The following is a 54,379-nucleotide window of genomic DNA, read 5'->3' as shown; positions in this document are numbered from 1 at the left end:
GGGTAACGGAACGGCGCGGTCAGGCGGGGGCGAGGTGCTGGCGGAACCAGTCGGCCAGGTCCGCTTCGCCCAGATTCCCGGCGGCGAAGTCCAGCATGGTGCGGGTCGCGTCGCTCGCGTCGAAACTTAGGGCAACGCCGTTGAGCGCCAGAAACAGGCGCGCCAGCACCCAGCCGGTGCGCTTGTTGCCATCGACGAAGGGATGGTTGCGCACGACGCCGAAAGCATAGGCAGCGGCCAGTTGGCAGTGATCCTCCTCACCATAGGTCCACTGGTTGAGCGGACGTGCCAGCGCCGATTCCAGCAATCCGTCATCGCGGACACCGGTGCCGCCGCCATGTTCGGCCAGTTGGCGGTCATGGATAGCGAGCGCGACGGGCTTTTCGATCCACACCGGCTCGCGGCGCTGTTCGCCGCTTTCCACCATGTCCGCTTACTTCGCCAACACGCGCAATATGTCGCGATCCTCGCGCATGATCTGTTCGGCCAGGTCCATCTTCGATTCAAAGTCGGGATTGGCCGCGGTCAGGCGCACGCCATCGGGGGATTCGGTAACATAGAGCATATCCCCAGGCCCGACGCGCAGTTGCGCCAGCAATTCCTTGGGCAGGATGACTCCGGCGCTGTTGCCGATCTTGGTGATTTTGAGGGGCATGTTCATACGCTCGTTATAACATAGATAGCGGCGAGGGTGCAACGGCCACGCTTCTTGTCAAGAATAGCGCAATATTGTAGGCATTATGGCCATGGCACAGATGAACATCTCCCTCCCCGATGGCCTCAAAAGCTGGATAGAGGCCCGCGTCGCCGAAGGCCGCTACAGCAGCAGCAGCGATTATGTCCGCGACCTGGTTCGGCGCGAGCAGGAGGCGGAGGAGAAGCGCCGCGCTCTGCGTGCCGCGATCGAAGAAGGGCTAGCGTCGCCGGAAACCGACGCGACCATCGCCGACATCATCGCTGACGGTCGCGCCCGGCGGGCCGCCCAATCAAACGCGGGATGATACTGCGTATCAGGGCGAAGGCCCGGCGCGACTTGGACGACATACTCGACTATAGCGTCGCTGGGCATGGCGAAGTGGCAGGCGAAACCTATCTGCTTGCCATCGACACGGCACTCGACCGGCTTCGCGAACATCCCGAACTGGGCATGGCACGACCCGATCTTGGCGATCGGATTCGCAGCCTGCCGGTTCGCGAACATCGCCTTTTCTATCGCTTCGACGGGAAGAATATTTCGATAGTCCGCGTGCTGCACAAGGCGATGGACCCGGCGCGGCACTTTTGACGGGCGTGTAGCGTGCAATTGCGTGTTTGGCGCAAGTGCTATATATGTATAGCAACCCTTGGAGGCTGATATGCTTGCCGTGCGCCTGACGCCTGAATTGGAGAGCCGCCTTGATGCGCTGGCAGCGCGGACGGGGCGGACCAAGACATTTTATGCGCGCGAAGCAATCGAGGCGCATCTGGATGATCTGGAAGATTTTTATCTCGCCGAGGAACGGATGAAGGGTTTTCGCGCGGGCGACGCCATTCCACTTGCCGATGTGAAGCGCGATCTTGGCCTGGACGATTGAGTTCCTGCCCGATGCGGTAAAGGAGTTGAAGAAACTCGACCGTAGCGTGGCCCGGCGGATCATTACGACATTGGAGGAACGGATCGCCACGCTGGACGATCCGCGTACGCTGGGCAGCGCGCTGACCGGCGACCATGCAGGCTATTGGCGCTGGCGGGTCGGCGATTATCGCGTGGTGGCGCAGATCAAGGATGAGCGGGTGGTGATTATCATCGTGCGCGTGGCGCATCGGCGAAAGGTGTATCGGTGAACTCGTTGCTCGCTTGAAATAACCCAACAGATAGGTTATTTATCGCCATGGTTACGATCTATCGTGCGCATGGCATGCGCTTTGTCATCTACACGCACGATCATGAGCCGCCGCATGTCCATGTGCTGGGCAATGGCGAGTTGAAGGTCGCGCTGTCGCCGGATGGCGCGCTACCCCAACTCATATATGCGATCGGCATGAAAGCGGCGGATCGCAGGCGGGCGATGGATGTGGTGCTGGAGCGGCAGGCGGCGTTCATGACGCACTGGCGCTCGATACATGGAGATGAGGAATGACGGGTCACTGGTCCGATGCGCAGATCGACGCGGCAGAGGCGCGGGGCCGGGACGCGCTGGCCAACGAACCGCGCGCGCTGGCCGCGCGCTATGACCGCAAGGCGGGGCGCATCATCGTCGACCTCGCCAGTGGCGCAACCTTCGCCTTTCCGCCCGGCCTGGCGCAGGGTTTGGAAGCGGCCACGCCCGATCAACTGGCAGAGGTGGAGATTGCGGGCGCGGGCTTTGGCCTGCATTGGGAAGCGCTGGACGTGGACCTTTCCGTCCCGGCGCTGATGGCCGGATCGTTCGGCACCAAGGCCTGGATGCGCGAACTGGCGCGGCGCGCGGGCAGCGTGACATCGCCCGCCAAGGCAGCGGCGGCAAGGGCTAATGGGGCGAAGGGTGGGCGGCCGAAGAAGGTGGGGTGATATTATCCATTTGCAGTCCGCCAGTTCGCTACAGCCGCCAAATATTTTCATTCTGGATCAATTTGATCGACCAAACCTTGCCGAATGAGTTCGTCCTTCCACGCACTCTTGCAATGGCGGACACGGATACAATCGACTTCATTTATCTGCATTGCTTCAACCATCCGGCCAAATTCTTCGTCTGTCTGAGGTTGGCGAGAGATATAACAATGGCCGGGGTCATCCCCTAACCAGCTCATCATATCACTCGCAACATCTTCCCAGACGCCGCAAAACAAACAACACCCATTTTCGACATAGAAAGAGCCGGGCACGTTTGCCGGATGAGGCGGCATAGGCTTGTAACTCGGACCGGGAGGGCGCTGGCCCGTCAATCGCCTTCGCAATTTATCGAGCCAGCTCACAGCCTATCTCCCTAACACAAGATCAGCTTCTATCGCTCAATCCCGTATCCCTCAATCCCGCTCCCTATCCCCAGCGCCCATATACAATTCACTCCCCGTTTCCCTGAACACTCTGCTCATTTCCGCCATGCCCTGTTCGGCGGAGGCGGGGTCCAGGGGCGTACCCCCTCCACCATTCGGCTGCGCCGAACGGTCCCCCTCCCCGGAACGGGGAGGATTGGCGGCGATGAACGCATCAGCCTCTTGATTCTGCTTCGCGGCGAAATCGCGGACCTCCTGCGTGATCTTCATCGAGCAGAATTTGGGGCCGCACATCGAGCAGAAATGGGCGCTTTTCGCGCCTTCCGCGGGTAGCGTCTGGTCGTGATATTGCTCCGCCGTGTCGGGGTCGAGCGACAGGTTGAACTGGTCGCGCCAGCGGAATTCGAACCGCGCGCGGCTGAGCGCATCGTCGCGCACTTTCGCGGCCGGATGCCCCTTGGCCAGATCAGCGGCGTGGGCGGCGAGTTTGTAGGTCACCACGCCGACCTTCACGTCGTCGCGATCGGGCAGGCCCAGATGTTCCTTGGGCGTCACATAGCAAAGCATCGCCGTGCCATACCAGCCGATCATCGCCGCGCCGATGCCGCTGGTGATATGGTCATAGCCCGGCGCGATGTCGGTGGTGAGCGGCCCTAGCGTATAGAAGGGCGCTTCGCCGCAGGCTTCGAGCTGCTTTTCCATATTCTGCTTGATCTTGTGCATCGGCACATGGCCCGGCCCCTCGATCATCACCTGCACATCCTGTTCCCAGGCGCGCTTGGTCAGTTCGCCCAGCGTATAAAGTTCGGCAAATTGCGCCTCGTCATTGGCGTCGGCGATCGAACCGGGGCGCAGGCCGTCGCCCAGCGAATAGGCGATGTCATAGGCCTTCATGATCTCGCTAATCTCGTCGAACCGCTCGTAGAGGAAGCTTTCGCGGTGATGGGCGAGGCACCATTTCGCCATGATGGAGCCGCCACGCGACACGATGCCGGTCACGCGCTTGGCGGTCATCGGGATATAGGGCAGCCGCACGCCCGCATGGATGGTGAAATAATCGACGCCCTGTTCGGCCTGTTCGATCAGCGTGTCGCGGAAAATCTCCCACGTCAGATCTTCGGCGACGCCGCCGACCTTTTCGAGCGCCTGATAGATGGGGACGGTGCCGATCGGCACGGGCGAGTTGCGAATGATCCATTCGCGCGTGTCGTGGATGTTGCGGCCGGTGGACAGGTCCATCACCGTGTCCGCGCCCCAGCGGATCGACCAGACCAGCTTGTCGACTTCGGCCGCGACGTCGGACGCGACCGCGCTGTTGCCGATATTGGCGTTGATCTTGACCAGGAAATTGCGGCCGATCGCCATCGGTTCGGATTCGGGATGGTTGATGTTGCTGGGGATGATCGCCCGGCCGCGCGCCACTTCGTCGCGGACAAATTCGGGCGTCACATAGTCGGGGATGTCCGCGCCCCAATCCTGCCCGTCGCGGATATATTCGGAAAGGCGCGCGCGGCCCAGATTTTCGCGTTCGGCGACATATTCCATTTCCGGGGTGATGATGCCGCGACGGGCATAGTGCATCTGGCTGACATTCGCGCCCGGCTTCGCGCGCAGCGGACGGCGGGTGCCGAGCGGGAATTGCGCGACGCCCCCCGACCGATCCGGCCCTTTCAGCCCATTATCCTCCGGCCGCACTTCGCGTGGCGCATAGTCCTCGACATCGCCCCGGCCGACGATCCAGTCGTGACGCAGCGTCGGCAGGCCCGCGCGAATGTCGATCTGCGCGGTCGGATCGGTATAGGGACCGGACGTGTCGTAAACCCGCACGGGCGCTTCGCCGCTGCCCGGCTCCAGCGTGATTTCGCGCATCGCGACCTTCAGCGGGCCGACATGGATCTTGCGCGATCCCCTGATGGGGCCAGTGGTGACGCCGATTTCGGTGCGGGCGGGAACATCTGCCATATTCGTCTCTCCTTCATGGGCGAGGAGAGCGACGGCGGGCGGTGTAAAAGCGCGCTGACCCTCCCTACGCCGGTGTTAGCCGGATCAGGTTCAACGGGTCGCAGCCACATAGCTGCCTCTCAACCGTCTGCGGACGGTCCCCCGGGGATGCTGGACAGGGTAAGGCGTTCGCGGCATGAGTCCAGCCCTTATGTCTCACCATCCCACCCCCGATTTGTCGACCAAGGAAGGCCGCAAGGCGTGGCGGCATGAATATCGCATGGTCGCGGTGCGGCCGCGCCGCTGGGGGCTGTGGCTGCTGACCGCCGGATTTCTGCTGCTGCTCGCGCCATCCGCCTTTGGCCTGCACAGCATCCTGGGTTGGTCGCCCAGCCTGATCGGCATGGCACTGATGCTGGTGGCGACGCCGTTGCTGATCGCGGGGGCGGTGCTGCGGCGGCGCTATCGGCGCGGGCGGTTGGGCACCGGTTAGAATCTGCACGGCCCGCGCGATTGGCTGTTGCATTGCAGCAGGGGGTAGCGTTTGATCGCGACCATGCTCAAAGCCGCACTCCACCACCTCACCGCCTATCGTTACAATCGCCCGATCCGCCTGGGGCCACAGGTCATCCGCCTGCGCCCGGCGCCGCATAGCCGGACCAAAGTCCCCAATTATGCGCTGAAGATCGAACCGGCGAACCATTTCCTGAACTGGCAGCAGGACCCGCACGGCAACTGGCTGGCGCGCGTGGTGTTTCCCGATCCGGTCGATCATTTCCGCATCCAGGTCGATCTGCTCGCGGACCTCGACATCATCAATCCGTTCGATTTCTTCGTCGAGCCTTATGCGGAGACTTACCCCTTCGCCTATGACGACCAGCTGAAGACCGACCTCGCCGCCTATTTCGACATCGAACCGCAGGGGCCGATGTTCGACGCGATGGTGGCGCAATATGATGGTTTTCAAAGCCGGACGGTCGATTTCCTGGTCGAGGTGAACCGCCGCCTGCAACAACAGGTCGGCTATGTCATCCGCATGGAAGCGGGCGTGCAGACGCCCGAAGAGACGCTGGAAGTCGGCACCGGATCGTGCCGCGATTCGGCCTGGCTGCTGGTGCAATTGCTGCGCCGCCTGGGCTTTGCTGCGCGCTTCGTGTCGGGCTATTCGATCCAGCTGGTCGCCGATGTCGAGCCGATCGAGGGGCCAAAGGGGGTCACGCAGGATGTCGTCGACCTCCATGCCTGGGCGGAGGCCTATGTGCCCGGCGCAGGCTGGGTGGCGCTGGACGCCACCAGCGGCATGTTCGCGGGCGAGGGGCATATTCCGCTCTGCGCAACGCCGCACTACAAGTCCGCCGCGCCGATCAGCGGCATGGCCGAACCCGCCGAAGTCGATTTCGAGTTCGCGATGAACGTGTCGCGCATTGCCGAAGCGGTGCGGATCACCAAGCCCTTTACCGACAGCCGCTGGGATGCGGTGATGGCGCTCGGCGCACAAGTCGATGCCGACCTGATCGCGCAGGATGTGCGCCTGACCACAGGGGGCGAGCCGACCTTCGTGGCGGTCGATGGCGGCGATGCGGGCGAATGGAATGGCGACGCGGTCGGGCCGACCAAGGCGGCCTATGCCGACCGGCTGATCCGCAAGCTGCGCGCGACCTTCGCGCCCGGCGGTCTGCTGCATCATGGGCAGGGCAAATGGTATCCGGGCGAAAGCCTGCCGCGCTGGGCCTATGCGGTCTATTGGCGCAAGGATGGCACGCCGATCTGGCGCGACGAAAGCCTGATCGCGCCCGACGATGCGCCCGATGGTGCGCGCATGGTGACGCCCGCCGACGCCCGCGCATTCCTCAGCCATATGGCCGGGAATATGGGCTTTACCGACGAATATACCCATGCGGTCTATGAAGATCCGGCAGTCTGGGCGGTCAAGGAAGCCGACCTGCCGATCAATGCCAGCCCCGATGATCCCAAGATCAGCGACCCCGAAGCGCGCGCGCGGATGGTCAAGACGTTCGAGCGTGGCCTGGACCAGCCGGTCGGCTATGTGCTGCCGGTGCAGCGCTGGCAGTCTCAGGTGGCAAAGCCGCGCTGGCAGAGCGAAATCTGGCAGTTGCGGCGCGGCAAGCTGTTCGCGGTGCCGGGCGATTCGGCGCTGGGCTATCGCCTGCCACTGGGATCGCTGCCCTATGTGCCGCCCTCCGATTACCCCTATATCCACCCCCGCGACACCAGCGATCCGCGCGAGCCGCTGCCCGATTTCCGCACCCAGATCGTCGAACAGGCGAGCGTCGAGGAAGTGCGCGCGCAACAGTCGCAGCGCGTGGCCGGTCCCGAAGGCGGCATGGCCGCGCAGGAACGGGTCGAGCAGGTCATCATCGAAGGCGCGGTGCGGACCGCCGTGACGGTCGAACCGCGCGGCCATTATCTCTCGGTCTTCCTGCCGCCGGTACAGGCGCTGGAAGATTATCTGGAGCTGATCGCCGAGGTCGAAGCCGCCGCCGAAGCGCTGCGCATCCCCGTGCGGATCGAGGGCTATTCGCCGCCGCCAGACCCGCGCATCGACGTGCTGAAGGCGACGCCCGACCCCGGCGTGATCGAAGTCAATGTCCAGCCCGCCGCCAGTTGGGACGAGACGGTTCACATCACCCAGCAAGTCTATGACCATGCCCGCGAATGTCAGCTGACCGCCGACAAATTCATGGTCGATGGTCGATCGGTCGGCACCGGCGGGGGCAATCATATCGTGCTGGGCGGGCCGACGCTGGGCGACTCGCCCTTCATCCGGCGGCCTGATCTGCTCAAGAGCTTCGTCCTCTATTGGCAGCGCCATCCTTCGCTCTCCTATCTCTTCTCCGGCCTCTGCATCGGCCCGACGAGCCAGGCGCCGCGCATCGACGAGGCGCGGCATGACGGCCTCTATGAGCTGGAGATCGCGCTGGCGCAGGTGCCCAACCCGTTTGCGGGTGAGGGCGCAGCGCCGCCCCCCTGGCTGGTCGATCGGCTGTTCCGCAACCTGCTGGTCGATGTGACGGGCAATACCCATCGCACCGAAATCTGCATCGACAAGATGTTCTCGCCCGATGGTCCCACCGGGCGGCTTGGCCTGCTGGAGTTTCGCGGGTTCGAAATGCCGCCCGAAGCGCGCATGAGCCTGGCGCAGCAATTGCTGCTCCGCGCGCTGACCGCCTGGTTCTGGCGGCAGCCGCAGCAGGGCCATCTGGTGCGCTGGGGCACGACGCTGCATGACCGTTTCATGCTGCCCCATTTCGTCTGGGCCGATTTTCTGGAGATCCTCTCCGACCTGCGCGGCGCGGGCTATGATTTCGACCCCAACTGGTTCGAAGCGCAGCGCCAGTTCCGCTTCCCGGTCCATGGCACGGTCGATGCGGGCGGCGTCGGCCTGGAAATCGCCCATGCGCTCGAACCCTGGAACGTGCTGGGCGAAACCGGGGCGATCGGCGGCACGGTGCGCTATGTCGACTCATCGACCGAACGGTTGCAGGTCCGCGCCACCGGCTTGGTCGCCGGGCGGCATATCGTCGCGTGCAACGGGCGGCAGGTGCCGATGACCGCCACCGGCGTTCCGGGCGAAGCGGTGGGCGGCGTCCGCTACAAGGCATGGGCACCGGCCAATTGCCTCCACCCCCATCTGCCCGCCAATGCGCCGCTGACCTTCGACGTGCTGGATAGCTGGAGCGGCCGGTCGCTGGGCGGCTGCGTCTATCATGTCGCGCATCCGGGCGGCCGCAATTACGACACGCTGCCGATCAACGGCTATGAGGCCGAAGCGCGGCGCAAGGCGCGGTTCCAGGATTATGGCCACACCCCAGGCCAAGTCGACATGCCCGCCGCCGAAACGGCCAGCGAATTTCCGATGACGCTGGACCTGCGCTTCAAACAACCGGGGCTGTGATGGCCGCCGACGCCGCGGCCCCGCCCGGCGCGGCGGGGGGATGGGCCGATGCCTATCTCGCCGCCGCACCGGCGGGGGATTTGTTCGCCGACGCCGCGCCCGCCATGGCCCCGCGCTGGCGGACGATGCTGCAACGGCTGTCGGCGCAGGCGCAGGGCGACCCAGCGACGCTGGCCGACCATGTCGGGCGGCAGGCGATCGACCTGGGCATGGCGTTCCGTCTGACCGGCGACGAACAGGAGCGCGCTTGGCCGCTGGGGCCAGTGCCGCTGCTGATCGGCGCGGGCGAATGGGCGCATATCGAACGCGGCCTCGCCCAGCGCGCCGACCTGCTCGAACGGGTCATCGCCGACATTTATTCCACCCAGTCGCTGGTCAGGGACGGCAATCTGCCCGCCAGCATCGTGACTGGCAGCGCCCATTATTGGCGCGTCATGAACGGCGCGCCGCCGCCGCAGGGGCACCAGCTCCATTTCTACGCCGCCGATATCGGCCGCGGCCCGGCGGGCGAATGGCGCGTCCTGTCGGATCGGGTGCGGACCCCGGTGGGGGTGGGCTATGCGCTGGAAAACCGGCTGGCTTTGTCACGCGCCACGGGCGATCTGCTGGGCGCGATGAATACCCGGCGGCTTGCGCCCTTTTTCGACGAATTGCGCCGGGGGCTGGCCGCCGATTGCGCCCGGTCCGACCCGCGCATCGGCCTGCTGACGCCCGGCCGCTTCAACCAGAGCTATGCCGAACAGGCGCATCTCGCCCGCTATCTTGGCCTGTTGCTGGTCGAGGGCGAGGATCTGATCGTCACTGACGGGCAATTATTCGTCCGCACCATCCAGGGCTTGAAGCGGATCGACGGCCTGTGGCGCTGGCTGGACAGCCGCTTCCTCGACCCACTCGCCTTCGACAGCAAGTCACGCATCGGCGTGCCCGACCTTTACGATGCCTGCGCGCGCGGCGGCCTGATGGTCAGCAACTGGCCGGGCGCGGGCGTGATCGAATCGCGCGCCTTCGCCGCCTTCCTGCCGCAACTGGCGCGGGCTGTGTTGGGCGAGGAACTGATCCTGCCCAATATCGCGACCTGGTGGTGCGGCCAGGCCAAGGAATGCGCCCATGTGCGCGACCGGCTGGACGAACTGGTGGTCGGTTCCGCCTTTGATCAGACGGTCGCGGGCCTGCCCGACGCGCATTTCGCTCCCGGATCGGCTCTGGACAAGGATCAACGCGCCGCCCTGCTGGACGCCATGGCGCGGCGGCCGATGGACTATGTCGGGCAGGAAGTGGTGAAATTATCGACCACCCCCGCCATCGTCGATGGGCAATTGACCCCGCTGCCCTTCACCCTGCGCGTGTTCGTGGCGCGCGATGCACTCGGCCAATGGCGTGTGATGCCGGGCGCCTTCGCACGCCTTGCGGGCCATGGCGACATTCGCGCCGCGCTGATGGGCCGGGGCGACATGTCCGCCGACATGTGCGTCATCGACAGCCAGCCCGTGCCGCCCGACACGCTGCTCGGCTCCGGCGGCGCGCCCGCGATCCGGCGGGTGGGGGGGATGCTGCCGGCCAAGGCGGCGGACAATCTCTTCTGGCTGGGCCGCTATATCGAGCGCACCGAAATGACGCTGCGGCTGATCCGCGCGATCGTCGGCGGATCGATCGAGGCGGATATCGGCCCCTCGCTTGCTTCGCCCACCATGGCGCGGCTGGTCGGGCAACTGGCGCTATGGGGCGCAATCCCCAGCAGTCGCGGCGCGGTCGGCCCGCTCTGCGCCATCGCGCTGGGCGACGCCAACCAGAGCGGCAGCGTGCGGACCTTGATGGGCCGGGTGGCCAATATCGGCGAGGGGCTGCGCGATCGACTGGCGAGCGACGTGTGGCGGCTGGTGCGCCTGCCGCTGCCCCGCTTCGACGGCGCGGTGACCGAGACGCTGCTCGACGCCACATCCCGCATGATCGAGCGGATTTCTGCGCTGTCGGGGCTGGCGGCGGAGAATATGGCGCGCACCGAAGCCTGGCGCTTCCATGATATGGGCCGCCGGATGGAGCGCGCGATCAATGGCTGTCGCCTCGTCAGCCTGTTCGGCGGCGACGGCGCCAGCGCCGACGATTTGACCGTGCTGCTGGATTTGCAGGACAGCCAGATCAGCTATCGCACCCGCTATCTGACCGGCCCGGCGCTGCCGCCGGTGCGCGATCTCGTCGCGCTGGAGCCGCATAATCCGCGCGCGATCGTCTATCAGGCGGCACGGCTGGCGGAGCATATCGCCGCGCTGCCCACGCTGCGCGCCGACGGCATGCCCGAAGAGCCGCTACGCCGCGCCGATGCGCTGGCGGCGCGGCTCGCGCCGCTGACCGGCGACATGCTGACCATGGCCGATATCGCCGATGTGGAGAACCGGCTGCTCGGCCTCTCCGACGCGATCGGCCAGCGCTATTTCCTGCAGGTCCGCAAGACCGAGACGATGGACCTGCTGTCATGATCTACCATGTCCGGCACCGCACCATCCTGCGCTATGCCAGCCCGATGCGGCTGGCCCGCTTCAACCTGCGGCTGCGGCCCGCGCCGTGGCCGGGCCAATGGACATCCGACTATGCGCTGGAGGTCGATCCGCTGCCATCGGCGATCGATTCGCGCCCCGGCGCCTGGCCGGTCCATGTCGCCCGGCTGGTGATCGAAAGCCCGATCCGCCAGCTCACGATCGAAAGCCGCTTCCGCATCGGCGTGCAGGGCGGCGCGATCGTGCCGCAGGCGGATGATCCCAGCATCGGCGCAGTGGCACAGGCGGCGCTGGCCGAACGCGACATGGGACCAGCGGCACCCGCCCATTATCTCTATGCCTCGGTGCGCGCGCCGCTCTTGCCGGACATCGGCGCCTGGGTCGGCGATGGCCTGTCCCCCGACCGGCCGATCGTCGCTGCAGCGCTTGACCTGGCGCAGCGCATCCGCGCCGAATTTCGGTATGAACCGGGCAGTACCGACGCGGCGACACCCGTCGCCGATGCCTTTGCCGCGCGCCATGGCGTGTGCCAGGATTTCGCCCATGTCATGGTGGTGGCGCTGCGCCTCGCCGGGCTGCCGGCCGCCTATGTCAGCGGCTATCTGCGCACCTATCCGCCGCCCGGCAAGCCGCGCCTGATCGGGGCGGATGCGATGCATGCCTGGGTCATGCTGTGGTGCGGGCGAACGCGCGGCTGGATCGGCTTTGACCCGACCAATGGCGTCATCACCGGCGATGGGCATCTCTTCGTCGCCATGGGCCGCGACTATGCCGACGTCGCGCCGATGGACGGGCTGTTCGTCGGCGGCGGCGGGCAAAGCCTGCACCTAATGGTCGATGTCGTGCCCGAGGAGGAGATGGCGGGAGAGGCGTAACCCTCACCGCCCTTTAATCGCCCACAGGCCCAAACAACAACGGCATACCCGTTCTGGGCCGGATGGTCAGGCGGCTGATCGGTTCGGGCTTGAACCCCGGCGGCACGCTCAGGGCAAAGCGCCGCACGACCGCCGCGATCACCGTCATCACCTCCTGCTGGGCAAAGCCCGCGCCGACGCACACGCGCGGTCCCCGGCCGAACGGGAACCAGGCCTGTTTCACCATGTCGGCATTAGCGGGTTCATCGAAGCGATCGGGGTCGAAGGCATGGGGGCAGGCCCAATTATCCTTGTTCCGCTGCGTCAGCCAGGGCGCGACCACCAGCATCGATCCAGTCTCCAGATGCTTGTCGCGCATGTCCATGGGACAGGTGACTTCGCGCGGCAGGAAGGAGACGGGCGGATAGAGGCGCAGCGTCTCGCGGAAGATATTGCGCAGCTGCCCCATCTCCTTGAGCATCGCCGCGGTCAGCGGCGCATCACCCGCCACCGCGCTGATTTCCGCCCGCACCCGATCCTGAATATGGCGGCATTCGGCGAGCATATAAAGCGCCCAGGTCATGGTGCTGGCCGATGTTTCATGGCCCGCGAGGAAGATGGTCGACACCTGCTCCATCACCTGGTTGCAGGTGAAGGATTCCCCGGTGTCGGGATGTTTCGCCTCAATGAGCGACTGGAGAATGTCGCGATGCGGCGCTTCCCCGCGTGCATGCCAGCCCTCATAGCGCGCCTCCACGATCGGGCGGAACACGTCATGGATGGCGCGCGCCGGGCCTTTCGAGCGCGTTTCGAACCAACCGGCGGGGATGCCGTAGAGCCGCAGCATCGACGCGCTATGCGCCAGCCGCTGAAACTTGCCGAAGGCGGTGTGGATGATGTTCGATCGCGCCGCGTCCAGCGCCTGCGAAAACAGCGTGCGAAAGATGATGTCGGCCGCGACATGCGTCATCATCGGATCGATATCGACCGGCTGGCCCCGGTCGGCCGCCTCAAGCCGCGCCAGCAGATCGTCGGCCGCCGCCACCATCAGCGGCATGGTCCGCCCCAGCGCGGTATGGGCAAAGGCGGGATTGACCATCGCCCGCTGGCTTTCCCAATCTGTGCCATTGGCGGAAAAGACGCTGTTGCCTATCAGGGGATCGAGATTGCGGACCAGTTCGCTATGCTTGGGGAATGCGGTGCCGCCGCGCAAGATCTGGTCCACCAGGCGCAGTTCATTGGCGATATACATGGTCCGGCCGGGCAGGCGGATCTCGCCCATCTTCATCGTATAGCTTTTGTCGAACAGCACATGGATCCAGCTATGCCAGCCGCGCAGGAACCGCTTGATCAGCCCCCGCTTGGTGCGGGGCGGCTGCGGATACGGGGGCGTAAAAAGATCGGTCAAGGAATCGTCCTGAAAGCGGCGACAGCTTCGTCCACGGTGCGCGGGCCAGCGGTCAAGCTGATGAAATCGAGCGGCGAAAGCCGGTCGCCCACGCGCAGATAGTCGAAATGCGCCTCATATTTGTTCGACCAGCCGCCATGATAATTGTCCGGCTGATAGAAGAGATGGAAGCGCGGCGATAGCATGTCCACCCGCGCGGCATATTGATCCGCGACAAGGCGCAGCGGATTGACGTTATAATAGGCCGCGCCATCGGGCGGCGAGGAAATATCGACATAGCGGAACGCCTTGTCCGCCAGCGCCGCCAGATCGTCATGATACCAGCGCGCGTCGCGGCGCAGGCCGATCACCGGCACCACCTGCCCCATACCCACCATGACGGCATGGTCGGGCATCGCCGCGCCGCCGCGCAAGGCAAACACCCGGCGCAATATGCTCATGCCCAATATGGTGCCCGCGCTATGCGTGACGATCTGCACTTCGTCCCAATCGCCGTCCAGTTCCGCTGCGATACGGACGGCAAACTGATCGAGCCGCGCGTCCAGCTCCGCGCCCGGACCATGGGCGGCCAGCGCGCCATGATAGGTCATGAACCGCAGCAGCCAGGGCACGACCAGCTTGGCCAGCAAGCGCCCCGACAGCAGCGCGCTGATGCCGATGCCGACGAGCGCACTGACCCACAAAGGCAACAGCAGCGACAGCAACAGCGCAGGCACCAGAGCCAGCAGCAAAGGGATCAGCATCGCGAACAGCGGCGGATAGAGGATGGTGATGACCGGCCCCGACCGCAGCTTGCGCATCCGCCCGAACTGCATGAAGCGCGCATGGCCGACATAGGCCCGCGCCGCCCGCATCGCCAGCGGCAGTGGATTGCGGATCCACACCTTCGCGATCAAATCTTCCCAGCGCAGATATTCATAATCGACCGCGACGCCCGCCTGTTCATTGGCAACGTCCCATTGCACCGACACCAGCGACCCGTCCGGCCCGGCCCGCCGCGCGCCGACGGTCACATCCTCCCCCGTCAGTCTATGATAGCGCGCCGCCTGTTCGCGGTAGAGCTGATGATAAAAACGCACGCCGCGCGGATCGAAACCGCCGAGGTAGAAGACTTTACGCTTGAACTTTTGCACTGACCCAGCCCTAATCGGGGCATGAGCACACCCGAACGCGACTATTGCTATTTCATAGACCATCGCAAATACAACCGAAACATCGGCTGTCGTCGCCATGACAATGCCTATGGCATTAATGGCGGCGGCAGCGAGCGGGACCGCTGGCGTGCCGACATGGCCTTTTACCGCCATATGAAGGGAGAGGGTGATCCGATGGCTTTGCCGTCCCTCATCGCCTGCCTCGCCTTTGGCTGGTTCTGCTGGAACTATCATCCGGGCAAGGGCCTGTGGCGCGGGCAATTGTTGCGCCGCTTCGCCAAAGCGCCCAAATGAGCGCCATGACCAGCCCAAACCATATCTCTGTCGGTTCCGTCACCTTCGGCAACGACCTGCCCTTCGTCCTCATTTCCGGCCCCTGTCAGATCGAAAGCCGCGACCATGCGCTGTTCATGGCCGATGCGCTGGCGCAGATCGCGCGGCAAGCGGGCGTGCCCTTCATCTTCAAAAGCAGTTTCGACAAGGCGAACCGGACATCCGTGTCAGGCCAGCGCGGCGTCGGCATCGACGCAGGCCTCGCCATCCTCGCGGAGGTCAAGGCGACGCTCGGCTGCCCGGTCCTGACCGACGTGCATGATGCGGGCCAGGTGGCGGCCGCCGCGCAGGCGGTCGACATCCTCCAAATCCCGGCGTTCCTCTGCCGCCAGACCGACCTGCTGCTCGCGGCCGGGCGGACGGGCGCGGTCATCAACGTCAAGAAGGGGCAGTTTATGGCCCCCTGGGACATGGCGGCGGTCGCGCAAAAGGTCGCCTCGACCGGCAATGACCGCATCCTGCTGACCGAGCGCGGCGCGAGTTTCGGCTACAACACTTTAGTCAGCGACATGCGCGCCCTGCCCGTCATGGGCGAGACCGGCTATCCGGTCGTGTTCGACGCCACCCATTCGGTGCAACAGCCCGGCGGCCTCGGCTCAGCATCCGGCGGCCAACGCGAATATGCGCCGCTGCTAGCCCGCAGCGCGATCGCGGCAGGCGTCGCGGCGATCTTTGCCGAAGCCCACCAAGACCCCGACAACGCCCCCTCCGACGGCCCGGTCATGCTCCCGCTGGACTGGGTCGCGCCCATGCTCGCGAAGCTGAAAGCGATCGACGAAGTGGTGAAGGGGTAAGGCCTAGACGCAACCTCGCCCTCTCCCGCCTTCGCGGGAGAGGCTACGAAGACTTGGCAGCCTGCTGCCTAGTCGCAGTCGGTGAGGGTCTTTCTGTCTTTCTGAGGACGCACCGGACCGGAAGCAAGACCCTCCCCCAACCTTCAAACGAGGCACGTGACTCGTTTGAACCCGTGAAGACGGGAGAGGGCTAAAAGCAGACAAAGCGCCACCCCGCCTTAAGCCTAAAATCCTCCCCTGGAAGGGGAGGGGGACCACGAAGTGGTGGAGGGGTGTCGCCCCCTCGATAGGGTAACACCCCTCCGTCAGAGCTACGCCCTGCCACCTCCCCTGCCAGGGGAGGATGACCAAAAGCGAGCAAAGTCGGTCTTTTGCTAGGCAGAATTAGCGCACCGAAAGCAGCCCTTCCGCATCACGCCCGGCCCTGCTAAATTCGCCTTGATGGGCTTAGGTATGATCATCTTCGTAATATGGGGTATGCTTGTCTTCTGGCTCGTCTGGAAACAGCGGATGGTGATTTGGACCGCAGCGTCGGTGCTACCCACCCTTGCTGTTGCCGCAGGATATTATGTCGACATTCAAAGCGGCACGGATGATGAATTTGGAACGCGCCCCCTCACGCAAATTCTATTTCTTGGAATGTGCTTTGTGATCGCGAGCAGCGGAATATTGAGCATGGTGCTCCCACGCCGAACTTAAGGTCGGCCGACGACCATTTTTTGCCATTGCAAATCGCGCACGCTCTCGCCGATTGTGGACATTGGTCAACACTATATGGCGTGCCAGCATGGACAAATTTTCCACCCCCGCTGCGTTAGTTATCGCCGGACTACTCTGCGCTTGCTCCGCCTCGACTCAACGAAAACTGGAAGGGCGTGTCTTCGACATCCCCAAGCTCCATAACATTTCAGACAGCGATGCACCGTTCTTTCTGCCAGCGCTTAATCCGCAGGATGGCTTTTCCTTCTACCTCAACCCGGAAGCGGCCCGGCCTGATCGAAACCTGATCGAGGTAGCGAGTAAGATGCGTATGTGTGCCCGCGCGGCTGGAACAGAAGCACGGATCAATTCGACCGTTTGCGCTGCTCTCTCAATGTCATGGCGAGGGCTGTCACTGCACAAGGTGAGTGACGGCGTTTTCTGGACTTATGATCTACCAACGGCGGCGGAGCAAAAATCGCCTGCGTCGCTGGCAAGTTGCTTCGTTTTGAGCGGAGACTCGCAGTCGGGACTGTGCACGGCCAGCCTGCCGTATGGCAACCTTGTTCTAACAATCCATTTTCGTGACGATCAGATAGCTTCTCTAGAGCCACTATATGATCAGTCGATCGCTAAGCTACGGCGTTGGGAGCGCTGAGAATGCACGGCAGCTTTCCGCGTTGCCGTGCCAGATAGCCGCCAGTCCGCTGTCCACCCCTTCCCGTCCTTCCAGAGCAAAGCCTATCCGAACGGGTGCCCCCCAAATCCTATTCCCCTTCCAATGTAGGATTTCCTCTGATTTATCGTGTCGGATGGACCCGCACGCCCTCCGCCCTAGCCACCCCCTGCCAATGCCCCCCAAATCGTCGCGCCACTGTGACCCATCTGGCGCGTCCCCGTCGCGTGGGCGGCGCGTTGCTGTGACCTTGCAGCGGCTTCGCTGTCGCGTCGGCGGTACGTCACCATGGCTATTGCGCCCACAACCCCAGCAAAACCCAGCCCTGCAACGGCGTGAACTTCAACCCTGTGACCCTGATCGCCGTTTATTTCGCCCGCAGCGCCGTCGCGCAGGCGGCCGGATCGACGTCCGATCCGGTCGGCGTTCGGGCGTCCACATGCGTCACCACCGGCTCTTTTCCCCGCGCGGGCGAATAAAGATAGGCGTCGAGCACGCAGCGGCCATTGGCGAATTGCAGTTTGCGCACCGTGGTTTCGCGAATGTCGAGCCGGGGCGTGCCGAACATCCGGGTCAGCGCGCCTGCATCCGAGCCCATCAACGGGCCTTGCTTGGCAAAGGCGCTGGCGGGGGGACCGGCGGGGGCGGGCGTGCCGATGCGCGGGACCACCGTGCCCGCGCCACAGGCGGCAAGCGGCAGCGACAGCAGCGCCGCCAGCGCGGGGCGCAGGGATGTCATGCGGATTTCCTTTGGCCATGCAGCATATGCACCGCCATAGCCGCGCTCCAGATCGGTGCAAGCAGGTTGACCAGCGGCACCAGGAAGGCGATCGCCGACAACAGCCCCATCAGCCAGCGGCTGCCCCGTCCGATCGGCGGCAGCGCGGGATGACGCGGTTCGACCATATCGGCCATGTCGCGCCCCAGCAGATAGGCGTTGAGCGCCAGGAACAGCCCGATCGTCCCCACCCCGGTCACCAGCAGCAGCAGATAGGCGGGCAGCGCCAGCAAATTCCACCCCAGCGTGCGGCGCACCGAGGCCAGCGCATAGCGTCCGCTGCGCCCCCAGCCCACTGGCCGCGCCATGGCGGCAGCAGCAGGATAGGATTGGCGCTCGACCGCTTCGACGATGTCGTCGGCGAACAGGCCCATCACCGCCATCGCCGTCGCCCGGAACAACAGCCAGCCAAGCGCCACCACCGCCAGCGCGGTCGCCGTCGCTTCGGCCAAACCCCCTCCACCCCAGCCATAATGGAGCCGTAGTGCATGAAAGCCCGCCCATATGCCCCCGCCCAGCGCCGCGAAGAGGAGCAGCGTCAGCGCCAGCGTCTTGAACAGCAGCCGCAATGCCGCGCCATGGAACAGAGAGGGGAAGGCGCGCAGCGCAGCGGTCAGGAACATGGGGCGACTATCCGCGCCCCGGCCATCGCCGTCAATCGCCCCCTCTCATCGCCGCCTCCATCAGCCCCGGTTGCACCGCACGGGCCGCGCCTATAGAGACGGCGGGATTTTCATTCTTCTCTGACCCAAGGAATTTGCGTGACCTCTCCCGCCCCCACATTGGATGTCGTCGCCATCGGCAACGCCATCGTCGACGTTCTGGCGCGCAGCGATGACGCCTTCCTCGCCGAACATGCGCTGACCAAGGGCGGCATGCAGCTGATCGACGCCGACATGGCGGAAAGCCTTTATGCCGACATGGGCCAGGCCAAGGAAATCAGCGGCGGATCGGCCGCCAACACGCTGGCGGGCCTTGCCGCGCTCGGCAAAAGCTGCGGTTTCATCGGTCAGGTCAATGACGATCAGCTGGGCGACGTGTTCGCGCATGACGTCCGCGCGCTCGGCATCCGGTTCGACACGCCCGCCGCCACCGGCGACATCCCGACCGCGCGCTGCCTGATCCTGGTAACGCCCGATGCGCAGCGGACGATGAACACCTTTCTGGGTGCCTCGCAATTCCTCCCCGAAGCCGCGCTCGACCTCGACCTCATCCGCTCGGCGGGCATCCTCTATCTCGAAGGCTATCTCTGGGATCCCGAACAGCCACGCGCCGCAATGCGCGCCGCGATCGACGCCGCACGCGGCGCGGGGCGCAAGGTCGCCTTCACCCTGTCCGACAATTTCGTGATCGACCGCCACCGCGCCGATTTCCTCGACCTGATCGACAATGGCCAGATCGACATCCTCTTCTCGAACGAGGGCGAAATCCAGTCGCTCGCCGCGGTCGAGGGCTTTGACAAGGCGCTGGCCCTGTTCGCGGACAAGGTGCCGGTGCTGGTCTCGACGCGCAGTGAAAAGGGCGCCGTCGCGATCGTCGATGGCGTCCGCTACGAAGCGCCCGCTGCGCCCGTGACGGAGATCATCGATACGACCGGCGCGGGCGACCTGTTCGCCGCAGGCTTCCTCGCCGCCCATATCGACGGGCGCGGGGTCGAGGATTGCCTGGCGCTGGGCGCCGCCGCCGCCGCAGAAGTCATCTCCCACTGGGGCGCCCGCCCCGAAGCCGATCTCGGCATCATCCGCGACAAGCTCTTCGCCTGACCGAACAGAAAAACGGAGGGGTATTGCCCCTCCGTCCGTTCAATCCACCTTTTTCTTCCGAAACAGCGCCCGGTCTTCGGAGCCAAAGCCCCAGCGCCAGATGACGAAGCCATAGGCCCCCAAAATCACCCAGATGCCGACCGCCAGCTCGACCCATTCTAGCCGTGGCGGCAGGGCAGTGACCGCGGCCCCCACCAAGCTGGCGACCGCCGCCGCGCTCAGCAGCGACCAGCGCCAGGCGTTGATCGGCGCACCCAGCAAGCGCGACAGCAACCGCGCCTTGACGAAGGCCCCGATGCCCAGCGACAGGCACAGCGCCAGCGCCGGTGCCGCCGCCAGCCACATCGGTGGCAATTCTATCGCGCGCGCGCCCAGGATCAGCGCGAAACTGAACGCCGCCTGGCACCCGATCATGCCCAGCGAGATCATCAGATTGCGGTGGCGGGCAATATAGACCAGCGCCGATTCGCTGACGACCGCCGTCGCCGCAATGACCTCCGCCAGCAGCAGAAAGCCCAGCGCCCCGGTGCCCGCGACGAAATTGGGACCGACCAGCCCCATCACCGCTTCGCCCGGAATGGCGAGCGCGAGCGCAATCCCCGCCTGCGCCGCGATGATCCAGAAACCCACCTGGCTCACCTGCCGCGCAATGCCGACCAGATTGTTCTCGGCCAGGTTGCGGGTGATCACCGGCCCAAGGATCGGATCGAAACTGGTCTTGAGCTTTTGCGGCAGCGAGGCGACTTGCTGCGCGACATAATAGACGCCGATCACCGCCGGGCTGACGAACAGGCCCAATATCGCCATGTCCAGTCGCCGCGACCCCCATTCGACGCCATCGGCGGCCGCCAGCGGCAGGTTGCGCCGGGCCATCCGCCACAGTCGCGGAAAATTGGGTCGCCAGCCCGTCGGCAAGCCATAATGGCGCACCATCGGGATGAGCGAGGCGATCAACGCCGCAGTCATCGCCATGGCATAAGCCATGATCAGGCCGTCCCGCCGGGAGTAGAAGGAAAAGGCAAAGACCGCGATGCTGATCGTCCAGGGTTCGATGATCGCCCGCGCCCGCACCGTCGCGCCGACATCGAACCGATAGGCGCAGGCCGCCAGCGCCACGTCGGACCCGGCAACCGCGATGACGATCAGCGCCAGCAGTCGGTCGAGGCCGTTGATGCCGCTATTGGGAAACATCGCCTGCGGAAAGACGAGCAATAGCGCCGCCCCTAGCAGCGACGCGGTCAGCGTCAGCACCATCGCATCGGTCACGACATGATTATGCGGCCGTTCGGTCTGGCTGAGCGCGCCCGCCAGCCCGCGCTTCAGCCCCAGCGTGGCGAGCTGCGCGACGAATTCCACCACCAGCACCGCATAGGCGAAGCGGCCCAGCGCTTCGGCACCATAGACGCGCCCGGCGATGAACAGGAAGGGCAGCCGCGCCGCGAGGCGCAGCAGGAAGCCGAAAATATTGGTCCGCCCGCCCTTGGCCAGGGCGGCGATATCATCCTGATCGCTCTGCGCGACGGCAGCGGGCGATAGGGACGGACCCGTGGGATTATCTGTAGACAAATGAATGCTGCGGCGCGGCGGCTATTCGGGACGCAACGGACGCGCGAGCAGCGCGTCGATGACCTGAGCGAGCGGCACGGCGTCGGCCAGCAGCGCGCACACCGCATCCACCACCGGCATTTCGACCCCTGCCGCGTGCGCCGCGGCGCGCAACACTGGCGCGGTGAACGCGCCTTCGGCCACGGTGCGGCGGTTGGCGAGCAGGTCGGCGGCGGCCTGTCCCTCGCCCAGCCCCTTGCCCAGCGAAAAGTTACGCGAATTGGTGGAGGAGCAGGTGAGGACGAGATCGCCCAGTCCCGACAGCCCGCCCAGCGTCTCCGCGCGCGCGCCGCGCGCCAGGCCAAAGCGCGTCATTTCGGCAAAACCGCGACTGATGAGCGCCGCCCGCGCATTGAGGCCCAGCCCCGCGCCCTCGGCCACGCCACAGGCGATCGCCAGCACATTCTTGACCGCGCCGCCAATCTCCGCGCCGATCACATCGTCGGACAGATAGGGGCGGAAGGCAGGCCGGGCGATCCGCGCCGCCAGCCGTTCGCCCAGCGCCCGGTCCTCGCAGGCCAGCGTAATCGCGGTCGGTAAGCCGCGCGCCACTTCATGCGCAAAGGTCGGGCCGGACAGGACGGCGATGGGCGACCGGGGCTGCGCCTGTTGCGCGACTTCCGACATCAGCAGGCTGGTGCCCGCCTCGATCCCCTTGGAACAGAGCAGCAGCGGGACGCCTGCGGGTGCCTGCGCCACGACGCTGCGCAGATGCTGGGCGGGGCTGACCACCAGCAACAGATCGCAATCGGCCATATCCGCCATCGCGCCGGTCGCGGCGATCGAGGGCGAGAGCGGGATGCCCGGCAGATAGAGCGGATTTTCCTGCGACCCATTGACCGCGTCGACCACCTCGGCCTCCAGCGCCCATAGCCGCACCGCCTGTCCATCGGCGGCCAGCAATTGCGCCAGCGCCGTGCCCCAGGCACCCGCTCCGATGACCCCCGCCTTCATGCTTTCACTCCCGCTCCGCGCGCCTTTTCCGCCGCCGGGTCGAGCGGCCAGCGCGGCCGGGCGGGGAAGGTCAGATCATCGACCAGCCCCACCGCATAGCGCTCTGCCCCGGCCCAGGCGATCATTGCCGCATTGTCGGTGCAAAGCCAGAGCGGTGGCGCGACGAAGGGCAGGTCATGCTCCACCGCCAGCGCTTCGAGCGCGCCGCGAATCGCCTGGTTGGCGGCGACGCCCCCGGCGACGACCAGCGCCGTCACGCTTTCGCCTGTCCCCAACGCGCGGCGGGTGCGGTCGATCAGGCAGTCGATCACCGCCTGCTGAAAGCTCGCGGCGATGTCCTGCGTCGAATAATGCCCGGACTGGACCGCGCGCATCACTGCGCTTTTAAGACCTGCGAAGGAAAAATGCGGCTCGGCGGTGCCGACCAGCGGGCGGGGCAGCGGCACCACCTTGGCATTGCCCTGCGCCGCTGCCTTTTCGACCAGCGGCCCGCCGGGATAGCCCAGCCCCAGCAGCTTGGCGGTCTTGTCGAACGCCTCGCCGGCCGCATCGTCGATCGTCGTCGCCAGCCGCGCATAATCGCCCGGCCCGCGCACGAGCAAAATCTGGCAATGGCCGCCCGATACCAGCAGCAGCATATAGGGAAATTGCAGCGTCGGATCGGCGAGGCGCGGCGACAGCGCATGACCTTCCAGATGGTTGACCGCGATCAGGGGCTTGCCCGCCGCATGGGCTAATGCCTTGCCGGTAACCAGCCCCACCATCACCCCGCCGATCAACCCCGGTCCGGCAGTCGCGGCGATCACATCGACATCGGCCAAGGTCATTTCCGCATCCGCCAGCGCCGCCGCGATCAGGGGCGTCAACGCCTCAACATGCGCGCGCGCCGCGATTTCGGGTACGACGCCGCCATAGGGGCGATGCGCCTCCTCCTGTGTCGCCAGGCGATGGGCCAATATCCGCCCGTCGGCCGTCACCAGCGCCGCTGCGGTTTCATCGCAGCTCGATTCCAGGCCAAGGATGATTGTCATTGCCGCTTCCATCTAAAGCCCGTGGTCATTAGAGCAAGCCGCATATGTATTTGTCCGATCGACCGTTGCGCCTTGGCACCAGAGGCTCCCCGCTTGCGCTGGCCCAGGCGCACATGACCGCCCATGCGCTTATCACCGCCCATGGCTGGGGGGAGGATGCGATCGAGATCGTCACCGTCCAGACCAGCGGCGACCGGATCCAGGACCGAGCGCTCGCCGATATCGGCGGCAAGGCGCTGTGGACCAAGGAACTGGAACGCGCGTTGGTCGCGCAGGAGATCGACTTCGCCGTCCACAGCATGAAGGATGTCGAAACCATCCGCCCCGCCATCTTCCAGATCGCCGCGATGCTGCCGCGCGCCGATGTGCGGGACAAGCTGGTGGGGGTGGACAGTTTCGACGCGCTGCCCGCCAATCCGGTCGTCGGCACCAGTTCGCCGCGCCGCGCCGCGCAGGTCATGCGGCTGCGTCCCGACGCCACCATCACCCTGTTCCGCGGCAATGTCGCCACCCGCCTCGCCAAGCTGGCGGCGGGGGAGGTCCATGCCACGCTGCTGGCGGCGGCGGGCCTTGACCGGCTCGACCAGAGCGATATCGGCGTGACCATCCCGATCGACACCATGTTGCCCGCCCCGTCGCAGGGCGCGGTCGGGATCGAGGCACTGGCCGACAATGCGCCGCTGCATGACGCGCTGGCGGTGATCAGCGACATCGACACGACCGATGCCGTCGCGGCCGAACGTGCGGTGTTGAAGGCGCTGGGTGGCACCTGCCATTCGCCGATCGCGGCGCTGGCGGTGGTGGATGGTGACGGGCTATATCTGCGCGCCGAGATCATCAGCCCCGATGGGCAGGAAACGGTGGCCCAGGAAACATGGCTGGCGCGCGGCGACGATGTTGTGGCGCAAGCGGTCGGCCGCGCTTTGCTGGAGCAGGCCAGCCCGGCGCTGCGGGCCTTGTTCGAGGGGTGAGGGTTCGAGGGGTGAGGCGGCTCATCATCCTGCGCCCCGAACCGGCGGCGGGCAGGACGGCGGACAAGGCCGCGCGCCTGGGCTTCGACGTGCTGCGCCATCCGCTGTTCGCGCCCTTGCCGCTCGACTGGGTATCGCCCCCCGCCGAGGGATTCGACGCGCTGCTGCTGACCAGCGCCAATACGGTGCGGCTGGCCGGACCGCGACTGGCCGCGTATCGCGCGCTCCCGACCTATGCGGTCGGCGCGGCGACGGCGGCGGCGTTGCAGGAAGCAGGCTTTGTCGCCGTGACCTGTGGCGAGGGCGACGCCAGCGCCATTGCCGCCCGGATTGAGGCGGATGGTCATCGCGCCGTCCTCCATCTGGCGGGCACCACGGTCGCGCCGATGGACGCCGGGCCGCTGCGCCTCACCCGGATCGCGGTGTATACGATGGCCAGCCTGCCGCCCGACCCGACGCTGCTGCGCGATGCCACCCCCGGCGCCATCCTGCTCGTCCATTCGCCGCGCGTGGGCGAGCGACTGGCCGAACGCATTCCGCTCGACCAGCGGAGCGCGCTGCATATCGTGGCGATCAGCCACGCCGCGCTGGCCGCCTGCGGCAGCGGCTGGGCCAGCCTTTCCGCGCCGCACAAGCCGGTCGATGACGACATGCTGGCCCTCGCCCTTTCTTTGTGCGAATGACGGGACGATGACAGGCGAAAGGGTCAGCATGCACGACGCGGACGGCGATAGGAGTATCCCCGTAACCCCGCCCCCTGCCCGTCGGCGCAGCACCCTGCCGCTGGTGACATTGATGCTGCTCGCCTTTGCGATCGGTGTCGCGCTCACCATCTGGGCCTGGCCGCAGATTCAAAAACGCTGGAACGGCCAATCGGTCCAGCCCGTCGCCGTCATGCCACAGGTCGGCGCTCCGTCCCCGACCGTCGCGCCCGGTGCCCTGACCGCCAGCAGCGCGCAATTGCTCGACGCCCGCGTGGCCGCGCTTGATCAACGGCTCACCCGCATCACGGTCGAGGCGCAGGCCGCATCGGGCAATGCCGCGCGCGCCGAAGGGCTGCTGATCGCCTTTGCCGCGCGCCGCGCGCTCGATAATGGCGGGCCGCTCGGCTATATCGAGGCGCAGTTGCGCTCCCGTTTCGGCCAGGCCCAGCCGCGCGCCGTCGCCACCATCATCAACGCGGCACGCGAGCCAGTGACGCTGGCTGATTTGCGCGTTGGCCTCACCGACCTTAGCGATCGATTGACCACGCCGCCGGTGGAAAGCGACTGGTGGGACGCCATCGCCCATGAAGCGCGCGAACTGGTGACGATTCGCAGGGCATCCACCCCCTCCCCCCGGCCCCAGGCTGCGCTGGAGCGGGCCGTGCGCTATCTCGACGGCGGGCGGGTGAGCGCGGCGCTGGCCGAAGTGGAGCGGATGCCCGGCCGTGCCGCCGCCGATCGCTGGCTGCAATTTGCGCGCCGTTATCTCGAAGCGCGGCGCGCGCTGGACCTCATCGAAACCGCCGCGATCCTGGAACCGCGCCCTTTGCAGGCCGTTGATCCCGCGCCTGTCACCCCGGTCATTCCAACGCCCTGAACCATAACAGCGACGAACCGTTCGTCTCATAAGACGAAACCAATAGACGCGCGCAGTGTTTGTCACGATAACGTCATCTTTGCCCGAATGGGCCTGGGATTCTTGTTCTCGTGCCACCTTACGCTCAAACCGTCAGCAGTTTTTGGAAAGATCGTTTCGCATCGGGGCCAGCCGCGCCGGTGCGTCCTTCCTTGTCACATCTGCTCGGCAACCTGTCGCTTCCCCGCGACCTTGCCCGGACCCAGGCGCAGGCCGATGTGCTGGCGCAGCAGATCAAGGGTGATGGCCGTTCCATATTGCTGATCCCCGGCTTGCTTGCGTCCGAACGGCGGATGGACGCCATGCGGCAGATTTTGACCGCAGCGGGCTATGCCGCGCATGACTGGGCGATGGGCCGCAATTATGGGCCGAAACCCGATAGCCTCGACCAGATCGACCGCCGCGTCGATGCCATTCGGCGTGCAGGCGGCGGGCCGGTGACGCTCGTGGGCTGGAGCCTCGGCGGGCTGTACGCGCGCGAATATGCGAAATATGCGACGCACAAGGTCGGCGGCGTGGTGACGCTGGGCACGCCTTTTTCCGGCGACCCGCGCGCCAATCATGCCTGGCGGCTCTATCAGCTCGTATCGGGCTTCCCGGTCGATAAACCGCCTTTCCCCTGCACCCGCGAAGTCAAGCCGCCGGTGCCCACGGTTGCATTGTGGTCGCAGCGCGACGGCGTGATCCTGCCCGAATGCGCCAAAGGCCGCAGCGGCGAACGCGACAAGGCGATCGAGGTCGACTGCACCCATATGGGCTTCGCCGCCGCGCCCGAAGGTATATTGGGCGTCGCCAAGGCGCTGGAGTCGATGCGCGCATAAGGCGTCCAGACGTCGCGGCGCGACGACAGGGTCACAGGGCGCAAGTTCACACCATTACAGGATACGCTTTTCCGGCTCTTTTTGCGGGAATAGTGGCGGGCAAGTGCTGCCGACGCACCGGCCACGCCCCAACGACGCGCCTGTAAAGTCACGGCGACGCACCACCGACGCGACGGGGACGCGACAGGTGGGTCACAAGGATGTGAGGGGTTGGCGATTGCCCGCTGGGGCGCGCGGGCGCGAAGGGTGTACTGGTCCATCGACAAGGATAGACCAGAGGAAATCCTACATTGGAAGAGGAATAGGATGTGGGGGGCCGTCTCCATCCAGTGCCGCAACCCGATCCCTGCGACCTGCCCAGAACCGGCTTGATTCGAGGGCTATGAAGTCTTGCCCCTCTCTAAGATATCGAACGCTTGAGCTGAGAGGCGCGGGGTCAAACCCGGCCCGTCGACAAGGGAATGTCCCGCCTTGGCCTGGGTTCAGGCCGCCTTTGCGGGTGGCGAAAGTTCAGCGCTTTTCTTATTGTGAATGACGGAAATTATGAGTCCGGGCTCCCCGTCCTGAATGTCGATCTTGGCTCCCAATTGATCGGCGAGCGCTTCGACAATACTTGTTCCAAGTCCTGATTTCGCGTCACCCAATGTATCGACTGTGCCGATGCCGTCGTCGCTGACGGACAGATTCCAGTCGGAATCCTCGGAATGATAATCGACTTCGATCTTCCCCTGCCGGTCTCCTGGGAAAGCGTGCTTGAGGGCATTGATGACGAGTTCAGTGACGATCAGGCCAAGGCTCACGGAAATATCCGCACTCACCCGGCTTTCATCGACGGTGACACCCAGCGACAGCCTTTTATGATCGTGGATCATCGAAGCGCCAAGGCTCTGGCAAAGTTGGGTAAAGTAGCTGCGCAATTCTACCTCCCCAATGCGCGAGGCCGTGAGCTGTTGCTGAACGGTCGCAATCGACATGACACGGTTGTGGGCATCGGTCAGATGGCCGCGTGTTTCCTCGGATTGCACCTGACGCGCGCTTTGCATCAGGACACTCGCGATGATCTGGAGGCTGTTGGCGACGCGATGCTGGATCTCTTGCAGCAATATGGCTTTTTCGCGCAGCAGATCGTCTTTGAGTTTCTCACTGATCCGTGCCTCCGTGACATCGGTGATGGTCAACAGAAGGAGGGTTTGATCGGCACTGCCATAATCGAGCTTGCGGGCGTTCAACACGAGACGGCGCGGGGTGCCCGATCCGAAATCCATCTCATAAGCCTCGATCCGCGCATAACCGCCAAGGGTCGCATTCATGAGCGATCGAAGCTGCGGCACGTCCCATTCGCCTGCCCCCAACTCAAAAAGGCTGTGTCCGGCGACATTTTCAGGCTTCAAAGGAAAGGCGAGATAGAATGACTCGCTGGCACCGATAACGCCCATTTCGCCATTCAACAGGAGGGCAGGTGCGTTGGAACAGGCAAGAAGAGCCAAGCCTAAATTCTGCGTCAGGTCGGGATAGTGGTCGGTCGTCATATCATTCCCATTGGGCCTGACCGGCAAGCTTGCGGAGGTGAAAGCTGATCCGGGGAGTGGCGCTTCTTCAGGAAACGCTTGTCGACTTGCGACACTCCTATCATGAATTCGCAACAAGCGTTGCGTATTTTTGAAATCGCTTCCCCAAGTCGGCCTTACCTAAAAAGGCAGACCGTCTGCAGGAGGCTTTTAAGCTAGGCTGGGGGGATGCCTGAAATTAGTCGCCTGCGACGGCTGCCCCTTCAAAGTCGCGCTGTGACCCTGAACACCCCAAATCCCCGCGCGGTCTGCCGCTTTGCCTTTGGCGCGGAAGGCGTTAAAGCGCGGGCATGACATATCCCGCTCCCAAGGACTGGATCCTGGGCATTTCGCCCTATATCCCCGGTAAATCCGCCGCCGACGATGGCCGCCCGCTGATCAAGCTGTCGGCCAATGAAAATCCGCTGGGCACTGGTGCGGCCGCGCGGGCCGCGCTGGTTGCGGCGACCGCCGATCTTGCCAGCTATCCCGATCCCGCCGCGACCCGGTTGCGCGAGGCGATCGGCGCGGTGCATGGGTTGGACCCGGCGCAGATCATCTATGGCACAGGCTCCGACGAACTGCTGCATATCGCCACCTCCGCCTATGCCGGGCCGGGCGATGAAATCCTCTATGTGCGCTATGGCTTTGCGGTCTACGATATTGCGGCCCGTCGGGTCGGCGCGACGCCGGTGATCGCGCCCGACAAGGACTATGCGACCGACGTGGACGCGCTGCTGGCTGCGGTGACCGACAAGACCAAGGTCGTGTTCCTCGCCAACCCCAATAACCCCACCGGCACGATGACCGGCCGCGAGGAGATTGCCCGGCTGCATGCGGGTCTGCGCCCCGACATATTGCTGGTGCTGGACCAGGCCTATGCCGAATATCTCGATGCGGGCGAGGATGATGGCGGCCTGGACCTGGCGAAGAATGCCACCAACATATTGGTCACGCGCACCTTCTCGAAAATCTATGGTCTGGCCGCCGAGCGCATCGGCTGGGGCTATGCCTGCCCGGCGATCATCGAAATTCTCCACCGCATCCGCGCGCCGTTCAATGTGACGACGGCGGGACAGGCCGCCGCCATCGCCGCGATCAACGACAGCGCCTGGGTCGAATCGAGCCGGACGCATAATGCACGCTGGCGCGAATGGCTGGCGGGCGAAGTCGGCGCCCTGTCCAACCATGGTCTGCGCGTGGTGCCGAGCAAGACCAATTTCCTGCTGATCTTGTTCGACGGCAAGCTGACCGCGGAAGCGGCGATGAAGGGGTTGTGGGACGAAGGCTATGCGACCCGCTGGCTGCCCGGCCAGGGACTGCCCAACGGCCTGCGCATCACCATCGGCACCAAGGCGCAGACCCGTGCCGTCGCCGCCAAGCTGCGCGCCATGGCGGAAGCGGCCTGACAGGATGCTGCCTTTCGCTCGCGTCACCATCATCGGCCTGGGGCTGATCGGCTCCTCGCTCGCCCGCGCGATCCGGGCGGACATGCCCACGGTGCGGGTGACCGGCCATGACGCCGACCCGCAGGTGCGCGACACAGCGCGGCGGATCGACCTTTGCGACGATGTCACCGACACGGCGGGCGCGTCCGTGACCGACGCCGATCTGGTGATATTATGCGTGCCCGTCCGCGCGATGGGCATGGTCGCCGCCGAGATTGCCGACGATCTGCCCGCCGACGCGATCGTCAGCGATGTGGGGTCGTGCAAGGCCGACGTGCTGGCGCAACTCGCCGCCGCGCTGCCGGGGCGGACGATCATTCCGGCGCATCCCGTCGCGGGGACCGAAAATAGCGGGCCGGAAGCGGGCTTCGCCACGCTGTTCAAGGGCCGCTGGTGCATCGTCACGCCCCCCGCCGATGCCGATCCGGCCGCGGTCGAGCGGGTCGCCGAATTGTGGCGGCGGGTCGGTGCGGATGTTGAATTGATGGACCCGGCGCATCATGACCTGGTGCTGGCGGTGACCAGCCATTTGCCGCACCTTATCGCCTACACCATCGTCGGCACGGCGAGCGATCTGGAAAATGTCACCCAGTCCGAAGTGATCAAATATTCGGCCGGCGGCTTTCGCGACTTCACCCGGATCGCGGCGTCGGACCCGACCATGTGGCGCGACGTGTTCCTGGCGAACAAGGATGCGGTGCTGGAAATGCTGCAGCGTTTTTCGGAGGATCTATCCGCGTTGCAGCGGGCGATCCGCTGGAATGACGGCGACGCTTTGTTCAACCTGTTCACCCACACCCGCGACATTCGCCGCTCGATCATCGAACAGGGGCAGGATGACGCGAAGCCGGATTTCGGCCGCGCTCACTGACGCAAGGCGGATGGCGGGTTCAGCGCATTGATCGCGGCATGGACACGGGTTTCGGCCTCGCGCCGGTCGAGGCCGGTCGGGACGATCTCCCCCACCTTATAGGTGATGGTGCCTGATCGTTTGAGGAATTTGCCGCGCGGCGACACTCGGCCGCTGTCGATCGCAATCGGCACGACCGGCAGGCCGAGCAGGACGTAGAGGCCGGCAAAACCGGCCTTGAGCGGAGGCGCTTCGCCATGGGGGACGCGGGTGCCTTCGGGGAAGACACACACCGCCCGCCCCTGCGCATTGGCTTCGCGGGCGGCGGCGCGCAGCACCCGCATGGCGCTTGCCCCGCCGCTGCGCTCGATGGGGATGAGGCCATAGCGCTGGGCGACGCGGCCCCACAGCGGAATGTCGAGCAATTCCCGCTTGGCGACGACGGCCGGGCGATCGAACAGGCAGAGCATGTCGATCGTTTCGAACATGGATTCATGCTTGACGATATAGAGATAGGGACCAAGCGGCAGGTCTCCGACGACCTTCACCTTCTGCCCCAGCAGCCAATGCGCGCACAGGCGATGGAAGCGGCTCCACCCCGTCCCGATCCGCAGCACCGCCTCGGTACTGAACGATCCCAGCAACAGGGCCGCCAGCACGAAGAACAGGCTGCCGGAATAGAAGACCAGCGTGAAGGCGAGCGAGCGGATCGCGGTGAGCATGAGCAGATATGCGCCTTTGTCAGATGCCGAGCAGCGCAGCCCCGCGCCGCAACAGATATTTATTATATTCGCGCACCAATATCGTGAGGCTAGGGCGGCTGGGCACCGCGTCATAGACGATCGCGACCCGCTCCGGCAACGCCTGCCGCAACTCCAGCGCGGCGCGGCGCATATGCCAGTCGGTGGTGATGAGGCGCACGGTCTTGTAATCGCGGCGCTCCAGCCAGCGGGCAGTCTCGATCGCGTTGGAGCGGGTGTCGATCGCTTCGCGGCCAAGCGTGATGCAGCAGGCAAACAGCGCTTCGGGCGTATCATATTCGGCCGCCAGTTCGCCCGGACGCACGGAGCGGTCGACCCCGGAGATCAGCATCCGCTTGGCGGTATCGGCTTCCAGCAGGGCGATGCCCCGGTCGATCCGCCCGGCCCCGCCGGTCAGGACGACGATGGCGTCTGTCGGGCGGCTGTCGAGCGGCTGGGGCAGCAGGACCGCGAACCAGATGAAGCCCAGCATCCAGCCCAGCATGCTGACGGCCAGCAACCGGACGATCACAGCGCGCGGCCCAGCGCGCGCAGCACGGTCCAGCGGGCGGTGATGACGGCGAGGAGGACGCCCGCCACCGGCAGCAGCGCGAGCAGCGCCCAGCCGGTCCCGTCGAGCGCCACTGCGCCCAGCAGGTCGGAGCCGGTCGCATCGAGGCGCAGGCCTATGACAAGAAGGGTGGCAACCGCGAAGGCAAAGCCCAGCACGCCGCCCAGCAGCGCGTCGAGGCCGATACGCCATTGGAACAGCCGGGCGATCTGCACATCGGTCGATCCCATGAGGTGCAGCACGTCGATCGTCCCGCGATGGCTGTCATGCGCGGCGCGCGCCGCCAGGACTACCACTGCCCCGGTCGCTACCGTCATTAGTACGACGACGCCGACCGCCAGCCAGCCGAGCGCGGTGAGCAGTCCGGCAAGCGGCAGGAGGAATGCGGCATGGGGTTCGATCCGCAGGCTGGGCGCGATGCTGCCGAGCAGGCGGCGCAACCGATCGACCTTTGCCTCCGTCGCGCCGGGGGTGAGCGTCACATCGATCAGCGCGGGCACCGGCAGGTCGGCGCTGGCGGCATCCTCGCCGAGCCAAGGGCGCAACTGGTCGGCGAGCGCAGCGGGATCGACCGGGGTCGCGGCGCGCACCTCGCTCGCCTGGCGCAGCGCCTGGAGCGTGCGGGCGGCGAGTTGGTCGCGCACGGCGGCATCGGCCTCCACCACCTGCACGCTGGCGCGTCCGGCGAGGTCCGCGCTCATCGCCTGGACAGCGGCGCCCAGCGCCAGCCCGGCGGCGGCGGACAGGACGGTCAGGAACATCATGATGGCGATGATCCACGGCATGGGACCGGCGAGGCGTCCGCCCGGCAGCAGGCGATGGCGCGCGGCGGCGGCGGCGCGGCGGCTGGCGCGCGAACTGCTCATTCGGCCTGCCGGGACCGGGCCGGATAGCGCAGCGATCCGGTGGGATCGGCGAGCCGCCCCTTGTCCAGCCGCATCATCTGCGCGCCGGTGACCTGGCTCATCAGCGGGAGGTCGTGGGTCGCGACGACAATGGTGGTGCCCAGGCGATTGAGCGCTTCGAACAAGGTGAGCAGCCGTCGCGCCATGTCGGCATCGACGTTGCCGGTCGGTTCGTCGGCGACCAATATTTCGGGGCGGCCGATCACGGCGCGGGCGATGGCGACCCGCTGCTGCTCTCCGCCCGACAGGGTGGCGGGGCGCGCCTGGCCGCGATCACCAAGGCCGACCCAGCTCAACATTTCAGCGACGGGCGCGTCGATCTCCTTCTCCTCCATCCCCGCCACGCGGAGCGGGAGGGCGATATTGTCATAGGCCGACAGATGGGGGACGAGGCGGAAATCCTGAAACACCACGCCGATGCGGCGGCGGAAGCCGGGCAGGCGGGTGCGCGGCAGGGTGACGACATCTTCGCCGAACAGACGGATGACGCCCCGGCTGGGCCGTTGGGCGAGATAAAGGAGTTTGAGCAGCGAGGTCTTGCCCGCGCCGGACGCGCCGGTCAGGAAATAGAATCCACCAGCCGCCAGCGAAAAGCTGACGTCCGACAGGGTTTCACTGTCCAGACCATAGCGCAGGCCGACATTTTCGAACTGGACGATGGCCGTCATGTCAGATTGATGGCGCGTCATGCGCTCCCTGCTTCCCCGGAAGCTCCGCCATGGCACAGCGGGCAGGTCGCCGTAAAGCCCGCGCCGGGAAAAGGGCCGAGTCGCGCGGTGGGATGACAGTGGTGTGACGCGCCCGATGCTTGCCGCTTGCGCGCGAGTCCCTGCCATGCCTATGAAGCGTCATGATCCTGCTATGTCCCCATTGCGCGACACGCTATGTCGTGCCGGACAGCGCCGTCGGCCCGAATGGCCGCCAGGTGCGGTGTGCCGCCTGCAAGCATAGCTGGTTCCAGGAGCCTGCCATCCTGCCCGGACGGGCGGACGAGCCAGCGGACGCTGCGCCGCCGCCGGTGGCAGTGCCGCCATCGCCGGAACCAGCGCCCGTTGCCCCGCCGGTCGAGGCGGTTCCCGACACGCAGGCCGCCGAGCCGGTTGCGCCGGAGCCTTCGGCGCCAGCGAACAACCGCTTCGACGACATCTATGCCGGTGCCCCCGTCAGCCGGGTGGAGGACAGCGAACCCGCGCCTGCCCTGCCGGTCAAGCGTCGCCGCAATGTCCTCAAATTATGGACCTACGCTGCCGTCGCCTTTGCCCTGATTGTGGCAGCGGCGGGCGGCGCGCTCTATTATTTCGGGCCGCCGGGATGGGCAGTCAGCATGGGACTGGTCGCCGAAGAGGGCGATCCCGACCTGCTATTCTATCTTTCCAAACCCGCCGAGCGGCGCAAGCTGCCGACGGGCGAGGAATATTTCGCCTTTGGCGCGCGGATCGTGAATAGCGGGACACAGGCGTTGCCGGTGCCGCCGGTGCTGGTGCAGTTGCGCGACCAGCAGAACCGGCTGGTGTTCAGTTGGACCACCAAGGCCGACAAGGCCCGGTTGAAGCCCGGCGAAGAGGCATCGATCAACGAAAGCCGGATCGACATTCCCAAAAATGCCGAGAATTTGTCGCTGACTTTTGTGCAGTAGGATGAGCCTTGATACGCCGTCATTGCCGCGCAGGCGGCAATCCATCTCCTAACCTATCGGCAGATTTGATGTCGGGAGATGGGTCCCCGCCTTCGCGGGGATGACGGGGTTTTTCAGGGATAGCTTACCGTTTTGGGTCGGCCTTGCGGGATGGGGATGAACTCCTGATCGTCGCCGGGGATGAGGGGGAAGCGGAGCGCTTCCCAGTCTTCGCGCGCCTGCATGAGGCGGTCGGGGCGGGACGAGACGAAATTCCACCAGACATGGCGGGGCGAGGTGAAGGCTTCGCCGCCGCACAGCATCACGCGGCCGCCATCGACGCTCATCAGCGTGGCGCGGGTGCCGGGGCGCAGGACGTAGAGCGTCTGTGGCGTCAGCATCATGCCGTCGAGTGCGGCATCGCCGCCGGAAACATAGATGGCGCGTTCATCGGCCGACGGGTCGATCGGGATGCGGCCGCCGGGCGATAGCTGGATGTCGGCATAGATGGTCTGCGCATAGGTGGTTACGGGCGAGGTCTCGCCCCAGAGCGACCCCATGATGACGCGGGCGCGGACAAGCCCGTCCTCGATCACTGGCAGGCCGGCTTCGCTGACATGCTCGAAGGCCGGGTCCATTTCTTCCAGCGCGTCGGGCAAAGCCAGCCAGGTCTGGATCGCGGATAATTTGGAGGCCTTCGCCCGTTCGTCGTCGGGCGAGCGTTCGCTATGGACGATGCCCTTGCCCGCGGTCATCAGGTTGATCGCGCCTGCTTCGATCAATTGTTCGGTGCCCAGGGAATCGCGGTGGAGGAACGCGCCTTCATACATATAGGTGACGGTAGACAGGTTGATGTGCGGATGGGGGCGCACGTCGATGCCATGGCCTGCATCCAGCTTTGCCGGGCCAGCCTGATCGAAGAAGATGAAGGGGCCGACCATCGTGCGTCCCTTGGTCGGGAGCGAGCGGTGAACCTTGAAATCGCCCAGATTATGGGTGGTGGGCGCGATGCTTTGCAGGATGAGATCGTCCAGGGTCATCAGGCTTCTCCGGGGGCGCGGGCCTTGATCGCCAGCGCGTGAACTTTATCGCGCAGCAGATCGGCCAGCGCGGCGTTGACGAGACGCTGACGCGCGACGCGGCTTTGCCCGGTGAAGCGATCAGCGACGATGTCGACGGTGAAATGGCTTTCGCCCGACCCGTCATGCCCGGCATGGCCGCGATGCTTTTCGCTGTCGTCGATCACGGCGAGCTGTTGCGGGTTCAGGGCGTCGCGCAGCCGCGCTTCGATTTCGGTGGCCACGGGGCCTTTCAGAATCTGGGTCATGTCCCCTATATAAACGCTTTGCCGCGTCATGCATCAGGACAAGTTTGTCGACCGACCCTTTCTCGAACCGTCGTTTCAACCGCTTTCATGGCCGGGTGGAAGGCGACCGCCCCTGCGCGGCGCCCGGATGCCCGGAACCCGGCGAATTCCGCGCTCCCCCGGCGGAAGGCAGCGCGCGACCGGGGGATGAGGGGCCGCGCTGGCGCTGGTTCTGCCTCGACCATGTCAAAGCATTCAACCAGGGCTATAATTTCTTCACCGGCATGTCCCCCGACGAAATCGCGGCGGCGCAGCGCCCCTATGCAGGGTGGGAGCGGGAGACGCGCGCCTTTTCCGCCAATGCGCATAGTCCTTCGCCCAAATGGGCCGATTTCGTCGATCCGCTCGATGCGATCGGCGCGAAGTTCAAGGAACGGATGGCCAAGGCGCGTGCCGATGCGCAGGTGCGGCAGGATGGCCAATTTCTGTCCGCCGAGGATCGCAAGGCCCTGGGCGTCATGGGCCTGGGCATCGATACCGACCGCAAGGCGTTGCGGACGCGCTATACCCAATTGCTGCGCCGCTATCACCCCGACCATAATGGCGGCGACCGCAGCCATGAGGGCGCGTTGCAGGGCGTGATCCAGGCCTATGCCCATTTGCGCAAGGCGGCGGTTTTCGCTTAGCTTCGCATATTTCCCGCTGTTTTCGATATTTTCGTTCGCCGTCTCGTAATTTTATTACGCCACCTCTGGCCTCGACACTTTATGCTTATAGCGATCGGCGGCCTTGTAGGACAGAGGCTAGCCTTGCGGGCACACGGCGCGGCTGTCATAGCGCGCAGCCCCCTTCCCCGGAGATGAATCATGCAGGATGTGCCGCGCGCGCTGGGCCTAGATTTCGGCACGACCAACAGCGTCGTCGCCATCGCGACCGGCCAGGAGTCGGATCTGGTGGACTTTGTCGGCGATCAAGCGACCGGCGCGGTGTTTCGATCGGCCTTGTGCTTCTGGCATGAGGAAGGGGCCAAAGGCGGATTGGCGCATGAGGCGGGGCCATGGGCGATCGCCGAATATATGGAATATCCCGAAGACAGCCGTTTTCTCCAGTCGTTCAAGTCGGTGGCCGCCAGCCCGATCTTCGAAACCGCCAATGTGTTCGAAAAGCGATTCCGGTTCGAGGAGCTTGGCGCGATGTTTCTGGACCGGATGGTCGGCCATGCGGGCGGCGCGCTGGCGACGCGGCCGGAGCGGATCGTGGTGGGGCGACCGGTGGAATATGCCGGATCGCGGCCCGACGAAGCGCTGGCGCGCAAACGCTATGACGCGATGTTCGCTGGGTTCGGCACCGACATCCATTATGTCTATGAACCATTGGGCGCGGCGTTCAGCTATGCCAGCCGCCTGACCGAACCCGCGACGATTTTGGTCGCGGATTTCGGCGGCGGCACCAGCGATTTTTCGATCGTGCGGGTCGAAGCCCCCGGTGCCGCGCGCCGCTGCGTGCCGCTGGGGTCGGCGGGCATCGGCATAGCGGGCGACCGGTTCGATTATCGGATCATGGACCATCTGGTGCTGCCGATGCTGGGCAAGGGCGGCAGTTATCAGTCGTTCGGCAAGACGCTGGAGATACCGCGCAGCCATTTCGCCGATTTCGCCGACTGGTCGCGCCTGGCGCTGATGCGCAACCGGCGAACGATGGACGAACTGGCGCGGCTGAAGAAAGCGGCGACCGACCCGGCGGCGATCGGGCGGATGATCACCGTGATCGAGAAGGAATTGGGCTATCCGCTTTATGATGCGGTGGGGTCGCTCAAGCGCGCCTTGTCCGACGCGGACAGCGCCACTTTCCGCTTTTCGGGCGGCGGGCTGGAGATTGAGCAGCAAGTGCAGCGGCGCGATTTCGAGACCTGGATCGCGCCCGATATTGCGCGGATCGAAGCGACGGTGGACGCGGCGCTGGCCAAGGCGGGTGTGACGCCAAATGCGATCGATCGGCTGTTCCTGACCGGCGGATCGTCGCTGATCCCGGCCATTCGCGATATCTTCCGCAAGCGTTTTGGCGAGGCACGGATTGCCAGTGGCGGCGAACTGACCTCCATCGCCCATGGGCTGGCGTTGATCGGACAGGAAGCCAATCTGGCCGAATGGGCCGCTTGATCCGGGCAGTGCCAGCCCCCATTGTCTCGACATGGCCTTCCTGGATCGGTTAGGGCTGGCATGACTCGCAGGAAGATGATGACCCGATGAACGATATTTCCAACGTCCAGCCCGATACCCGCGCCGAAACGCTGCTGGATGCCCCCGATCGGTTTGTGAACGCGCGCGATATGTTCGGCATCGACGTCGACATGCAGATTCCGGCCTTTTCCCAGGCCGACGAGCGCGTGCCCGACCTCGACCCCGCTTATGTGTTCGATCCAGACACCACGCTGGCGATCCTGGCGGGCTTTGCCTTCAACCGCCGCGTCATGGTGCAGGGCTATCATGGCACCGGCAAGTCGAGCCATATCGAGCAGGTTGCCGCGCGGCTGAAATGGCCGTGTATCCGCATCAACCTGGACGCGCATATCAGCCGTATCGACCTGGTCGGCCGCGACGCCATCGTCCTGAAAGAAGGCCAGCAGGTTACCGAGTTCAAGGAAGGGCTGCTGCCCTGGGCCTTGCAGCGGCCGGTCGCTTTGGTGTTCGACGAATATGATGCCGGGCGCCCCGACGTGATGTTCGTGATCCAGCGGGTGCTGGAAACCGATGGCAAGATGACCTTGCTCGACCAGAATCGCGTGATCCGGCCCAACCCCTATTTCCGCCTGTTCGCGACCGCCAATACGGTGGGCCTGGGCGATACGACGGGCCTCTATCATGGCACGCAGCAGATCAACCAGGGCCAGATGGACCGCTGGAACCTGGTCGTGGCGCTCAACTATCTGCCCGCCGCCACCGAAGCGCAGGTGGTGTTGGCCAAGTCCGGCGAATATGATCATGAGGGCGGCCGCAAGGAAGTCGAGAATATGATCAAGGTGGCCGAACTTACGCGGCAGGGCTTCATCAACGGCGATATTTCGACCGTGATGTCGCCGCGCACGGTGATCAGCTGGGCACAGAATGCGCTGATCTTCAAGAATGTCGGCTTCGCCTTCCGCCTGAGCTTCCTCAACAAATGCGACGAGGCGGAGCGGGCGTTGGTGGCGGAATATTATCAGCGCGTGTTCGGCAAGGATCTGCCCGAAAGCGTGGCTGGCCGGGCCGCCTGATGATCGTCGTCGAGCGGATCGCGCCGGACGGGACCGCGCACAAGATCAGCATCAGGGGGCATGAGATCGTCGCCGACATGGCCGCGCCCGATGGGGCGGATGACGGGCCGGACCCGCATGACCTTTATGATGCGGCGCTCGGCACCTGCAAGGCGATGACGATGCTATGGTATGCGCAGCGCAATGCCATTCCGGTCGAAGGCATCCACGTCGGCGTGATCCGCGATGCGAGTGAAGAGCGCAAGGGCCTCTACAAGCTGACCACGCGCATCGCCCTGACCGGGCCGATGACCGACGAGCAGCATGAGAAACTGATCGCGGTCGCGGCGAAATGTCCGATCCACAAGTTGATGAGCGACGTCGACACGCAGATCGAGACGATCGCCGTGCCGCGCACCGGCGACCCGGAAGGCTGATGACCGAACGCTCCCCCATCGATGCTTTCAAGGATGTGCTGTCCGGCACCGCGCGGTCGATTGCGCGTGATGCCGAGGTGGAGGTGGGCTTTACCGCCGATGCGCCGCATCTGGCGGGCAAGGCGATCAAGGTGCCGACGCCGGGGCGCAATCTGCCCGCTGATCAGGTGGCGCTGGCGCGGGGTTTTGCCGACGCCAATGCGCTAAAGCTGCGCTATCATAACGCGAAGATTCACGGGTCTTCAGCGCCGGGCGAGGCGGTGGCGCGCGCGGTGTTCGATGCGGTCGAGCAGGCACGGGTCGAGGCGATCGGGTCGCGGGCGATGGCGGGGGTGCGTGCCAACCTCAACCATGCGCTCGACATGCGGCTGAAATCCGATGCGATCCGCCGGGCGCGGTCGGCGGACGAGGTGCCCTTGTCCACCGCGCTGGCGCTCAAGGTGCGCGAACGGCTGACCGGACAGGCGATCCCCAAGGATGTCGCGGCGGGCGTGGCGATGGTCGATCAGTGGATCGAGGACAAGGCCGGGCATGACCTGGATGCGCTGGCGCTGGCGATCGATGATCAGCGCGCGTTCCAGAAGCTGACCACGGCGATGCTGGAACATCTGCAACTGATCGATGCCGATGTGCCGCCCGATCTGGACGAGCCCGAAGCGCAGGATGAGGGCGAGGATCAGGAGGATCAGTCCGAGGACGGCGATAGCGGGCAGGACGAGTCCGGCGACAGCGATGTGAATGCCGAGGCGCGCGCCGAGGATCAGGGCGGCGACACCGAAGAGGGTGAGACCGACTATAGCGACGAGTTCGAGGCCGACAGCGATGCGGGCGCGGACGATATGGGCGAGGAAGGCATGATGCCGGTCCGCCCCAATCGGCCCATGTCCGACCTGCCGCCGGGGTTCGATTACAAGGCCTATACGCTCAAGCATGACGAGATCGTCACGCCCGACGAATTGTGCGACGAGGATGAGCTGGTGCGGTTGCGCGGCTTCCTCGACCAGCAATTGGTCAGCCTGCAGGGGGCGGTGACCAAGCTCGCCAACCGGCTGCAACGGCGGTTGATGGCGCAGCAGTCGCGGTCGTGGGATTTCGACCAGGATGAGGGGATGCTGGACGCGGCGCGGCTGGCGCGGGTCATCATCGATCCCACCCGGTCGCTGACCTACAAGATCGAGCGCGATACCGAGTTTCGCGATACGGTGGTGACGCTGTTGATCGACAATTCAGGTTCGATGCGCGGACGGCCGATCAGCATCGCGGCGATCAGCGCCGACATCATGGCGCGCACGCTGGAACGGTGCGGGGTCAAGACCGAGATATTGGGCTTTACCACGCGGGCGTGGAAGGGCGGGCAGGCGCGCGAGGAATGGCTGGCGGCCGGGCGTCCGCCGATGCCGGGGCGGCTCAACGACCTGCGCCATATCGTCTACAAGAAGGCGGATGATCCGTGGCGGCGGGCGCGCAAGAATCTGGGCCTGATGATGCGCGAAGGGCTGCTGAAGGAAAATATCGACGGCGAGGCGCTGTTGTGGGCGCATAGCCGGTTGATCGCGCGCCAGGAGGAACGGCGCATCCTGATGGTGATTTCCGATGGCGCGCCGGTCGATGACTCGACCCTGTCGGTCAATAGCGGCACCTATCTGGAGCGGCATTTGCGCCAGGTGATCGATTGGATCGAGAACCGCTCGCCGGTGCAGCTGGTCGCGATCGGCATCGGCCATGATGTGACGCGCTATTATAAGCGTGCGGTGACAATCATGGATGCCGAGCAGTTGGGCGGGACGATGGTCGAGCAGCTCGCCGGGTTGTTTGATGAGGATTGAGGCGTGAGCGTCGCCTTTCGCCGTGAAGGCGATGACGAGCATATGGAGCCCAAGTTCGAGCTGCCGCTGCCGCCCGGTCCCAATTGGGTGACGGCGCGGGGGCTGCGGCTGACGCAGGAGATGGCGGCGACGCTGGAGGCGGTCGATACCGATGCCATGGAGGAAGAGGCCGCCAAGAAACATAAGCGGCTGTTGCGCTATTGGCGAACGCGGCGCGCGACGGCGCAATTGCAGCCAGTGGCTGATGGCGAGGCGGTGGGTTTTGGGTGCCGGGTGACCTATCGCCTGAACGGGCGGGACAAGAGCGTCATGATCGTCGGCGATGATGAGGCCGATCCAGCCGATGGGCGGATTAGTTTCTCCTCGCCGCTGGCGCGCGCGATGATGGACGCGGGCGTTGGCGAGACGGTGGATTTTGCCGGGAAGGCGGATGCGGTCGAGATCGTCGCTATTTCAGTCGTTACAGAAGCCTGACTTCCCCTTCCGTTCGGTTCGAGCGTGTCGAGAACCGGTCTTGACCAGTTCTCGACGGGCGCTCCTCGACTTCGCTCGAAGCTGCTCGAACCGAACGGTTGAGGATTAGAAATTACGCGCCGCGGCCTGCTTCGAACAGGAACCAGGCGCGCTGTTCGGCCTGGTCGGTCCAGTCATCGACGACGCCTTCGGTGGCATTGTCACCTGCTTCGGCCGCCGCTGCCTTCACGACGCGGAAGGCTTCGACCAGCGCCAGATTGTCGTCGCGCAATTCCTTGAGCATGTCGGCCGGGCTGACGAAATCGGCGTCATTGTCCTTGAGGCTCTGATGCCGGGAAATATCGCCAATCGAGCGCAGGGTGACATTGCCGGTCTTGCGCACGCGCTCGGCGATCAGGTCGGTCGTGGCGAGAATTTCGGCGGCCTGCTCGTCGAACATCAGATGATAGTCGCGGAAATGCGGGCCGGAGACGTGCCAGTGGAAATTCTTGGTCTTGAGGTAGAGCGCATAGCTGTCCGCAAGCGCACCGTTCAGCGCCTGCGCAACGGACTTGGTCTCGTTGCTCTTAAGGTCGGTCGGGGTCTTTAGATCGGGGGCTGTCATGGATGTGCTCCTGTTTCGCGAAATGGTTTCGAACATATAATGATCGGCAGTCCATAAGGTGCCACCAAAAAACGCGATCAGCCTTATGAAAGAAAGCGATCAGAGCAGGCCGAGCGCCGTGATCGCCATGATGCCGCCCGTCAGCAGCAGGATCGCCGCCCCCGCGCCGCGAATGAGGCGCACAGGGATGGACGCCAGCAGGCGGTCGCGCAGCAGAACGATGGGCACCAGCGCCGCGATGACGCCGATCGCGCCGCCGATCGCGGCCAGTGCCGGGTTGCCCGTGCGGGTGGCGATGCCCAGGATCAGAAATTGCGGACCATCGCCGAAACCCAGGATGAAGAGGCCGAGCGCGGTCGTCAGGAACGCGCCGGTCGGCCAGCCGGTGAGCGTATCCGGCATCTTGACCCGCCACAGCAGCCCGGCCCCCAGGAACAGGACGGACAGCGCGAGGAAGAGCAGCCGGGCATCCGCGCCCAGCATCGGGCCGATCCATGCCCCGGCAAAGGCGGAAATCAGCGCATTGGTGGTAGCGGCGACGATGATCCCGGCGATGACCGCGCCATTGCGGTCATAGCGCGTCGCCAAAGCGAGAATGAGCAACTGGCTCTTGTCGCCGATTTCGCCGAGCAGGCAGCCGAGAAGGGCGAGCAGCAGGGCGTCCATCAGCGGCGCGCGTTCAGGCGCGCAGCGCGATGGTCGGCGCGGGGCGGGCGACGGGCGGCATCATGGTGGCGACCGGTCTTTCCGTCGCGATCGCATCGCGCATCAGGTCGAGATAGGACAGCACCACCGGGCCAAGACCGTGTAGCGACAGGGCCGATTCGAGCGTGCCCGCCAGCCCTTCGACTGCATCGAGGTGAAAGGCGCGGGCGATATGCCGGATCTGGTCGACCTCGTCATGCAGGCGCACCACGGATACATGGCCGCGTTCGCTCGCAATCCCGTCGACCCGGCGCATCAGGTCCGCCAATATGGCCAGCATCGGATCATGTCGCATGGGAAGCCTTCCCTCTTCTTGCCCCGATGGCGATCATGCGCTTATGGGGTTAAGGCCGCGTAAACCGGCATGGCGGCGGGCGACGATCATGGCCCAGCCTTGACATCAACCCGAATCTGCCCCAAGGGCGGGCGCTGAAACGGGGCAGCCCTCCTCGACACGCTTGGGGGGACGCTTTTTCTTTTACATGATTCGACCAGGGATTTTGGGCCATGGCCAAGCCAGCAACTGTCAAGATTCGCCTCGTCAGCACGGCTGACACCGGCTTCTTCTACGTCACCAAGAAGAACCCGCGCACCAAGACCGAGAAGTTCAGCTTCAAGAAATATGACCCCGTCGTGCGCAAGCATGTCGAGTTCAAGGAAGCCAAGATCAAGTAAGCCGCTGCGGACTTTTCGTCCGTACGCCTGATCGGTTTTTGTTACAGCAAAAGGCCCGTCCCTTAGGGGAACGGGCCTTTTGCTGTTTGGTTTCATGGGCGGGCAGTGGGGACGTGATACCATCGCGCCATAAGGCTGACTGATGCGCGCTGTTCCCCGGCGAAGGCCGGGGTCCAGTTCTGACCGTGGGACTGGACCCCGGCCTTCGCCGGGGAACAACAAGCTATAGGTTCTCGTCAATGCACCTTGGTATGATCGACACGTCCCCAATCCAATGCCCCTCCCCCCGAAGGGGAAGGGGCTTGTCCGATCTTAGTTGCCGACGGGCTTGGCGTCCGTGCGGCGCACGACGATGGTCGAGGAGCGTGGCTCTTGTCCCGCCACCGGCCAGTTGCCGGTCGGATGCTGGATGTTCACGAAGAAGGTCTTGAGGTCCGGCGTGTAGGCAAGGCCGGTGATTTCGCAACCGGTTGGCCCCACCAGGAAGCGGGTCGACTTCTTCGTGGTCTGATCGACATAATACATCGCATTGTTGCCGAAGACCGATGTCGTCGCGCTGCTGGTGCTGGCGTCGGTTTGCACCCACAAGCGACCCTTGGGATCGATCCGCAGGCCGTCGGGGCTGGAGAAGGGATCGCCGTTGATGTCGCCCTTCAGATTGGCCTCGGCCAGGGTCGGGCTGCCCGCGAGCAGGAAGATTTCCCAGGTGAACTTCATGGCGAGCGGCGAATTGCCCTCTTCCTTGAACTTGATGATGTGGCCATGGCGATTGGTCGCGCGCGGATTGGCGGCATCGGTGGTGACACGGCGGCTATTGTTGGTCAGCGTGACGAAGACGGCGCTGTTGTCGGGGGCAACCGTGATCCATTCGGGACGATCCATGACCGTACCGCCCGCAACGCGCGCCGCCGACTGGCAGTTGACCAGCACCTGCGCCTGATTGGCGAAATTGACGGTGGACGGTGCCGGGGGAGTGGCAAACTGGCTGACATCGCCAGGGTCAGACGCGCCGACGACCAGGCCGTTCTGGCCCCAGGTCAGCGCACGCCATTCCCCCGAACCGTCGGCGTTGAAGCGCGCGACATAGAGCGTGCCATTGTCCAGCAGGTCGACATTGTTGGCCCGGTTGGCCGTGGAAAAGGCGCGATCGGGGATGAATTTATAGATGCAGCCCGGCGTCGAATCGTCGCCCATGTAAATGGCGACGCGGCTGTCGCTATTGGCCATATAGGCCGTGTTTTCATGGCTGAAACGACCAAGCGCGGTGCGCTTCGTCGGGGCGGCCAGTTCCTGATAGGGGTCGATTTCGACCACCCAGCCATAGTCATTTTCGGGCTGGGTCGGATCAAGATAATTGTCGGTGGTTTCTTCGCAGGTGAGGTATGTGCCCCAGGGGGTACGGCCCGACGCGCAGTTGTTCAGCATGCCCTTGACCTGACCCGACAGCAGACCCGAAGCGGGGCCGCCGACGCGGTAAAGGTCATTGCCGGTATAGCGCTTGTTGAAGCGCGAGCCCGCCTTGACCGACCATTTGCCGTCGCTGCCCTTGGCGATTTCAACGACCGAAATACCGACGGCCGACAGAGCGAGCGCCTTCTGGTCAGCGGTTGCGGTCGCGGCATCATAGCTGCCGCCCATCAGGATGTTGAAGTCGGGATATTCGTGGTTCAGCGCCAGCAGGCCGCCTGCGTTTGCATCCGTACCCGACAGTTCGAAATATTCCATGCCGTCATGGTTGCCGCCAGCCCATTTCTCGGCATCGGCAGGCGTCGGGAAATTGCCCGAATAGGGGGTGCCGGTTTCGACCGAATCGCCAGCCTTCAGCAGCACGTCGACGGTGTAGCCCGTGGGCACCGTGACGGTGTCATTCTGATTGGCGGCGACGCCCGCGAAGGTGATGGCGTAGCTGTCGGTCGGGGTGGGCGTTGGGGTCGGGGTGGGCGTCGGGGTTGGCGTCGCCGAATCATTGTCGTCATCACCGCAGGCCGCCAGCGTGCCCAGCATCGGCAGGATCGACAGGCCCATCAGGCCGTTCTTGAGGATCGTGCGGCGGGCCGGATTGGCGGCGACGATCGCCTCCAGGCTGTTGTCGCCCATGGCGATGGTCGGCTGCGCGTCGCGGAAAGGCGCGCGCGCTTCGTCGGTCAGATGAGACATTAGGAATTTACCCCCGTGCTGTGACAGGCGGTCGGCCGGCGGCCGCGCCCTTGCGCCAGGAGTTGGCAGAGAAGGATGACGTGTCGGGGGCGTGACGAAGTAGCGGTGATGAAATATGTATGACAAAACAGCGACGTGTCGGACCCGTCTATTACAATAGCGCGCTGACCTGCGCGATGAAACGCAGCACCGAGATCGGCTTGGACACATAGGCCTGCGCGCCTGCCGCGCGAATCCGGTCCTCGTCGCCCTTTCCGGCATAAGCGGTCACCGCCATGATCGGCACGGCCGCGAGGCGTGCGTCGGCTTTCAGGGAAATGATCAGGTCCAGGCCGCTGACATGGGGCAAGTGAATGTCGGTGATGACGAGGTCGGGCAGGAAGGCCTGCGCCTGTGCCAGGACGTCGCGCCCGTCGCGCAGCGGCAGCACGTCATAGTGATGCGCCCGCAGCAGATCGCAAAAAAGTTTGAGATTGAGTTCGTTGTCCTCGACAACGAGCACGCGCTTTGCCACCAGTCACCCACGATTTTAACGATCATCCCAAGGCAAGCACGCCGTCAACGCGGCTTTCCCGTAGAGAAACACCCATGCGACCCGACCAACCGAATGGCAAGCAGGATAGCGTTAACGACGCGATGACGCTGGCGCTGATGGCGCTGGGCTGGACGCTGGCGGAGGAATCGCGGGCGGACCGGTTGCTGGCGCTGACCGGGATCGACGTGAAAACCTTGCGCGCGGGCGTGGGCGATCCGGCGATCATGGCGGCCATCCTCGCCTTTCTGGCCAATCATGAGCCGGACCTGATCGCCTGTGCCCAGGCGATCGACACCACACCCGCCGCGCTGATCGCGGCGCAGGAGATTTTGAGCCGATGACCCGCCCCCTGATCATCACCGATTGCGACGAGGTGCTGTTGCACATGGTCGTGCCGCTGCGCGCCTGGCTGGATGAGACCCATGCGGTGGATTTCGACATGCGCGAACGCGGCTTTGCCGAGGCGCTGCGCCACAAGGATAGTGGTCTGGTGCTGGAGCGCGAACATGTCTGGCAATTGCTGATCGCCTTTTTCGATACGGAGATGCATCGGCAGTCGCCGATCGCGGGCGCGATCGAGGCGCTGGGGCGACTGGCCCGGATCGCCGACATCGAAGTGCTGACCAATATCGGCGAACGCCATCATATGCAGCGGGTCGAACAACTGGCGACCTATGGCCTCGACATGCCGGTCCATTGGAATAACGGACCGAAGGGTCGACCGCTCGCCCGCATCGTGGCGGAGCGCGCGCCCAGCGTCGCGCTGTTCATCGACGACCTGGCCGAACATCATGAATCGGTCGCGCGCCATGCGCCCGACGTGTGGCGGCTGCACTTTGTCGGCGAGCCGGATATCGCCGCCGACGTGCCCGACGCCCCCCATGCCCATGCGCGGATCGACAATTGGGTCGCGGCCGAAGCCTGGATCATGGACCGGCTGGCCCAGGGTCCGGCCCCCCTTCCCCTTATCCCCACTGATGGAGCCTTATCATGAGCATCGACGCCCGCCTTGCCGAACTCGGCATCACCCTGCCCCAGGCCGCCACCCCGGTCGCCGCTTATGTGTCGAGCGTGGAAGCGGGCGGCATGTTGCATATTTCCGGGCAGATTTCGTTGGCGCCCGACGGCCTGATGACCGGACGCCTGGGTGAAGATCGCGACCTTGACTATGGTGTCGCCGCCGCGCGCATCTGTGGCCTCAACCTGATCGCCCAGATGAAGGCGGCGCTCGGCAGCCTCGACCGGGTCGAGCGCGTCGTGAAACTGGGCGCCTTCATCAGCAGCGCGCCGTCCTTCACCGACCAGCCCAAGGTCGCCAATGGCGCGTCCGAACTGATGGTCGATGTGTTCGGCGACGCGGGTAAGCATGCGCGCAGCGCCGTGGGCGTGCCCGTGCTGCCGCTCGGCGCAGTCGTGGAAATCGACGCGATCGTCCTTGTCCGGGCGGCCTGATCGGCTGTCCTGGCTGACCGCCCGCCCCTTTGCCCATCGCGGGCTGCACGGGGCGGGCATCAGCGAAAATGGCATGGCGGCGTTTGACGCCGCCATCGCCGCCGGATGCGGCATCGAATGCGATGTGCGGGCGAGCCGCGATGGCGTCGCCTTTGTCTTTCATGATGCGATGCTGGCGCGGATGACCGGCGTAGCGGGCAGTCTCGACGCGCGGGATGCGGCCGATCTGGATGCGTTGGCCTTGCCCGATGGCGGTGCCATCCCGCGATTGGCGGCGTTGCTGGAGCGGTGCGGCGGTGGTGTGCCGCTGCTTGTCGAGATCAAGGTGCAGGGGCGCACGGTTGCGCCGCTCTGCGCGGCGGTTGCGCGCGATATGGCTGCTTGGTGCGATGCCCCCGTGGCGATCATGTCCTTCAATCCCCTGGTGCTGCGCTGGTTCGGACAGTGCGCGCCGCAGGTAGCGCGCGGACTGGTGCTGACGCAGCAGGGGAAGGGAGCGGTGCGTGGCATGATCGCGCGCGCCCTTGCACTTTGGTTGGGGAAACCCGACTTTCTCGCCTGTGATATTCGTGACCTCCCCTCCCCCTTTGCCACCCACGCCCGCGCCAAAGGGCGGCCCGTGCTGACCTGGACGGTGCGTAGCGACGATGAGCAGGCGCGCGCGGCGCGGCATGCCGACCAGATCATCTTCGAGACGCCCCGTGACTGAGTGGGTGGCGCGCATCGTCGCGGGCGTCGCCGAATTGCCGCGCGACCAGTGGGATGCCTGCGCCGGATCGGCCAACCCCTTCGTCAGTTGGGATTTCCTGACCGCGCTGGAACGATCCAGCAGTGTGGGAGAAGGGACCGGGTGGCAGCCCTTGCCGCTGGTGATCGATGGACCCGATGGGCGAATCGCCGCCGCCGTGCCAGCCTATGGCAAAAGCCATAGCCAGGGCGAATATGTGTTCGACCATGGCTGGGCCGATGCCTGGGAGCGGGCCGGTGGACGCTATTATCCCAAGATTCAGATCGCCGCGCCTTTCTCGCCCGTGCCCGGCCCCCGGTTGCTGCTGCGTGACGAGGCCTTTGCCCCGGCGTTGATTGCCGGGATCGAGACGCTGGTGGAACGCAACAGTCTGTCGTCGGCGCATGCGACCTTTGTGGAGGCCGATCAGGTGCCGCTGTTCGAAGCGGCGGGGTGGTTGATTCGCGAAGACAGCCAATTTCACTGGACCAATCGCGGCTATGGCGATTTCGGCGATTTCCTGGCCGACCTGTCGAGCGAGAAGCGCAAGAATATCCGCAAGGAGCGGGCGCGGGCGGTCGCGGGGCTGGACATCGTCCATCTGACCGGCGGCGCGCTCACCGAAGCCCATTGGGACATATTCTGGGATTTCTATCAGGATACCGGCGCGCGCAAATGGGGGACGCCCTACCTCACGCGATCCTTCTTCTCGCTGCTGAGCGAGACGATGGCCGACAAGGTGCTGCTGGTGCTGGGGTTGCGCGAGGGGCGGGCGATTGCGGGCGCGCTCAACCTGATCGGCGGCGATGCGCTCTATGGCCGCTATTGGGGGTGCAGCGAGGATGTGCCCAACCTGCATTTCGAGCTATGCTATTATCAGGCGATCGACATTGCCATATCGCGCGGGCTCAAGCGCGTGGAGGCAGGTGCGCAGGGCGGGCACAAGCTGGCGCGGGGCTATGCGCCGGAACCCACTTGGTCAGCCCATCATATCCCCAATGCCGGTTTCCGCCGCGCGGTCGCGGATTTCCTGGCCGCCGAACGGGCAGGCGTGCAGCAGGACCGCCAATGGCTGGCGGAGCGAACGCCGTTCAGGAAAGGGTAGCTGTCACGCGACGCCAATCTGCGTCGTCACCATCCAGGCGCGTGCCTGACGCTGCGCTTCGGCAATCTGGCGCGCGGTCATTTCCTCGGCAATTTCGGCGCGCATCGATTGGCCTTCCTCGCTGCCGCGCAGGGCGGCAAGGTTGAACCATTTATGGGCTTCGACAAGATCGACCGGCATGCCGCCGGTGCCGCAGCTATAGGCGACACCCAGGTCGAAACAGGCTTCTGCCGATCCGCTCGTCGCGTGCGACAGGCGGCTTTCCATCAGAAACTGCGCGCTCTTGCTACTATTGCCCATAATGTTCTTCCCCTTGCCCAGCTAATTCAATGGATCGACCCTGCGGTTTTTCATTGCGGGCAGGTTGGACCAGCATCCGATAAAAAATGGTTAACGCCTGCGGCGTGATTTCCTGCGAATGGCCCAAAGAATCGGGCGTAGTAGGGTTAATGCGGCCGGAGGCGAGCGTCAGGAAGAGACAGATAAGGGGTGGCGTCGTTTGGCCTTCATCCCCATAGCCATGCCATGGCCCAATCGTCCCCCCAGCCCGCAACGCCGGGCGAAAAGCAGATCGGTTTCCGCGAGTTCGTGCTGCTATGCGCGTGCCTGATGGCGATGAACGCGCTGTCGACTGACCCGATGCTGCCCGCTTTGCCCGCCATCAGCCTCGATCTGGCGATCCCGCAGCCCAATGACCGGCAATTGATCATCAGCCTCTATTTTCTGGGGTTGGGCCTTGGCTCCCTGTTGTTCGGCGTCCTGTCCGACCGATTCGGGCGCAAAAGCGTGTTGGGATGGTCGATGGCGCTGTTCATCATGGCATCGATCGCCTGCGCGGTGGCGCCGAGTTTCACCATGCTGCTGGTCGGCCGCACCTGCGCGGGCTTTTTTGCAGGCGCCAGCCGAGTCGTCACCGTCGGCATCGTGCGCGACCGGTTCAAGGGCGATGCCATGGCGCGGGTCATGTCATTGATCTTCGCGGTGTTCATGCTGATCCCGGTGATGGCACCGAGTTTCGGTCAGGCGATCTTGTGGATTGCGCCGTGGCGCTGGATCTTCTGGGCGCTGGCGATCCAGGCGAGCCTGATCCTGTTGTGGATGCTGATCCGCATGCCCGAAACGCTGCACCCCGATAACCGGATGCGGATCACGCCGCGCACGCTATGGACCACGGTCGGCACCGTGATGCGGACGCGCAGTTCGATCGGCTATATGCTGGCCAGCGGCGTGGTGATGGGGGGGCTGATCGGCTTCATCCTGTCGGTGCAGCAGATTTTCTTCGATATCTTCTATGCGCAGGGCTTTTTCCCGATCGGCTTTGCCCTGATCGCCGGATCGATGGGGGTAGGGAGCCTGATCAACAGCCGCCTGGTATCGCGATTCGGCGCGCGTCGGTTGAGCCAGGGCGCGCTGATCATCTTCATCTTGATCGCCCTCGTGCATAGCGGCGTGATCTGGGCGGGGCGTGAAACCTTGGTCACCTTCATGGTGCTTCAGGCGATGACGATGATGACGGTCGCCTTCACCGCGTCCAATTTCAGCGCCATTTCGATGGAGCCCTTCTCCAGGGGCGCGGGCATTGCTTCGTCCTTTCAGGCTTTTCTCACGACTGCCTTGTCGAGCGCGCTGGGCACGATCGTCGGCCAGGCCTTCAATGGCACCACCTTGCCGCTGACGCTGGGCCTGCTGGTGTTCGGCAGCCTGTCCTTCCTGATCGTCGTCTGGGCCGAGCGCGGCAAGATGTTCACGCGGCCGAATATGAGCAGCCTGCGCGACATCGAGTTCAAGGCGCTGCATTGAACCTTTGAAGCCAAGCGCACATGGACGGACAGGCACAAAAAAGGGGCGGTTTCCCGCCCCTTTTTCGTTGGTCGATCAGGCGTCCTGCCCACCCGGCGTATGCGCGCCGGGTAGCGGCGGCACGGGTTGGGGCGGGATGCCCGCATCATGCTCCGGCACGTCCCCATCATTACCGCGTCCGACATGACTGCGGCTGCGGCTATAGGCGAAATAGACGATGAGGCCGAGGGTGGCCCAGCCAACGAACATCAGCTTGGTTTCGACGCCCAGGCTCCAGAATAGATACATGCAGCCCGCAATCGCGACCGGCGCCGTGAACAGGATCGCCGGGGTGCGGAACGGGCGGGCACGATTGGGGTCGGTCCGACGCAGCATCATCACCGCGATCGACACGGCGGCAAAGGCGAAGAGCGTACCGGAGTTGGAGATGTCCGCCAATATGCCGACCGGGAAGAAGGCCGCGAACAGCGCCACGAAGACGCCGGTCATGATGGTGATGACATAGGGCGTCTTGTAGGTCGGGTGAACCTTCGAAAACATCGCGGGCAACAGGCCGTCGCGGCTCATGACGAAGAAGATGCGGGTCTGGCCGAACATCATCATCAGGATGACCGACGGCAGAGCGAGGCCGGCGGCCAGGCCGAGCAGGTTGCCGATCTGCGGCCAGCCGATTTCACGCAAGGTCCAGGCCAGCGCTTCCTTCGAACAGGTGACCGCTTCCGTGCCAGCGGCGGCAAGGGCAGCGCACTGCGCCGACAGGGCGGTCGATCCGGGCGCGAGGGCGATGCCGCCCTGCGCGATCGGAATGCCGGCTTCGGTGACGGGCTGCGCGCCCACCGTGCCGATGACGCCAGCGGCGACCAGCATGTAGAAGATGGTGCAGATGGCGAGCGAGCCGATCAGGCCGATCGGCATGTTGCGCTGCGGGTTCTTGGTTTCTTCTGCGGCGGTGGAGACGGCGTCGAAACCGACATAGGCGAAGAAGATCGACGCGGCCGCCGCCGATATGCCGGAGAAGCCCAGCGGTGCGAACGGGGTGAATTTTTCCATGTTCATGACCGGCAGCGCCAGGACGATGAACAGGGTCAGTGCGGCGACCTTGATCAGCACCAGAACGGCATTGACCGACGCGCTTTCCTTGGTGCCGATGACCAGCAGCCAGGTGACGAGGCCAGCGATCAGCATGGCAGGCAGGTTGACCATGCCACCATCAAAGGGCCCGCGCGTCAGGAGATCAGGGATGTCCATCGCGAATGTATGTTCGATCAGGCCGACGACATAGCCGGACCAGCCCACCGATACCGCGCCTGCCGCGACGGCATATTCGAGGATCAAGGCCCAACCAACCATCCAGGCGATCAACTCGCCCATGACGGCATAGCTATAGGTGTAGGCGGAACCGGAGACCGGCACCATGGCGGCCATTTCGGCATAGCAGAGCGCTGCCACGGCGCAGACGAAACCGGCGATGACGAAGCTGAGCATCATGCCCGGTCCCGCCTTTTGCGCGGCTTCGGCCGTCAGCACGAAAATGCCGGTGCCGATCACGGCGCCGATGCCCAACATCGTCAGCTGGAATGCACCCAGCGACCGATGCAGCGATTTCTTCTCGGCCGTCGCCAATATGGCGTCGAGAGATTTTACCCGCCCGAATATCATCAATGAAACCCTTTTATCGATATCTTGCCTGGGCGGTCGGTGGCCCCGTCCCCCTATGCTCTGATAGGGGAGACTATCGCCTAAATCGTCCCGCGCAAGTATGTTGCGTGGCGATGACATGAATGTCGGCAGTGAATAAGGGGAACAGCGTGGTTGAATTGATCCGGGCGCGGAGTTTGGCAGACATGCCGCACGGCTTCGCCGGACGGCGCGGCGGATGTTCAACGGGGCTCTATGCCGGCGCGAATGTCGGGCTTGGGTCCGAGGATGACCCCGCCCTGGTGCGGCGCAATCGCGATCTGGTGCGCGACGCCGTTCTGCCGGGATCGGCACTGATGACGGTGCATCAGGTTCATTCGGCGGACGTAGTGACGGTTGACGCGGGGGTGGCAGATGACGCTCGGCCCGCTGCCGACGCGCTTGTGACCGACAGGCCTGGGCTGTTGCTGGGGATATTGACGGCGGATTGCGTGCCAGTGCTGTTTGCCGATCCTGAAGCGGGCGTCGTGGGGGCTGCGCATGCCGGATGGAAGGGCGCCATCGGCGGCGTAACCGACCGGACGATTGCGACGATGGAGGCATTGGGTGCGGGCAGGGGCGCGATCGTTGCGGCGATCGGGCCATGCATCGGGCGGGCATCCTATGAGGTTACCGATGCCTTTGCGTTGCGGTTCGAGGCGGATGACGGGGCGAACGAGCGTTTCTTTTCGGAAGGGCGTGCGGGGCATCGCCAGTTCGACATTGCGGCCTATGTCGCGGCGCGCGTGGCGGGCGCTGGCGTTGGTCGGGTCGAACTGCTCGACGAGGATACATATAGCCAGGCTGATCGCTTTTTCAGCTATCGGCGGTCGTGCCATCTCTGCGAGGCGGATTATGGCCGTCAGCTATCGGTGATTGGTTTGGGTTTGTGATGAGGGCTGGACGGCAAAAAGCCCGCCTTTGAGGGGCGGGCGTATTGTGTGCGTTGGTGTGGTTGCGGGAGTAGGATTTGAACCTACGACCTTCAGGTTATGAGCCTGACGAGCTACCGGGCTGCTCCATCCCGCGACACTGGTTGCCCCTTGGTTGTGGGGTAACGCAAAAAAGGCGGCTTTGGGGCCGCCTTTATTTTGACAAGGTGAATGGGTTTTTGCTGATTTTGCGCGAGCTTCAATGCCTGGCGACGCCCTACTCTTCCAGTGCTTGAGCAATAGTACCATCGGCGCAGACTGGTTTCACGGCCGAGTTCGGGATGGGATCGGGTG

General features: G+C 64.8%; 61 protein-coding genes, 1 tRNA gene, 1 rRNA gene and 1 riboswitch (1 of these 64 cut by a window edge). Of the genes, 36 read left to right on the top strand and 27 right to left on the bottom strand.

Translation table 11 applies throughout. From position 1 onward, the window contains the following. On the top strand, positions 1-6 hold the final stretch of the coding sequence (locus tag SxD43FB_RS11340; protein WP_037476942.1) for a hypothetical protein. It extends 312 nt beyond the left edge of the window; only the last 6 of its 318 coding nucleotides appear in the window; the start codon falls outside the window, past its left edge; it ends in the stop codon at positions 4-6. Between the two features lie 13 nt (positions 7-19). On the opposite strand, the gene SxD43FB_RS11335 is transcribed toward SxD43FB_RS11340, so the two are convergent. Together SxD43FB_RS11335 and SxD43FB_RS11330 are read right to left on the bottom strand one after the other, a co-directional pair. Further along, entirely contained in the window at positions 20-427 is a 408-nt protein-coding gene (locus tag SxD43FB_RS11335; protein WP_069065719.1) for a type II toxin-antitoxin system death-on-curing family toxin, read from the bottom strand. Between the two features lie 6 nt (positions 428-433). Continuing rightward, positions 434-661 carry an AbrB/MazE/SpoVT family DNA-binding domain-containing protein gene (locus SxD43FB_RS11330; protein ID WP_081912942.1) on the bottom strand — a complete coding sequence of 76 codons (228 nt, stop codon included), beginning with the start codon at positions 659-661 and terminating at the stop codon, positions 434-436. 85 nt (positions 662-746) lie between these two features. On the opposite strand from SxD43FB_RS11330, the gene SxD43FB_RS11325 reads away from it, so the two are divergent. From SxD43FB_RS11325 to SxD43FB_RS11300, 6 genes are all read left to right on the top strand, one after another. After that, positions 747-1,001, top strand: a complete 255-nt coding sequence (locus SxD43FB_RS11325; RefSeq protein WP_069066941.1) for a type II toxin-antitoxin system ParD family antitoxin — start codon at positions 747-749, stop codon at positions 999-1,001. Continuing rightward, positions 998-1,285, top strand: a complete 288-nt coding sequence (locus SxD43FB_RS11320) for a type II toxin-antitoxin system RelE/ParE family toxin (RefSeq protein WP_069065718.1) — start codon at positions 998-1,000, stop codon at positions 1,283-1,285. The genes SxD43FB_RS11325 and SxD43FB_RS11320 overlap by 4 nt, the downstream gene beginning before the upstream one ends. Positions 1,286-1,355: 70 nt before the next feature. Continuing rightward, the gene (locus tag SxD43FB_RS11315; protein ID WP_069065717.1) at positions 1,356-1,574 is read left to right on the top strand and encodes a TraY domain-containing protein; all 219 of its coding nucleotides are present in this window, start codon (positions 1,356-1,358) and stop codon (positions 1,572-1,574) included. Next, on the top strand, positions 1,558-1,824 hold the full coding sequence (locus SxD43FB_RS11310) for a type II toxin-antitoxin system RelE/ParE family toxin (RefSeq protein WP_069065716.1): 267 nt from the start codon (positions 1,558-1,560) through the stop codon (positions 1,822-1,824). Before SxD43FB_RS11315 ends, SxD43FB_RS11310 begins: the two co-directional genes overlap by 17 nt. Positions 1,825-1,871: 47 nt before the next feature. Continuing rightward, positions 1,872-2,120 carry a DUF4160 domain-containing protein gene (locus tag SxD43FB_RS11305; protein WP_069065715.1) on the top strand — a complete coding sequence of 83 codons (249 nt, stop codon included), beginning with the start codon at positions 1,872-1,874 and terminating at the stop codon, positions 2,118-2,120. Then, positions 2,117-2,530, top strand: coding sequence for a DUF2442 domain-containing protein (locus tag SxD43FB_RS11300; protein ID WP_069065714.1), 414 nt, complete (start codon positions 2,117-2,119; stop codon positions 2,528-2,530). The genes SxD43FB_RS11305 and SxD43FB_RS11300 overlap by 4 nt, the downstream gene beginning before the upstream one ends. 47 nt (positions 2,531-2,577) lie before the next feature. On the opposite strand, the gene SxD43FB_RS24760 is transcribed toward SxD43FB_RS11300, so the two are convergent. Together SxD43FB_RS24760 and thiC are read right to left on the bottom strand one after the other, a co-directional pair. Further along, a complete protein-coding gene (locus SxD43FB_RS24760) occupies positions 2,578-2,934 on the bottom strand; it encodes a hypothetical protein (protein WP_141249499.1) in 357 nt (118 codons plus the stop codon). 51 nt (positions 2,935-2,985) lie between these two features. Next, complete coding sequence (thiC, locus tag SxD43FB_RS11295) at positions 2,986-4,917, bottom strand: phosphomethylpyrimidine synthase ThiC (RefSeq protein ID WP_096062266.1); 1,932 nt, start codon at positions 4,915-4,917, stop codon at positions 2,986-2,988. 44 nt (positions 4,918-4,961) lie between these two features. Next, positions 4,962-5,071, bottom strand: a riboswitch (TPP riboswitch). Positions 5,072-5,092: 21 nt separating this feature from the next. Between thiC and SxD43FB_RS11290 the strand changes: the two genes are divergently transcribed. The 4 genes from SxD43FB_RS11290 to SxD43FB_RS11275 all read left to right on the top strand — a co-directional run bounded on the left by SxD43FB_RS11290 (position 5,093) and on the right by SxD43FB_RS11275 (position 12,179). Then, positions 5,093-5,389 carry a hypothetical protein gene (locus SxD43FB_RS11290; RefSeq protein WP_255245688.1) on the top strand — a complete coding sequence of 99 codons (297 nt, stop codon included), beginning with the start codon at positions 5,093-5,095 and terminating at the stop codon, positions 5,387-5,389. Between the two features lie 63 nt (positions 5,390-5,452). Next, on the top strand, positions 5,453-8,812 hold the full coding sequence (locus SxD43FB_RS11285) for a transglutaminase family protein (protein WP_096062338.1): 3,360 nt from the start codon (positions 5,453-5,455) through the stop codon (positions 8,810-8,812). Further along, positions 8,812-11,286, top strand: a complete 2,475-nt coding sequence (locus tag SxD43FB_RS11280) for a circularly permuted type 2 ATP-grasp protein (RefSeq protein ID WP_096062264.1) — start codon at positions 8,812-8,814, stop codon at positions 11,284-11,286. Before SxD43FB_RS11285 ends, SxD43FB_RS11280 begins: the two co-directional genes overlap by 1 nt. After that, positions 11,283-12,179, top strand: a complete 897-nt coding sequence (locus tag SxD43FB_RS11275; RefSeq protein ID WP_096062263.1) for a transglutaminase family protein — start codon at positions 11,283-11,285, stop codon at positions 12,177-12,179. The genes SxD43FB_RS11280 and SxD43FB_RS11275 overlap by 4 nt, the downstream gene beginning before the upstream one ends. Positions 12,180-12,192: 13 nt before the next feature. Here SxD43FB_RS11275 and SxD43FB_RS11270 read toward each other — a convergent pair whose 3' ends face one another. Together SxD43FB_RS11270 and SxD43FB_RS11265 are read right to left on the bottom strand one after the other, a co-directional pair. Continuing rightward, positions 12,193-13,566, bottom strand: a complete 1,374-nt coding sequence (locus tag SxD43FB_RS11270; RefSeq protein WP_096062262.1) for a cytochrome P450 — start codon at positions 13,564-13,566, stop codon at positions 12,193-12,195. Continuing rightward, positions 13,563-14,699, bottom strand: coding sequence for a hypothetical protein (locus SxD43FB_RS11265; RefSeq protein WP_096062261.1), 1,137 nt, complete (start codon positions 14,697-14,699; stop codon positions 13,563-13,565). Before SxD43FB_RS11265 ends, SxD43FB_RS11270 begins: the two co-directional genes overlap by 4 nt. A gap of 21 nt (positions 14,700-14,720) precedes the next feature. On the opposite strand from SxD43FB_RS11265, the gene SxD43FB_RS11260 reads away from it, so the two are divergent. From SxD43FB_RS11260 to SxD43FB_RS24755, 3 genes are all read left to right on the top strand, one after another. Beyond that, the gene (locus tag SxD43FB_RS11260) at positions 14,721-15,014 is read left to right on the top strand and encodes a hypothetical protein (protein WP_096062260.1); all 294 of its coding nucleotides are present in this window, start codon (positions 14,721-14,723) and stop codon (positions 15,012-15,014) included. Positions 15,015-15,019: 5 nt separating this feature from the next. Further along, positions 15,020-15,847, top strand: coding sequence for a 3-deoxy-8-phosphooctulonate synthase (gene kdsA, locus SxD43FB_RS11255; protein ID WP_096062337.1), 828 nt, complete (start codon positions 15,020-15,022; stop codon positions 15,845-15,847). Positions 15,848-16,634: 787 nt separating this feature from the next. Beyond that, on the top strand, positions 16,635-17,204 hold the full coding sequence (locus SxD43FB_RS24755; RefSeq protein WP_141249498.1) for a hypothetical protein: 570 nt from the start codon (positions 16,635-16,637) through the stop codon (positions 17,202-17,204). 385 nt (positions 17,205-17,589) lie between these two features. Here SxD43FB_RS24755 and SxD43FB_RS11245 read toward each other — a convergent pair whose 3' ends face one another. Both SxD43FB_RS11245 and SxD43FB_RS11240 read right to left on the bottom strand, forming a co-directional pair. After that, positions 17,590-17,961: a hypothetical protein gene (locus SxD43FB_RS11245; RefSeq protein ID WP_037473737.1), complete on the bottom strand. Its 372-nt coding sequence runs from the start codon at positions 17,959-17,961 to the stop codon at positions 17,590-17,592. Continuing rightward, on the bottom strand, positions 17,958-18,623 hold the full coding sequence (locus SxD43FB_RS11240) for an EI24 domain-containing protein (protein ID WP_096062258.1): 666 nt from the start codon (positions 18,621-18,623) through the stop codon (positions 17,958-17,960). The genes SxD43FB_RS11245 and SxD43FB_RS11240 overlap by 4 nt, the downstream gene beginning before the upstream one ends. Before the next feature lie 138 nt (positions 18,624-18,761). On the opposite strand from SxD43FB_RS11240, the gene SxD43FB_RS11235 reads away from it, so the two are divergent. Continuing rightward, positions 18,762-19,763: an adenosine kinase gene (locus SxD43FB_RS11235; RefSeq protein ID WP_096062257.1), complete on the top strand. Its 1,002-nt coding sequence runs from the start codon at positions 18,762-18,764 to the stop codon at positions 19,761-19,763. A 39-nt stretch (positions 19,764-19,802) separates the two neighbouring features. Here SxD43FB_RS11235 and SxD43FB_RS11230 read toward each other — a convergent pair whose 3' ends face one another. From SxD43FB_RS11230 to tsaD, 3 genes are read right to left on the bottom strand one after another with little or no spacing between them, the layout of a single operon-like run. Next, complete coding sequence (locus tag SxD43FB_RS11230) at positions 19,803-21,329, bottom strand: lipopolysaccharide biosynthesis protein (RefSeq protein ID WP_096062256.1); 1,527 nt, start codon at positions 21,327-21,329, stop codon at positions 19,803-19,805. A gap of 21 nt (positions 21,330-21,350) precedes the next feature. Further along, entirely contained in the window at positions 21,351-22,322 is a 972-nt protein-coding gene (locus tag SxD43FB_RS11225; RefSeq protein ID WP_096062255.1) for an NAD(P)H-dependent glycerol-3-phosphate dehydrogenase, read from the bottom strand. Beyond that, a complete protein-coding gene (gene tsaD / locus SxD43FB_RS11220) occupies positions 22,319-23,353 on the bottom strand; it encodes a tRNA (adenosine(37)-N6)-threonylcarbamoyltransferase complex transferase subunit TsaD (RefSeq protein ID WP_096062336.1) in 1,035 nt (344 codons plus the stop codon). Before tsaD ends, SxD43FB_RS11225 begins: the two co-directional genes overlap by 4 nt. Before the next feature lie 44 nt (positions 23,354-23,397). Here tsaD and hemC point away from each other — a divergent pair, with 44 nt between their 5' ends. The 4 genes from hemC (at position 23,398) to SxD43FB_RS11200 (ending at position 26,765) form a co-directional block, all read left to right on the top strand. Next, positions 23,398-24,324, top strand: coding sequence for a hydroxymethylbilane synthase (hemC, locus tag SxD43FB_RS11215; RefSeq protein WP_096062254.1), 927 nt, complete (start codon positions 23,398-23,400; stop codon positions 24,322-24,324). Between the two features lie 11 nt (positions 24,325-24,335). Beyond that, entirely contained in the window at positions 24,336-25,007 is a 672-nt protein-coding gene (locus tag SxD43FB_RS11210; protein WP_096062253.1) for a uroporphyrinogen-III synthase, read from the top strand. A gap of 28 nt (positions 25,008-25,035) precedes the next feature. Further along, positions 25,036-25,905: an MICOS complex subunit MIC60 gene (locus tag SxD43FB_RS11205; RefSeq protein WP_255245687.1), complete on the top strand. Its 870-nt coding sequence runs from the start codon at positions 25,036-25,038 to the stop codon at positions 25,903-25,905. Positions 25,906-26,015: 110 nt separating this feature from the next. Then, positions 26,016-26,765 (top strand): alpha/beta hydrolase, encoded by a 750-nt coding sequence (locus SxD43FB_RS11200; RefSeq protein ID WP_096062251.1) that lies wholly within the window; start codon positions 26,016-26,018, stop codon positions 26,763-26,765. A gap of 482 nt (positions 26,766-27,247) precedes the next feature. On the opposite strand, the gene SxD43FB_RS11195 is transcribed toward SxD43FB_RS11200, so the two are convergent. Beyond that, the gene (locus SxD43FB_RS11195; protein ID WP_096062250.1) at positions 27,248-28,294 is read right to left on the bottom strand and encodes a histidine kinase dimerization/phosphoacceptor domain -containing protein; all 1,047 of its coding nucleotides are present in this window, start codon (positions 28,292-28,294) and stop codon (positions 27,248-27,250) included. A 329-nt stretch (positions 28,295-28,623) separates the two neighbouring features. Between SxD43FB_RS11195 and hisC the strand changes: the two genes are divergently transcribed. After that, on the top strand, positions 28,624-29,721 hold the full coding sequence (hisC, locus tag SxD43FB_RS11190; protein ID WP_096062249.1) for a histidinol-phosphate transaminase: 1,098 nt from the start codon (positions 28,624-28,626) through the stop codon (positions 29,719-29,721). Between the two features lie 4 nt (positions 29,722-29,725). After that, positions 29,726-30,631, top strand: coding sequence for a prephenate/arogenate dehydrogenase family protein (locus tag SxD43FB_RS11185; protein ID WP_096062248.1), 906 nt, complete (start codon positions 29,726-29,728; stop codon positions 30,629-30,631). Here the strand turns inward: SxD43FB_RS11185 and SxD43FB_RS11180 are convergent. From SxD43FB_RS11180 to ftsE, 4 genes are read right to left on the bottom strand one after another with little or no spacing between them, the layout of a single operon-like run. Further along, a complete protein-coding gene (locus tag SxD43FB_RS11180; protein ID WP_096062247.1) occupies positions 30,625-31,332 on the bottom strand; it encodes a lysophospholipid acyltransferase family protein in 708 nt (235 codons plus the stop codon). The genes SxD43FB_RS11185 and SxD43FB_RS11180 overlap by 7 nt on opposite strands. A gap of 19 nt (positions 31,333-31,351) precedes the next feature. Continuing rightward, entirely contained in the window at positions 31,352-31,882 is a 531-nt protein-coding gene (locus SxD43FB_RS11175) for a YdcF family protein (protein ID WP_069065566.1), read from the bottom strand. Further along, positions 31,879-32,787, bottom strand: a complete 909-nt coding sequence (locus tag SxD43FB_RS11170; protein WP_096062246.1) for an FtsX-like permease family protein — start codon at positions 32,785-32,787, stop codon at positions 31,879-31,881. Before SxD43FB_RS11170 ends, SxD43FB_RS11175 begins: the two co-directional genes overlap by 4 nt. Beyond that, positions 32,784-33,494: a cell division ATP-binding protein FtsE gene (ftsE, locus tag SxD43FB_RS11165; RefSeq protein ID WP_037472794.1), complete on the bottom strand. Its 711-nt coding sequence runs from the start codon at positions 33,492-33,494 to the stop codon at positions 32,784-32,786. The genes SxD43FB_RS11170 and ftsE overlap by 4 nt, the downstream gene beginning before the upstream one ends. A gap of 182 nt (positions 33,495-33,676) precedes the next feature. Here ftsE and SxD43FB_RS11160 point away from each other — a divergent pair, with 182 nt between their 5' ends. After that, entirely contained in the window at positions 33,677-34,462 is a 786-nt protein-coding gene (locus SxD43FB_RS11160; RefSeq protein WP_096062245.1) for an MJ0042-type zinc finger domain-containing protein, read from the top strand. Between the two features lie 113 nt (positions 34,463-34,575). Here the strand turns inward: SxD43FB_RS11160 and SxD43FB_RS11155 are convergent, their stop codons facing one another. Beyond that, positions 34,576-35,481 (bottom strand): pirin family protein, encoded by a 906-nt coding sequence (locus tag SxD43FB_RS11155; RefSeq protein ID WP_096062244.1) that lies wholly within the window; start codon positions 35,479-35,481, stop codon positions 34,576-34,578. Further along, positions 35,481-35,768, bottom strand: a complete 288-nt coding sequence (locus SxD43FB_RS11150) for a BolA family protein (protein WP_037472779.1) — start codon at positions 35,766-35,768, stop codon at positions 35,481-35,483. The genes SxD43FB_RS11155 and SxD43FB_RS11150 overlap by 1 nt, the downstream gene beginning before the upstream one ends. Positions 35,769-35,812: 44 nt before the next feature. Here SxD43FB_RS11150 and SxD43FB_RS11145 point away from each other — a divergent pair, with 44 nt between their 5' ends. From SxD43FB_RS11145 to SxD43FB_RS11120, 6 genes are all read left to right on the top strand, one after another. After that, positions 35,813-36,433 (top strand): J domain-containing protein, encoded by a 621-nt coding sequence (locus SxD43FB_RS11145; RefSeq protein WP_096062243.1) that lies wholly within the window; start codon positions 35,813-35,815, stop codon positions 36,431-36,433. 180 nt (positions 36,434-36,613) lie between these two features. Continuing rightward, complete coding sequence (locus tag SxD43FB_RS11140) at positions 36,614-37,906, top strand: Hsp70 family protein (protein ID WP_096062242.1); 1,293 nt, start codon at positions 36,614-36,616, stop codon at positions 37,904-37,906. Positions 37,907-37,992: 86 nt separating this feature from the next. Next, positions 37,993-39,000, top strand: a complete 1,008-nt coding sequence (cobS, locus tag SxD43FB_RS11135) for a cobaltochelatase subunit CobS (RefSeq protein WP_037472772.1) — start codon at positions 37,993-37,995, stop codon at positions 38,998-39,000. Then, on the top strand, positions 39,000-39,416 hold the full coding sequence (locus SxD43FB_RS11130; RefSeq protein WP_096062241.1) for an OsmC family protein: 417 nt from the start codon (positions 39,000-39,002) through the stop codon (positions 39,414-39,416). Before cobS ends, SxD43FB_RS11130 begins: the two co-directional genes overlap by 1 nt. Then, positions 39,416-41,242 carry a cobaltochelatase subunit CobT gene (cobT, locus tag SxD43FB_RS11125; protein WP_096062240.1) on the top strand — a complete coding sequence of 609 codons (1,827 nt, stop codon included), beginning with the start codon at positions 39,416-39,418 and terminating at the stop codon, positions 41,240-41,242. Before SxD43FB_RS11130 ends, cobT begins: the two co-directional genes overlap by 1 nt. A gap of 3 nt (positions 41,243-41,245) precedes the next feature. Then, a complete protein-coding gene (locus tag SxD43FB_RS11120) occupies positions 41,246-41,716 on the top strand; it encodes a GreA/GreB family elongation factor (protein ID WP_096062239.1) in 471 nt (156 codons plus the stop codon). Positions 41,717-41,828: 112 nt separating this feature from the next. Here SxD43FB_RS11120 and SxD43FB_RS11115 read toward each other — a convergent pair whose 3' ends face one another. The 3 genes from SxD43FB_RS11115 to SxD43FB_RS11105 form a co-directional block, all read right to left on the bottom strand. Further along, positions 41,829-42,320 carry a DNA starvation/stationary phase protection protein gene (locus SxD43FB_RS11115; protein ID WP_096062238.1) on the bottom strand — a complete coding sequence of 164 codons (492 nt, stop codon included), beginning with the start codon at positions 42,318-42,320 and terminating at the stop codon, positions 41,829-41,831. Positions 42,321-42,419: 99 nt separating this feature from the next. Then, positions 42,420-42,986, bottom strand: coding sequence for a TMEM165/GDT1 family protein (locus SxD43FB_RS11110; protein WP_096062237.1), 567 nt, complete (start codon positions 42,984-42,986; stop codon positions 42,420-42,422). A 13-nt stretch (positions 42,987-42,999) separates the two neighbouring features. Then, a complete protein-coding gene (locus SxD43FB_RS11105; RefSeq protein WP_096062236.1) occupies positions 43,000-43,320 on the bottom strand; it encodes a hypothetical protein in 321 nt (106 codons plus the stop codon). Positions 43,321-43,532: 212 nt separating this feature from the next. Here SxD43FB_RS11105 and rpmG point away from each other — a divergent pair, with 212 nt between their 5' ends. Beyond that, positions 43,533-43,700, top strand: a complete 168-nt coding sequence (rpmG, locus tag SxD43FB_RS11100; RefSeq protein WP_037472289.1) for a 50S ribosomal protein L33 — start codon at positions 43,533-43,535, stop codon at positions 43,698-43,700. A gap of 312 nt (positions 43,701-44,012) precedes the next feature. Here rpmG and SxD43FB_RS11095 read toward each other — a convergent pair whose 3' ends face one another. Together SxD43FB_RS11095 and SxD43FB_RS11090 are read right to left on the bottom strand one after the other, a co-directional pair. Next, complete coding sequence (locus tag SxD43FB_RS11095; protein WP_096062235.1) at positions 44,013-45,857, bottom strand: PhoX family phosphatase; 1,845 nt, start codon at positions 45,855-45,857, stop codon at positions 44,013-44,015. 151 nt (positions 45,858-46,008) lie between these two features. After that, complete coding sequence (locus tag SxD43FB_RS11090; protein WP_176482752.1) at positions 46,009-46,371, bottom strand: response regulator; 363 nt, start codon at positions 46,369-46,371, stop codon at positions 46,009-46,011. 74 nt (positions 46,372-46,445) lie between these two features. On the opposite strand from SxD43FB_RS11090, the gene SxD43FB_RS11085 reads away from it, so the two are divergent. The 5 genes from SxD43FB_RS11085 to SxD43FB_RS11065 are packed head-to-tail and all read left to right on the top strand — an operon-like array spanning position 46,446 to position 49,676. Further along, positions 46,446-46,733, top strand: a complete 288-nt coding sequence (locus SxD43FB_RS11085) for a DUF3572 domain-containing protein (RefSeq protein ID WP_096062234.1) — start codon at positions 46,446-46,448, stop codon at positions 46,731-46,733. After that, positions 46,730-47,386 carry a hypothetical protein gene (locus SxD43FB_RS11080; RefSeq protein WP_096062233.1) on the top strand — a complete coding sequence of 219 codons (657 nt, stop codon included), beginning with the start codon at positions 46,730-46,732 and terminating at the stop codon, positions 47,384-47,386. The genes SxD43FB_RS11085 and SxD43FB_RS11080 overlap by 4 nt, the downstream gene beginning before the upstream one ends. After that, on the top strand, positions 47,383-47,844 hold the full coding sequence (locus tag SxD43FB_RS11075) for a RidA family protein (RefSeq protein ID WP_096062232.1): 462 nt from the start codon (positions 47,383-47,385) through the stop codon (positions 47,842-47,844). The genes SxD43FB_RS11080 and SxD43FB_RS11075 overlap by 4 nt, the downstream gene beginning before the upstream one ends. Beyond that, on the top strand, positions 47,828-48,553 hold the full coding sequence (locus SxD43FB_RS11070; protein ID WP_096062231.1) for a glycerophosphodiester phosphodiesterase family protein: 726 nt from the start codon (positions 47,828-47,830) through the stop codon (positions 48,551-48,553). Before SxD43FB_RS11075 ends, SxD43FB_RS11070 begins: the two co-directional genes overlap by 17 nt. Then, positions 48,546-49,676, top strand: coding sequence for a GNAT family N-acetyltransferase (locus SxD43FB_RS11065; protein ID WP_096062230.1), 1,131 nt, complete (start codon positions 48,546-48,548; stop codon positions 49,674-49,676). The genes SxD43FB_RS11070 and SxD43FB_RS11065 overlap by 8 nt, the downstream gene beginning before the upstream one ends. 3 nt (positions 49,677-49,679) lie before the next feature. On the opposite strand, the gene SxD43FB_RS11060 is transcribed toward SxD43FB_RS11065, so the two are convergent. After that, on the bottom strand, positions 49,680-49,976 hold the full coding sequence (locus tag SxD43FB_RS11060) for an SEL1-like repeat protein (protein WP_037477232.1): 297 nt from the start codon (positions 49,974-49,976) through the stop codon (positions 49,680-49,682). A 225-nt stretch (positions 49,977-50,201) separates the two neighbouring features. Between SxD43FB_RS11060 and SxD43FB_RS11055 the strand changes: the two genes are divergently transcribed. After that, positions 50,202-51,476 carry a multidrug effflux MFS transporter gene (locus SxD43FB_RS11055; protein ID WP_096062229.1) on the top strand — a complete coding sequence of 425 codons (1,275 nt, stop codon included), beginning with the start codon at positions 50,202-50,204 and terminating at the stop codon, positions 51,474-51,476. Between the two features lie 75 nt (positions 51,477-51,551). On the opposite strand, the gene SxD43FB_RS11050 is transcribed toward SxD43FB_RS11055, so the two are convergent. Continuing rightward, positions 51,552-53,135 carry an amino acid permease gene (locus SxD43FB_RS11050; RefSeq protein WP_069065586.1) on the bottom strand — a complete coding sequence of 528 codons (1,584 nt, stop codon included), beginning with the start codon at positions 53,133-53,135 and terminating at the stop codon, positions 51,552-51,554. 149 nt (positions 53,136-53,284) lie between these two features. Between SxD43FB_RS11050 and pgeF the strand changes: the two genes are divergently transcribed. After that, complete coding sequence (gene pgeF / locus SxD43FB_RS11045; RefSeq protein ID WP_096062334.1) at positions 53,285-54,046, top strand: peptidoglycan editing factor PgeF; 762 nt, start codon at positions 53,285-53,287, stop codon at positions 54,044-54,046. Between the two features lie 59 nt (positions 54,047-54,105). Here the strand turns inward: pgeF and SxD43FB_RS11040 are convergent. Then, positions 54,106-54,182: transfer RNA gene (locus SxD43FB_RS11040), tRNA-Met, on the bottom strand. A 107-nt stretch (positions 54,183-54,289) separates the two neighbouring features. Continuing rightward, positions 54,290-54,379 (bottom strand): 5S ribosomal RNA (gene rrf / locus SxD43FB_RS11035); the annotation flags it as partial.

Origin of the sequence: Sphingobium sp. D43FB, from assembly GCF_002312805.1 — a bacterium.
GTDB lineage: Bacteria > Pseudomonadota > Alphaproteobacteria > Sphingomonadales > Sphingomonadaceae > Sphingobium.
Note: the sequence above shows the minus strand (reverse complement) of the source record. Positions and strands in the feature narration are given on the sequence as shown.

Bases quoted from the DNA above. Each gene is read 5' to 3' on its own strand.
- SxD43FB_RS11105 (WP_096062236.1), bottom strand. From the start codon at position 43,320: ATGCGACATGATCCGATGCTGGCCATATTGGCGGACCTGATGCGCCGG.
- SxD43FB_RS11130 (WP_096062241.1), top strand. From the start codon at position 39,000: ATGATCGTCGTCGAGCGGATCGCGCCGGACGGGACCGCGCACAAGATC.
- SxD43FB_RS11140 (WP_096062242.1), top strand. From the start codon at position 36,614: ATGCAGGATGTGCCGCGCGCGCTGGGCCTAGATTTCGGCACGACCAAC.
- SxD43FB_RS11195 (WP_096062250.1), bottom strand. From the start codon at position 28,294: ATGACGACCGACCACTATCCCGACCTGACGCAGAATTTAGGCTTGGCT.
- SxD43FB_RS11225 (WP_096062255.1), bottom strand. From the start codon at position 22,322: ATGAAGGCGGGGGTCATCGGAGCGGGTGCCTGGGGCACGGCGCTGGCG.
- cobS (WP_037472772.1), top strand. From the start codon at position 37,993: ATGAACGATATTTCCAACGTCCAGCCCGATACCCGCGCCGAAACGCTG.
- SxD43FB_RS11320 (WP_069065718.1), top strand. From the start codon at position 998: ATGATACTGCGTATCAGGGCGAAGGCCCGGCGCGACTTGGACGACATA.
- tsaD (WP_096062336.1), bottom strand. From the start codon at position 23,353: ATGACAATCATCCTTGGCCTGGAATCGAGCTGCGATGAAACCGCAGCG.
- cobT (WP_096062240.1), top strand. From the start codon at position 39,416: ATGACCGAACGCTCCCCCATCGATGCTTTCAAGGATGTGCTGTCCGGC.
- SxD43FB_RS11290 (WP_255245688.1), top strand. From the start codon at position 5,093: ATGAGTCCAGCCCTTATGTCTCACCATCCCACCCCCGATTTGTCGACC.
- SxD43FB_RS11325 (WP_069066941.1), top strand. From the start codon at position 747: ATGGCACAGATGAACATCTCCCTCCCCGATGGCCTCAAAAGCTGGATA.
- SxD43FB_RS11095 (WP_096062235.1), bottom strand. From the start codon at position 45,857: ATGTCTCATCTGACCGACGAAGCGCGCGCGCCTTTCCGCGACGCGCAG.
- SxD43FB_RS11170 (WP_096062246.1), bottom strand. From the start codon at position 32,787: ATGAGCAGTTCGCGCGCCAGCCGCCGCGCCGCCGCCGCCGCGCGCCAT.
- rpmG (WP_037472289.1), top strand. From the start codon at position 43,533: ATGGCCAAGCCAGCAACTGTCAAGATTCGCCTCGTCAGCACGGCTGAC.
- SxD43FB_RS11060 (WP_037477232.1), bottom strand. From the start codon at position 49,976: ATGGGCAATAGTAGCAAGAGCGCGCAGTTTCTGATGGAAAGCCGCCTG.
- SxD43FB_RS11330 (WP_081912942.1), bottom strand. From the start codon at position 661: ATGAACATGCCCCTCAAAATCACCAAGATCGGCAACAGCGCCGGAGTC.
- SxD43FB_RS24755 (WP_141249498.1), top strand. From the start codon at position 16,635: ATGGACAAATTTTCCACCCCCGCTGCGTTAGTTATCGCCGGACTACTC.
- SxD43FB_RS11240 (WP_096062258.1), bottom strand. From the start codon at position 18,623: ATGTTCCTGACCGCTGCGCTGCGCGCCTTCCCCTCTCTGTTCCATGGC.
- SxD43FB_RS11280 (WP_096062264.1), top strand. From the start codon at position 8,812: ATGGCCGCCGACGCCGCGGCCCCGCCCGGCGCGGCGGGGGGATGGGCC.
- SxD43FB_RS11285 (WP_096062338.1), top strand. From the start codon at position 5,453: ATGCTCAAAGCCGCACTCCACCACCTCACCGCCTATCGTTACAATCGC.
- SxD43FB_RS11180 (WP_096062247.1), bottom strand. From the start codon at position 31,332: ATGCTCACCGCGATCCGCTCGCTCGCCTTCACGCTGGTCTTCTATTCC.
- SxD43FB_RS11155 (WP_096062244.1), bottom strand. From the start codon at position 35,481: ATGACCCTGGACGATCTCATCCTGCAAAGCATCGCGCCCACCACCCAT.
- SxD43FB_RS11050 (WP_069065586.1), bottom strand. From the start codon at position 53,135: ATGATATTCGGGCGGGTAAAATCTCTCGACGCCATATTGGCGACGGCC.
- SxD43FB_RS11275 (WP_096062263.1), top strand. From the start codon at position 11,283: ATGATCTACCATGTCCGGCACCGCACCATCCTGCGCTATGCCAGCCCG.
- SxD43FB_RS11150 (WP_037472779.1), bottom strand. From the start codon at position 35,768: ATGACCCAGATTCTGAAAGGCCCCGTGGCCACCGAAATCGAAGCGCGG.
- SxD43FB_RS11305 (WP_069065715.1), top strand. From the start codon at position 1,872: ATGGTTACGATCTATCGTGCGCATGGCATGCGCTTTGTCATCTACACG.
- SxD43FB_RS11080 (WP_096062233.1), top strand. From the start codon at position 46,730: ATGACCCGCCCCCTGATCATCACCGATTGCGACGAGGTGCTGTTGCAC.
- kdsA (WP_096062337.1), top strand. From the start codon at position 15,020: ATGACCAGCCCAAACCATATCTCTGTCGGTTCCGTCACCTTCGGCAAC.
- SxD43FB_RS11205 (WP_255245687.1), top strand. From the start codon at position 25,036: ATGCACGACGCGGACGGCGATAGGAGTATCCCCGTAACCCCGCCCCCT.
- SxD43FB_RS11185 (WP_096062248.1), top strand. From the start codon at position 29,726: ATGCTGCCTTTCGCTCGCGTCACCATCATCGGCCTGGGGCTGATCGGC.
- SxD43FB_RS11260 (WP_096062260.1), top strand. From the start codon at position 14,721: ATGAGCACACCCGAACGCGACTATTGCTATTTCATAGACCATCGCAAA.
- SxD43FB_RS11115 (WP_096062238.1), bottom strand. From the start codon at position 42,320: ATGACAGCCCCCGATCTAAAGACCCCGACCGACCTTAAGAGCAACGAG.
- SxD43FB_RS11245 (WP_037473737.1), bottom strand. From the start codon at position 17,961: ATGACATCCCTGCGCCCCGCGCTGGCGGCGCTGCTGTCGCTGCCGCTT.
- hisC (WP_096062249.1), top strand. From the start codon at position 28,624: ATGACATATCCCGCTCCCAAGGACTGGATCCTGGGCATTTCGCCCTAT.
- SxD43FB_RS11075 (WP_096062232.1), top strand. From the start codon at position 47,383: ATGAGCATCGACGCCCGCCTTGCCGAACTCGGCATCACCCTGCCCCAG.
- SxD43FB_RS11335 (WP_069065719.1), bottom strand. From the start codon at position 427: ATGGTGGAAAGCGGCGAACAGCGCCGCGAGCCGGTGTGGATCGAAAAG.
- SxD43FB_RS11085 (WP_096062234.1), top strand. From the start codon at position 46,446: ATGCGACCCGACCAACCGAATGGCAAGCAGGATAGCGTTAACGACGCG.
- SxD43FB_RS11055 (WP_096062229.1), top strand. From the start codon at position 50,202: ATGGCCCAATCGTCCCCCCAGCCCGCAACGCCGGGCGAAAAGCAGATC.
- SxD43FB_RS11160 (WP_096062245.1), top strand. From the start codon at position 33,677: ATGATCCTGCTATGTCCCCATTGCGCGACACGCTATGTCGTGCCGGAC.
- SxD43FB_RS11110 (WP_096062237.1), bottom strand. From the start codon at position 42,986: ATGGACGCCCTGCTGCTCGCCCTTCTCGGCTGCCTGCTCGGCGAAATC.
- ftsE (WP_037472794.1), bottom strand. From the start codon at position 33,494: ATGACGGCCATCGTCCAGTTCGAAAATGTCGGCCTGCGCTATGGTCTG.
- SxD43FB_RS11300 (WP_069065714.1), top strand. From the start codon at position 2,117: ATGACGGGTCACTGGTCCGATGCGCAGATCGACGCGGCAGAGGCGCGG.
- SxD43FB_RS11315 (WP_069065717.1), top strand. From the start codon at position 1,356: ATGCTTGCCGTGCGCCTGACGCCTGAATTGGAGAGCCGCCTTGATGCG.
- hemC (WP_096062254.1), top strand. From the start codon at position 23,398: ATGTATTTGTCCGATCGACCGTTGCGCCTTGGCACCAGAGGCTCCCCG.
- thiC (WP_096062266.1), bottom strand. From the start codon at position 4,917: ATGGCAGATGTTCCCGCCCGCACCGAAATCGGCGTCACCACTGGCCCC.